This is a genomic window from Streptomyces sp. NPDC086777, from assembly GCF_040702065.1.
In the GTDB taxonomy this organism is placed as follows: Bacteria; Actinomycetota; Actinomycetes; order Streptomycetales; family Streptomycetaceae; genus Streptomyces.
The window spans coordinates 227540-285210 of the sequence record NZ_JBFBJI010000005.1; the positions used below are offsets into that span (position 1 = coordinate 227540).

The 57671-nt window shown below is 70.8% G+C and carries 45 protein-coding genes and 4 pseudogenes (2 of these 49 running past the window's edge); 18 read left to right on the forward strand and 31 right to left on the reverse strand.

The genetic code is table 11. From position 1 onward, the window contains the following. On the reverse strand, positions 1-2844 hold the 5' portion of the coding sequence (locus AB0472_RS09980) for a BTAD domain-containing putative transcriptional regulator (protein WP_366355003.1). The gene continues 33 nt to the left of window position 1, outside the view; 2844 of the gene's 2877 nt are visible here — the first part of the coding sequence; the start codon lies at positions 2842-2844; its stop codon lies off the left edge, out of view. Between the two features lie 210 nt (positions 2845-3054). Here AB0472_RS09980 and AB0472_RS09985 point away from each other — a divergent pair, with 210 nt between their 5' ends. Next, entirely contained in the window at positions 3055-3456 is a 402-nt protein-coding gene (locus AB0472_RS09985) for a hypothetical protein (RefSeq protein WP_366355005.1), read from the forward strand. A 128-nt stretch (positions 3457-3584) separates the two neighbouring features. Continuing rightward, a complete protein-coding gene (locus tag AB0472_RS09990; protein ID WP_366355007.1) occupies positions 3585-4388 on the forward strand; it encodes a hypothetical protein in 804 nt (267 codons plus the stop codon). Here AB0472_RS09990 and AB0472_RS09995 read toward each other — a convergent pair. The 9 genes and pseudogenes from AB0472_RS09995 to AB0472_RS10035 form a co-directional block, all read right to left on the reverse strand. Next, a pseudogene (locus AB0472_RS09995) lies at positions 4346-5058 on the reverse strand (lactate utilization protein C). The gene AB0472_RS09990 and the pseudogene AB0472_RS09995 overlap by 43 nt on opposite strands. Next, positions 5055-5234 (reverse strand): annotated as a pseudogene (locus AB0472_RS10000) (lactate utilisation protein LutB domain-containing protein); the annotation flags it as partial. The pseudogenes AB0472_RS09995 and AB0472_RS10000, both read right to left, overlap by 4 nt. After that, positions 5234-5562: pseudogene (locus AB0472_RS10005) on the reverse strand ((Fe-S)-binding protein); the annotation flags it as partial. The pseudogenes AB0472_RS10000 and AB0472_RS10005, both read right to left, overlap by 1 nt. Before the next feature lie 5 nt (positions 5563-5567). Then, a complete protein-coding gene (locus AB0472_RS10010) occupies positions 5568-6485 on the reverse strand; it encodes a carbohydrate ABC transporter permease (RefSeq protein WP_366355008.1) in 918 nt (305 codons plus the stop codon). After that, complete coding sequence (locus AB0472_RS10015) at positions 6482-7414, reverse strand: sugar ABC transporter permease (protein WP_366355010.1); 933 nt, start codon at positions 7412-7414, stop codon at positions 6482-6484. The genes AB0472_RS10010 and AB0472_RS10015 overlap by 4 nt, the downstream gene beginning before the upstream one ends. Further along, positions 7411-8799, reverse strand: coding sequence for an extracellular solute-binding protein (locus tag AB0472_RS10020; RefSeq protein WP_366355012.1), 1389 nt, complete (start codon positions 8797-8799; stop codon positions 7411-7413). Before AB0472_RS10020 ends, AB0472_RS10015 begins: the two co-directional genes overlap by 4 nt. Before the next feature lie 127 nt (positions 8800-8926). Continuing rightward, positions 8927-10024, reverse strand: a complete 1098-nt coding sequence (locus AB0472_RS10025; RefSeq protein WP_366355013.1) for an enolase C-terminal domain-like protein — start codon at positions 10022-10024, stop codon at positions 8927-8929. A gap of 80 nt (positions 10025-10104) precedes the next feature. Then, positions 10105-13362 carry a discoidin domain-containing protein gene (locus AB0472_RS10030; protein WP_366355014.1) on the reverse strand — a complete coding sequence of 1086 codons (3258 nt, stop codon included), beginning with the start codon at positions 13360-13362 and terminating at the stop codon, positions 10105-10107. 145 nt (positions 13363-13507) lie between these two features. Continuing rightward, a complete protein-coding gene (locus tag AB0472_RS10035; protein ID WP_366355016.1) occupies positions 13508-14356 on the reverse strand; it encodes an FCD domain-containing protein in 849 nt (282 codons plus the stop codon). Positions 14357-14710: 354 nt separating this feature from the next. Here AB0472_RS10035 and AB0472_RS10040 point away from each other — a divergent pair, with 354 nt between their 5' ends. The 8 genes from AB0472_RS10040 to AB0472_RS10075 all read left to right on the forward strand — a co-directional run bounded on the left by AB0472_RS10040 (position 14711) and on the right by AB0472_RS10075 (position 22734). Further along, positions 14711-15544, forward strand: a complete 834-nt coding sequence (locus tag AB0472_RS10040) for a fumarylacetoacetate hydrolase family protein (RefSeq protein ID WP_366355018.1) — start codon at positions 14711-14713, stop codon at positions 15542-15544. 1 nt (position 15545) lies between these two features. After that, entirely contained in the window at positions 15546-16298 is a 753-nt protein-coding gene (locus AB0472_RS10045) for an SDR family oxidoreductase (protein WP_366355020.1), read from the forward strand. A 3-nt stretch (positions 16299-16301) separates the two neighbouring features. Further along, entirely contained in the window at positions 16302-16625 is a 324-nt protein-coding gene (locus AB0472_RS10050; RefSeq protein WP_366355022.1) for an L-rhamnose mutarotase, read from the forward strand. A gap of 65 nt (positions 16626-16690) precedes the next feature. After that, on the forward strand, positions 16691-17530 hold the full coding sequence (locus AB0472_RS10055) for an amidohydrolase family protein (RefSeq protein WP_366355024.1): 840 nt from the start codon (positions 16691-16693) through the stop codon (positions 17528-17530). Continuing rightward, on the forward strand, positions 17527-18495 hold the full coding sequence (locus tag AB0472_RS10060; protein ID WP_366355026.1) for an aldo/keto reductase: 969 nt from the start codon (positions 17527-17529) through the stop codon (positions 18493-18495). The genes AB0472_RS10055 and AB0472_RS10060 overlap by 4 nt, the downstream gene beginning before the upstream one ends. 485 nt (positions 18496-18980) lie before the next feature. Then, a complete protein-coding gene (locus AB0472_RS10065) occupies positions 18981-20702 on the forward strand; it encodes a hypothetical protein (protein ID WP_366355028.1) in 1722 nt (573 codons plus the stop codon). Continuing rightward, complete coding sequence (locus AB0472_RS10070) at positions 20699-21637, forward strand: ROK family protein (RefSeq protein WP_366355030.1); 939 nt, start codon at positions 20699-20701, stop codon at positions 21635-21637. The genes AB0472_RS10065 and AB0472_RS10070 overlap by 4 nt, the downstream gene beginning before the upstream one ends. A 53-nt stretch (positions 21638-21690) precedes the next feature. Then, positions 21691-22734 (forward strand): LacI family DNA-binding transcriptional regulator, encoded by a 1044-nt coding sequence (locus tag AB0472_RS10075; protein ID WP_366355032.1) that lies wholly within the window; start codon positions 21691-21693, stop codon positions 22732-22734. A gap of 95 nt (positions 22735-22829) precedes the next feature. On the opposite strand, the gene AB0472_RS10080 is transcribed toward AB0472_RS10075, so the two are convergent. Next, positions 22830-23267 carry a transposase gene (locus tag AB0472_RS10080; protein WP_366355034.1) on the reverse strand — a complete coding sequence of 146 codons (438 nt, stop codon included), beginning with the start codon at positions 23265-23267 and terminating at the stop codon, positions 22830-22832. Here AB0472_RS10080 and AB0472_RS10085 point away from each other — a divergent pair. From AB0472_RS10085 to AB0472_RS10095, 3 genes are all read left to right on the forward strand, one after another. Further along, positions 23172-23600, forward strand: coding sequence for a helix-turn-helix transcriptional regulator (locus AB0472_RS10085; RefSeq protein ID WP_366355036.1), 429 nt, complete (start codon positions 23172-23174; stop codon positions 23598-23600). The genes AB0472_RS10080 and AB0472_RS10085 overlap by 96 nt on opposite strands. A 432-nt stretch (positions 23601-24032) precedes the next feature. Next, on the forward strand, positions 24033-27863 hold the full coding sequence (locus tag AB0472_RS10090) for a S8 family peptidase (RefSeq protein WP_366355038.1): 3831 nt from the start codon (positions 24033-24035) through the stop codon (positions 27861-27863). 90 nt (positions 27864-27953) lie between these two features. Then, positions 27954-28955 (forward strand): helix-turn-helix domain-containing protein, encoded by a 1002-nt coding sequence (locus AB0472_RS10095; RefSeq protein ID WP_366355039.1) that lies wholly within the window; start codon positions 27954-27956, stop codon positions 28953-28955. Between the two features lie 105 nt (positions 28956-29060). On the opposite strand, the gene AB0472_RS10100 is transcribed toward AB0472_RS10095, so the two are convergent. The 9 genes from AB0472_RS10100 to AB0472_RS10140 form a co-directional block, all read right to left on the reverse strand. Then, a complete protein-coding gene (locus AB0472_RS10100; RefSeq protein ID WP_366355041.1) occupies positions 29061-29624 on the reverse strand; it encodes a hypothetical protein in 564 nt (187 codons plus the stop codon). 77 nt (positions 29625-29701) lie between these two features. After that, the gene (locus AB0472_RS10105; protein WP_366355043.1) at positions 29702-33316 is read right to left on the reverse strand and encodes a S8 family serine peptidase; all 3615 of its coding nucleotides are present in this window, start codon (positions 33314-33316) and stop codon (positions 29702-29704) included. A 491-nt stretch (positions 33317-33807) separates the two neighbouring features. Then, entirely contained in the window at positions 33808-36738 is a 2931-nt protein-coding gene (locus tag AB0472_RS10110) for an AAA family ATPase (protein WP_366355045.1), read from the reverse strand. Positions 36739-36973: 235 nt separating this feature from the next. After that, the gene (locus AB0472_RS10115) at positions 36974-37105 is read right to left on the reverse strand and encodes a hypothetical protein (RefSeq protein ID WP_366355047.1); all 132 of its coding nucleotides are present in this window, start codon (positions 37103-37105) and stop codon (positions 36974-36976) included. A gap of 245 nt (positions 37106-37350) precedes the next feature. Next, positions 37351-38211, reverse strand: coding sequence for an STM4011 family radical SAM protein (locus AB0472_RS10120; protein WP_366355048.1), 861 nt, complete (start codon positions 38209-38211; stop codon positions 37351-37353). Positions 38212-38221: 10 nt separating this feature from the next. Beyond that, positions 38222-39559 (reverse strand): STM4012 family radical SAM protein, encoded by a 1338-nt coding sequence (locus tag AB0472_RS10125; RefSeq protein ID WP_366355049.1) that lies wholly within the window; start codon positions 39557-39559, stop codon positions 38222-38224. After that, positions 39556-40371, reverse strand: coding sequence for an STM4013/SEN3800 family hydrolase (locus AB0472_RS10130; RefSeq protein WP_366355193.1), 816 nt, complete (start codon positions 40369-40371; stop codon positions 39556-39558). The genes AB0472_RS10125 and AB0472_RS10130 overlap by 4 nt, the downstream gene beginning before the upstream one ends. A 7-nt stretch (positions 40372-40378) precedes the next feature. After that, positions 40379-41572: an STM4014 family protein gene (locus AB0472_RS10135; RefSeq protein ID WP_366355051.1), complete on the reverse strand. Its 1194-nt coding sequence runs from the start codon at positions 41570-41572 to the stop codon at positions 40379-40381. Next, the gene (locus tag AB0472_RS10140) at positions 41569-42528 is read right to left on the reverse strand and encodes an STM4015 family protein (RefSeq protein WP_366355052.1); all 960 of its coding nucleotides are present in this window, start codon (positions 42526-42528) and stop codon (positions 41569-41571) included. Before AB0472_RS10140 ends, AB0472_RS10135 begins: the two co-directional genes overlap by 4 nt. Positions 42529-42897: 369 nt before the next feature. On the opposite strand from AB0472_RS10140, the gene AB0472_RS10145 reads away from it, so the two are divergent. The 4 genes from AB0472_RS10145 to AB0472_RS10160 all read left to right on the forward strand — a co-directional run bounded on the left by AB0472_RS10145 (position 42898) and on the right by AB0472_RS10160 (position 45638). Beyond that, the gene (locus tag AB0472_RS10145; RefSeq protein WP_366355054.1) at positions 42898-43500 is read left to right on the forward strand and encodes a class I SAM-dependent methyltransferase; all 603 of its coding nucleotides are present in this window, start codon (positions 42898-42900) and stop codon (positions 43498-43500) included. 201 nt (positions 43501-43701) lie between these two features. Then, on the forward strand, positions 43702-44154 hold the full coding sequence (locus AB0472_RS10150; protein WP_366355055.1) for a transposase domain-containing protein: 453 nt from the start codon (positions 43702-43704) through the stop codon (positions 44152-44154). Positions 44155-44172: 18 nt separating this feature from the next. After that, complete coding sequence (locus AB0472_RS10155) at positions 44173-44433, forward strand: hypothetical protein (RefSeq protein WP_366355057.1); 261 nt, start codon at positions 44173-44175, stop codon at positions 44431-44433. Positions 44434-44441: 8 nt separating this feature from the next. After that, entirely contained in the window at positions 44442-45638 is a 1197-nt protein-coding gene (locus AB0472_RS10160; RefSeq protein WP_366355058.1) for a hypothetical protein, read from the forward strand. An 83-nt stretch (positions 45639-45721) separates the two neighbouring features. Here AB0472_RS10160 and AB0472_RS10165 read toward each other — a convergent pair whose 3' ends face one another. Both AB0472_RS10165 and AB0472_RS10170 read right to left on the reverse strand, forming a co-directional pair. Next, positions 45722-46702, reverse strand: coding sequence for an NADP-dependent oxidoreductase (locus tag AB0472_RS10165; RefSeq protein WP_366355060.1), 981 nt, complete (start codon positions 46700-46702; stop codon positions 45722-45724). Positions 46703-46749: 47 nt separating this feature from the next. Beyond that, the gene (locus tag AB0472_RS10170) at positions 46750-47352 is read right to left on the reverse strand and encodes a nuclear transport factor 2 family protein (protein ID WP_366355062.1); all 603 of its coding nucleotides are present in this window, start codon (positions 47350-47352) and stop codon (positions 46750-46752) included. A 477-nt stretch (positions 47353-47829) separates the two neighbouring features. Here AB0472_RS10170 and AB0472_RS10175 point away from each other — a divergent pair, with 477 nt between their 5' ends. Further along, the gene (locus AB0472_RS10175) at positions 47830-49314 is read left to right on the forward strand and encodes an MFS transporter (RefSeq protein WP_366355063.1); all 1485 of its coding nucleotides are present in this window, start codon (positions 47830-47832) and stop codon (positions 49312-49314) included. Between the two features lie 200 nt (positions 49315-49514). Here the strand turns inward: AB0472_RS10175 and AB0472_RS10180 are convergent, their stop codons facing one another. The 9 genes and pseudogenes from AB0472_RS10180 to AB0472_RS10220 all read right to left on the reverse strand — a co-directional run. Further along, positions 49515-50096: a TetR/AcrR family transcriptional regulator gene (locus AB0472_RS10180; protein WP_366355065.1), complete on the reverse strand. Its 582-nt coding sequence runs from the start codon at positions 50094-50096 to the stop codon at positions 49515-49517. A gap of 117 nt (positions 50097-50213) precedes the next feature. Beyond that, a pseudogene (locus AB0472_RS10185) lies at positions 50214-51164 on the reverse strand (IS701 family transposase). A gap of 32 nt (positions 51165-51196) precedes the next feature. Next, positions 51197-51970, reverse strand: coding sequence for a hypothetical protein (locus AB0472_RS10190; RefSeq protein WP_366355067.1), 774 nt, complete (start codon positions 51968-51970; stop codon positions 51197-51199). A 357-nt stretch (positions 51971-52327) separates the two neighbouring features. Next, the gene (locus AB0472_RS10195) at positions 52328-53215 is read right to left on the reverse strand and encodes an SDR family oxidoreductase (protein ID WP_366355069.1); all 888 of its coding nucleotides are present in this window, start codon (positions 53213-53215) and stop codon (positions 52328-52330) included. Positions 53216-53547: 332 nt separating this feature from the next. Continuing rightward, a complete protein-coding gene (locus tag AB0472_RS10200) occupies positions 53548-54489 on the reverse strand; it encodes an NADP-dependent oxidoreductase (RefSeq protein WP_366355071.1) in 942 nt (313 codons plus the stop codon). Positions 54490-54655: 166 nt separating this feature from the next. Then, positions 54656-55555: an NADP-dependent oxidoreductase gene (locus AB0472_RS10205; RefSeq protein WP_366355073.1), complete on the reverse strand. Its 900-nt coding sequence runs from the start codon at positions 55553-55555 to the stop codon at positions 54656-54658. Between the two features lie 259 nt (positions 55556-55814). Beyond that, entirely contained in the window at positions 55815-56462 is a 648-nt protein-coding gene (locus AB0472_RS10210; RefSeq protein ID WP_366355075.1) for a nitroreductase family protein, read from the reverse strand. A gap of 62 nt (positions 56463-56524) precedes the next feature. Next, a complete protein-coding gene (locus AB0472_RS10215) occupies positions 56525-57349 on the reverse strand; it encodes an isocitrate lyase/phosphoenolpyruvate mutase family protein (RefSeq protein WP_366355077.1) in 825 nt (274 codons plus the stop codon). 143 nt (positions 57350-57492) lie between these two features. Continuing rightward, positions 57493-57671 carry the 3' portion of a carboxymuconolactone decarboxylase family protein gene (locus AB0472_RS10220; protein ID WP_366355079.1) on the reverse strand. Its footprint extends 280 nt past the window's final position, so only the last 179 of its 459 coding nucleotides appear in the window; its start codon lies beyond the right edge, outside the window; it ends in the stop codon at positions 57493-57495.

Here is a 57671-nt window from a genome sequence, read left to right on the forward strand (position 1 = left end):
CCGGTTCATCTCGCCGATGGCCTGCCACAGCACCTGTGCCCGGCCGCGATGCCGGCGCGCCGGATCGTGAAGGCCGGCGGCGGCCTCCAGGTCGCCGATCAGTTGCCAGCAGGTGGCTTCGTCCTGGCGGTCGCCGTGCCGGTGGAACAGGGCCGCGGCGCGCTCCAACGCCGGGCTCGCCAGGTCCCGGTCGTCCTGGCCGGCGTGCACGCGGCCGATCTCCAGCAACGTGTATGCGGCGCACCGCTCGTCGGCCAGGTTCTCGAAGGTGGTCAGCGCCTGCTCCAGGCAGCGCAGCGCCTCGTCCTGATGGCCGCGCCGGTCGTGCAACCGGCTGAACCGTCGCAGCACGACGGCCACGCGGTGCTCGTCGTCGAGCTCGCCGGCCAGGCGCAGGGCTCCGGTGAACCAGGACTCCGCCGCCTCCAGTCGCCCCTGCATGAGGCGCATCACGCCCATGGAACAGGACAGTTGGGCCTCGATGCGCCGGTCGCCTTCGCCGACCGCGATGGCCAGTGCCTGCTCGACCCGTTCGAGTGCTTCGTCGTCACGGCCCTGCACCCGGCTGACCGTACTGAGGGTCGCCATCGACAGCGCCTCGCCGCGCTTGTCGGCGCCGTCCCGGCACAGCTCGATGGAGGACTCCAGGGCACGGGTCGCCCGGTCGAACTCGTCCTGGTAGATATGCAACTGGCCAAGACCGCGGAGCAGCGCCGATGCCCCGCGCGCGTTGCCGGCGGCCTCCGCCGCGTCCAGGGCGAGCCGGTGACCGTGCTGCCAGTCCTGATACAGACACCGGTGGTCGTAGTACGTCGCCGTACCCGCGGCCAGCTCCCAGGCCGCCTCGTCCAGGCCCCAGTCCACGGCCAGTTGCACGGCGCCGAGCAGGTTGTCGCGTTCCGTGTCGAACCAGCCGAACGGATCGGCCATGAGCCGGTCGACGACCCCGTCCGGCAGCGACCGGCGCGGTGCCGAACCGGGCGCGGCGGCCAGCAGTCCGCCCGGCAGCCGGTCGGTACCGCGCCCGACCAGATCGAGCCAGACGGAGAGCACTCGAACGATCGCGTCCCGCTTGTCCGCCGTCGGCAACTCCGCGGCGATCTCCACGGCGCAGGTCCTGATCAGGTCGTGCAGCCGGTAGCGCGGCTCGCCGAGGGCGTCGGTGGCGGTCAGCCGCACCAGGCTGGCGTCGACGAGGGTGTCCAGCACGTCCTCGGCGTCCGAGCGGTCCAGCAACGGTCCGACCACCCAGCCGGGCAGTGTGGAGGCGCCGAGCAGACCCAGCAGACTCAGCGCCCGCACCGCGTCGGCCGGCAGCAACCGCAGGCTCAGATCGACGCTGGCCCGCACGCTCAGATCCCCGATCCTCAGCTCGGCGAGCCGTCGGGACTCGTCCTCGATCCGTTCCCGCAGCACCCGCAGCGACCAGGCCGGACGGCCGGTGAGTCTGGCGCTGGCGATCCGGATCGCCAGCGGCAGGTTGCCGCAGCAGTCGAGGATCGCGTCGGCCTCCGCCGGCTCCCGCTCGACCCGCTCCCGTCCGACGATTCCCGTGAACAGCTCTCGTGCCTCCGCCGGGCTCAGCACGTCCAGGTCGATGTGGCGGGCACCGGGAAGGTGCGTGAGCAGAGTGCGGCTGGTGATCAGCACGGCACAGCCGTCGGCCGCGGGCAGCAGCGGCAGCACCTGGTCGGCGTGACCGGCGTCGTCCAGCACCACCAGCATGCGGCGGTCCGCCAGCAACGACCGGTAGAGCGCGGCCCGTTCGGACAGGCCGTTCGGGATCGCGCTGCCGGCGATCGACAGGGCGCGCAGCGCCTCGGCCAGCATCAGCGCCGGGTCCCGTGGCTCGTCCGAGGTTGCCGCGAGGTCGAGGTAGAGCTGCCCGTCGGGGAAGAGCCGGCTCGCCAGCCGTGCGGCGTGCGTCACCAGACAGGACTTGCCGACGCCTGGACCGCCCACGACGATGGCCACCGGCGCCCGGTTCGGCCCCGACACGTCGAGTAATCGGGAGATCTCGGCCAGCGCGTCGGCCCGGCCCACGAAATCGGGCACGTCGAGCGGAAGTTGCCGTACCGGCATCGCCATCGCGAGCCCGGAGACCACCGGGTCGGGGCTCTCCGGTGGCGGAGCCGACGGGCTCCGCGTGGGGGGTGTGGGGGCAAGTCCGGGATCCGCGGTGAGGATGCGCTGGTGCAGCGCCTGCAGTGGCGGGGTGGGATCGACGCCGAGTTCGTCGGCCAGTGTCCTGCGCAGCCCCTCGTACACCCGCAGCGCCTCGCCCTGTCTGCGACAGCGGTAGAGCGCGACCATCAGGTGTTCGGCCACCTGCTCGTCGTAGGGATGCTCGCGGCGCAGAGCGGTCAGTTCGTCGACGACCTCTCGATGCCGCCCCAGCTCCAGTTCGACGGCCAGGCACCGTTTGCGGGTGGCCGCGCGTAACTCGTTCAGCCGTGCCGCATCGATCTCCAGGACCTGGCTGCGCATGTCGAGCAGGGCGTGCCCGCGCCAGCAAGCGAGTGCGTGCCGCAGTGCGGCTGCTGTTTCGGCCGGGCTCGTGGACTGTTCGGCGAGGTGTCGTCGGTGGTCGAACTCCAGCAGGTCCAGCTGGCCCGGCGTCAGGTGGATCTCATAGCCGCCGCGCCGCGTGCTGATCAGGGTGCCGGGGGCGCCGCAGGAGACGAGGTTGCGGCGCAGCCCGGAGACGGCGTCCTGGACCTGACGGACCGCGGTGGCAGGCGCGTTCGCGTCCCACATCACGGCGACGAGACGTTCCGTGGTCACGATGTGGTTGGCGTCGAGAAGTAGTGCCGCCAGCATCTTGGCCTGCCGCGGTCCGTTCAACGCAACCGTGTCTCCGGCGATCTGGGCGTGTAACGGCCCCAGTAAGCCGAACTTCATGCTCCCCCTGGTACGTGTCGATGAGCGCGTCCCCCGGCCGGCCTCGTACTAGGACGAATCTAGGACGACCGACGGATCTGTGTCCATAGCGTCTCTTCCGCACCGCCGCACCACTCCCGTTCGGCCAACCGGCAGAAGGAGCAGTCGTCAACCATGGCTCGCAACTGGAAAAGCCTCGGCGCGCTCGCAGTCGCAGGTTGCTGCGCCACGATCGGCCTCACCGCCGGCGCCGCGCAGGCGCAGACACAGGTGAAGACCGGCAACGTCACACAAGCCGGTGCGTACAACGACTCCGGCAGGACCGGCAACTACCAGTTCGTGGCGAACAACTGGGACAGCCGCTACCAGCGTTACCAGCAGTCGCTCGTCTGGGTGTCCGGGCAGGACGGCGGCAAGGACATGGCTCACTGCCTTCGGGGCAACGGCGGCGCCAACTGGTACGAGTCCTCGATCGTCGCCCGCAACGGCACGAACTCCTCGCACTACGACTGCACCAACAACGGCACGTACAACCAGGGCTTCGACCAGGTGGGCGTCGATCTGAGCAACTGGTGACAGGTGCCTGAGCAGGCAGCGGAGTTCCTGGTGCGCCCCGGCCTCGGGGCGCACCAGGGCACGGCAGTCGAAAAGAGGAGGCCCGGACGATGCTGGGCAGACACAGGACCCGCACGGTCGCAGTGACCGTGGCGGTCGCCGCGATGGCCGCGGCCGGCTTCGCGTTCTACCCGTTCCACGGCGCCCCGACGGCCCGGGCAACGGCCAACACCCGCCGCTTCGTGCTGATCCTGGCAGGTGCCTCCGGCCAGTCGGAGTCCGGAAAGTTCGACCTTGAGGTTGCCGCTCGCACGGAGTCCCTGACATCCGCGTGCATGAAGTCGCACGGCCTGCGGTACCTGCCCAGAAACCCGCACAGCGTGGTGGACGTCGAGGACGCCTCGGACTTCTCGAGCCTCGGCTACGCACGAAAGCACGGGTTCGGCATATCGGTGTTCCCGCACTTCGCGCCCGAGGCCCCGGCAGCCAAGAGCTACCTGAAGAACCTCTCGGCTGCTTCCCTCAAGGCTTACGACGCGGCACTTCCCGGCTGCGTGGACAGTGCACAGCGCACGACCGAGAAGGAGTACGGAATCCCGGAGGCGAACTCCGAGTGGGCTCGGGTGGACCACAAGGTGCAACACGACAGAGGTTACCGATCGGCACTCAGGGCGTGGCGCTCCTGCGCGGGTGCGGCCGGTCATCCGGCGCGGTCCCGCCTCGCGCTCATCACAGACCTGCGCAAGCAGTACACGTCCGTCATGGCCGGCATCCAGGGCGGGGACCAAGTGCTGCCCCAGGACAAAGTGGCGGCGCTGGCGGCTCGGAGCCCTGCGTGGCGCAGGTTCCACCGATCGGAACTCGATGCCGCCGTGGCGACGTTTCCCTGCTCGCAGACCACCGATCGGGCCTACGTGTCCATTTTCCTGCGGTACTTGGACCAGGAGAGGTGAAGACGCCGCGCTGGAGGAGACCGCTCCTGGGCAGCCACGGCGCGCACCAGCACCACGTCGAGGGTCCGTGGGCCGTGCACACCCCCTCGACGCGGTCCAGTTCGATGTCGCTGGTGGCGGAGGGTCCAAAGATCCAGGTCAACGGGCGTGTGGGGTCGAGTCGTTCGAGGGCCTGGGGCACGGACGGCACGACCTGGTCCGGGATCCGGACGACGCAGATGTGGTGGTCGGGGACGAGGGTGATGCGGCGGCGGTCCTGGTCGGGACCGCCGTCCAGGACGATCGTGCCGGTCTCGGCGATCGCCACCGCGCACCCGGTGACGACGCTGTCCACTGCGTCCAGCTCGTGCGTCGTGTCCACCGCCCGGTCCGCGACCCGTTCCGCCACGGTCGCCGTGAGCCACTCCGGCGGCAGCGCCGGAGGCACCAGGACCCGAAGCGACCCGTACTCGGCGAGCAACGCGGCAATCGGATCGGGGAGTTCGCTCTCCGCGCACCGGTGCACGAGGGCCCGGTAGTCGGCCAGGTTCTCCGCCAGCAGGTCGACGGTCCGTGTGATGCTGCGGTGTCCGTGTTCGCGGAGATACGTCCGCTCGACCGGTGTGTCCTCGTCCCGTGCCTCGGCCAGTGCGCGTCGTACCCGGCCCAGGATCCGTTCTCTGCTGCTCACTTGGCGTGGTCCTTTCCGCCGTTGGTGCGCTGCCACCAGTCGCGGAACGGCTCGGCCGGCAGGGCCGGCAGGTCCCGGGTGCCGGTCCAGGCCCGGCCGGGGCCGGGCAGGGTACGGGGATGCAAACGGCGGGTGCGCGAGGCCAGGCGCCGGCCGGTGCGCAGGGCTGCCGGGTGACCGGCGCCAGCACGGTCGCGAGATCCCCGCCGCGCCCCTCCGCCCGCGCCCGTTCACCCAACCGCGGATACGGCTCCCGCACCATCGCCCCGCACGAGCCGGACGGAGTCACGATCGCCTCGTACCCGCTGAAGACATCGGAGAAATGCCGGGCCGGCGGCTCCGCCTCATGCCGGTACCCGGTGTTGTAGTGGGCCTGCCGCAGCAGGTCTGACCCATCGGGAGATCGACCTCCACGCCCAGCCTGGTCAGGAGTTTCACCACCGCGCGACCGGTGTCCGGATACAGCGTGTCGTTGACGCAGGTCAGGAACAGGGCGACTCGCATCGCGGTCATTCCTTGGTGGCGCCGGCGAGCATGCCGGCCACCAGGGTGCGCTGTGAGACGAGGAACAGTGCGAGCACGGGGAGGATGGCGAGGATGATCGCCAAAGCCAGTTCGGGAAGGGTGATGTTCAGGCCGGCGCCGGCCACCGGGTTGAACGACGGTGTGGAGGTCAGAAGTTGGTTCAGACCGACCTGGATCGGGAACTGCTCGCTGTTGGGCAGCACGAGGTAGGGCAGGAAGAAGTTGTTCCAGTTGCCGACGAAGCTGAAGAACGCGACCAGTCCGACGACGGGCTTGGCCAGGGGCAGCGCGATGCGGGTGAACAGCTGCCACTCCGTGCATCCGTCGATGCGCGCCGCGGACAGCAGATCCCGTGGCAGGCTGCTGCCGAAGTAGATGTACACGAGGTACACGCCGAACGGATAGAACGAGAAGGGCAGGATGACCGACCAGACCGTCCCGATCAGGTGGAAGCGGTTGAGCTCCAGGAAGACGGGGAGCACCAGGGTGGCCTGCGGCATGATCATGGTGACGAGGGTGATCACCAGGAGCACCTTGCGTCCGCGGAAATTCGTCAGCGCCAGCGAGTACCCCGCGGGGACGCTGACGAGCAGGGTGAGGACGAGTGAACCGCCCGAGTAGATCGCGGAGTTGCGCAGCCAGGTGAGCATGGCGCCGTCCTGGAAGGCGAACAGGTGCTGCCACGCCGTGCCGATCTGGTGGAAGGAGCCGAAGGACAGGGGGTTGTCCCGTACCACTTCACCGGCGGTCTTGGAGGGTGCGAGGAGCAGCCAGAGCACCGGGAGGACGAAGAAGACCAGCAACGCGGCGAGCAGAATGCCCACGACGACGTAGGACACGGCGCGGCCGGGCCGGGCGAGACGGCCGACGCTCGGTGCGGCGTAAGGGGTGGGTGGCGTCATTTCTCATCCAACGTGAACAGGTTCGAGCGGGCTACCAGGAGGCCGGCGGCGAGCAGTCCTACGACCAGCAGGCAGACGGAGATCGCGGCGGCGCCGTTGAAGTCGCCCTGCTGAAAGGCGTAGACGAAGGCCAGCTGGTTGGGCGACCAGGTCGGGCTCACGCGGCCCAGGCTGGCGGTCTGGAGCAGCTGGGGTTCGACGAAGAGCTGGGTGCCGGTCGCGAACGCCATGATGGTCATGTAGACGATCCACTGCCGGATCATGGGGATCTGGATGTGCCATGCGGTGCGCCAGGGTCCGGCGCCGTCCATCCGGGCGGCTTCGAGCACCTCGTCGGGGATGTTGTTCAGGGCTCCGTACATCACGACCATCCAGCCGCCCGCCCCGGTCCAGAACGCGATCAACATCAGGATGAGCGGCAGGTTGCCCGGTGCGAGTACGGCGGCGAAGGTGTGCATGCCCAGGCTGTCCAGCAGCCAGGACACCGGGCTGACGTCCGGGTCGAGCATGAACAGCCAGACCAGGACGCTGGCCACACCTGCCAGCGCGCCCGGGAGGTAGTACAGGAAGCGCAGGAGAGCGGAGAGGCCGGGGCGGATCCTGCCGCGCAGCACGACGGCGACCAGGACGACCAGCACGACCAGGGTGACCAGCCACAGGAGCAGGTAGACGAGCATGTGGCCGAAGGCCGGGAGGAAGCGGTAGTCCTGGGCGACCTTCACGAACTGGTTGAGGCCGGTGAACTGGCCGCGGTCGTTGGTGAACGCCAGGTAGAAGGAGTAGCCGGTCGGGAAGACGCCGAAGGCGAGCAGCAGCAGCGCGTACCCGGCGACGAAGAGGTATCCGGCCGTGCCGCGGCGCCTCCGCCGCGGCACGGTGCCGCGGCGGGGGGCGGAGACGGCGACGCGCTCGGTCTCCAGCAGGGTCACTTGGTGACCACCTTGTATCCCTGCGCCTTCGCCTCGTTGCCGATCTCCTGCTGCCAGGCGGGGAGGGTGGCGGTGAGACTCTTGCCGGCGGTGAGGGCGGGCAGGACGACGCTGGACCAGGCGGTGGAGTCGGAGAAGCGGGTGTTGGACCAGCCGGTCCACACGGCGTCGGCGGCCTTCCGGAACGCGCCGCTGACGTCGTTGGCGAAGTAGTCGCTGTTGGCCGGGTTGGCCAGCCAGGCCTGTGCCGCCTTGGTGTACGCGGGGTAGGTCGGCGCGGACGCCTGGTTGGCGTCGGAGGTGGTCAGCCAGGTGACGAGATCGGTGGAGGCCTTGAGGTCGGCGCTGTGCGAGGAGACCATCCACACGCCGCCGCCGACGTTGCCGGTGGCGACGCCCGACTCGCCCTGCCAGCTCAGCGGGGGCGCGGCGGCGATCTGCTTGGCGGGCGTCTTGAAGGCCGACTTGAAGAGGTACTGGCCGTACCAGGACGGGCCGTAGGCCATGAGCACCTTGTTCCCGCTGTCCTTGGCGAAGCCCTGGCTGAAGAAGCCCTTGGTGGTGAGCGCCTTGGCGTCGATCAGGCTGTCCAGCAGCTTCGCGGTGCGGGTGCAGTCGGGGTCCTGGAGGTCGGTGCGCAGGGTGTCCGGCTTGACCAGGTCGAAGGCGGGGCACTGTCCGGACCAGAAGTACGACTCGTGGGAGTTGGTGTCGCCGACCGAGCCGACGAGGTACCCGGGGTGCTCCTTGGCGACCTTCTTGCCGAGCGCCTCGTATTCCTCCCAGCTGGTGGGGACCTGGTATCCCCACTTGTCCATGAGGGGCTTGTTGTACCAGAGGACGACCTGCGCGATGTCGTTGCGCAGGCAGTAGGTGTGTCCGTTGAACTGGCACGGCGTGAGGGAGCCCTTGGCGAAGCCGTCCAGGGTGCTCTGCTGCACCAGCTTGTCGTCCAGCGGTGCGGCGAAGGGCTGGGCGTCGGGCTTGGTGGCCTTCGAGGCCCAGGTGACGTCGGTGGGCGAGCCGAAGACGACGTCCGGCCAGCCGCTGCCGGTGCGGTCGAACAGCTGGATCTTGGACTGCAGGTAGGTCGAGCCGTCCGCCCCGCCGTCGTAGGTGACGATCTTCAGCTTCGCGTCCGGGTGGGCCTTCTGGTAGGCCTGGACGGCCGGCAGGCGGGTGGAGTCGGCCCACACGGTGATCTCGGAACCGTCCTTCTGCTGGGCCGGCTTGAACGCCGCGCCGGAGGACGAGGAGGGCTGGGTGCTGGTGTCGGCGCTGGCGCAGCCGGCCAGCATGGCCGCGGTGGCCAGGGAGACGGCCGCTGCCGCGGTACGGACGGCCGCTCGGCGTCGGGCGGCTCTCGGAGATCCGGAAGACCTCATCGTCTTGCCTTTCTGTTCATGCCGGGTTCGCTGCCGGCGGGGCGGATCCCCGCACGGCTGGGGTGGTGCGCCGGATGGGGGGCGTCCGCGGTGGTCGCTGTCGCGTCGGACGGCGGCCACGGCCGACTCAGCACGGTTGTTCGACGAACGGCAGCATTGCGTCGCCGTAGCCGAAGTCGAGGGGGAGGGCGATGCCGGGCCCGGTGGGGGCGTGGACCAGACCCTGGTCGTCCACGTGGCGTTCGCGTACGACGTGCGCCGAGGTGACCAGGGACTCGTAGTAGGTGGTGTTCGAGATGGCCATGCACAGGTGGTGGTTGGGGATGTCCGAACCGTGCACCTCGGCGCGCAACCGGTAGGCGTCGGCGAGGTGGGCGGTGCGCATGGCTCCGGTGATGCCGCCCCTCAGGTTGGTGCTGGCGCGGACCCCGAAGGTGGCGGCGCCGGCCCGGATGAAGTCGGCCGAGTTCATGTGGGCTCCGTCGGAGGTCTCGGCGACCAGCAGCGGGATGTCCACGGCCGTGGCGAGCTGCTGGTACGCGGAGACGCTGAACTCGCGCATCGGCTCCTCGTACCAGAGGTAGTCCGCCTCGGAGAGGGCCCGGCCCAGGCGGATGGCGTCGGGCAGGTCGAAGCCGGCCGAGCCGTCGTACATGAGGGGGATGTCGGGGCCCACGTGGTCGCGCAGTGCGAGGCAGAGCGCCGCGTCGCGGCGGGCGTCGCCCCAGGCGTGCAGCTTGATGCCGCGGTAGCCCAGTGCCAGACACTGGTCGGCCACGTCGAGGAACTCCTCGGTGGAGGAGAAGGTGGAGGTGGAGGCGTAGGCCGGGATGGCCTCGCGGAACCCGCCGAGGAGCCGCCAGACCGGCTGTCCGTGGTAGCGGCCGGCCAGGTCCCACAGGGCGGTGTCGATGAGGCCGAGGGTGGGAAGCGGGAGTTCGTGGATGCGGTCCAGCTCCCACACGCGGTGCCACAGCCACTCCCGCCGGAAGGGGTCGGCGCCGAGGAGTTCGTCCCGGAAGACCCGGTCCACCAGTTCGGTGAGGGTGGTGAAGGCTCCGGGGCGGGCGAAGACCGCCACGCCTTCGGCGCCTGCGTCGGTGCCGATGTGCAGGACCGCGCCGTCGCCGACCTCGGGGCTGCCGCTCAGGCCGTCGCGCCACCGATAGGGGGGGCTGACCGCCGGAACGTCGATCCGGTGTACTTCGACATGGGTGATCTTCATCCTGGCTTTCGTCTCTGTGTGGGCGGAGCCGGCCGGGCGCCGGCGGCGGGGTGGCCGCCGGCACCCGCCGTGCGGGTGGCTCAGAAGCCGCCGTACGCCTGGAGTTCGTAGATGCTGCCGCCGTTCCAGCTGGATCCGGTGACCGTCAGGCGCAGATAGCGTGCGGTGACCGGGTGGTCGGCGAAGGCGTAGTTGGTCGCGGAGGTGGTGTTGTCCGCGGTGTGGTCGTCGAGCAGGGACCAGTTCTCGCCGTCGGTGGAGTACTCCAGGCGGTACTTGTAGCCGCCGGCCTTCTCGAAGGTGACCGCCACGCTGGAGACGTCGGTGGCGTCGCCGAGGTCGACCTGGATCCAGGACGGGTCGGGCAGGCCGAGGCCCTGGGCCCAGCGCGTGGACAGGTCGCCGTCGACGGCGTTGGCGGGCGCGTATCCGTCCGACTCGGAGGAGGCGGTGGCGGTCTTGTGCAGGGCGAGGTCGTCGTCGGCGGGTGTGGTGACGGTGGCCGCGGGGCTGGGGTCGGAAGTGTTCAGGGCGGCGTCACGGGCGACGACCGTGTACGTGTACGGGGTATGGGCGGTCAGGCCGGTGACCCGCAGGGTGGTGTCGTCGGTGACGGCGATGCGCTTGCCGTCCTGGTAGACCACGTAGCTGGTCACGGCGGTGTCGTCGGTTGCGGCCGGCCAGCTGAGGTCCAGGGCGCCGGGCGCCAGCGGGCGGATCGAGGGCTGTCCGGGCCGCGAGGGAGCGGTGTGGTCCGAGCTGGGGGCGGCCGGGCTGCCGTAGACCTGGAAGTCGAAGATGCTGCCGCCGTTGCCGCTGGAGCCGGTCACGGTGAGCCGTACGTAGCGGCCGGTGACCGGGTTGTCGGTGTGGTCGTAGTCGGTCTGGGCCGTGGTGTTGGTGGCGGTGCGGTCGGCGAGGGTCTTCCAGTGGACCTCGTCGGGGGACACCTCGAGCCGGTACTTGTATCCGCTCGCCTTCTCGAAGGTGGTGATGGTGCCGTCGACGTCGTAGGAGGCCCCGAGGTCCACCTGGATCCAGGACGGGTCGGGCAGGCCGAGGCCCTGGGCCCAGCGGGTCGACAGGTCGCCGTCCACCGCCTTCTCGGGGTGGTTGTCCTCGGAGTCGGAGGAGGCGGTGACCGGCTTCTTCAGTGCCAGGTCCTGGCCGGCCGGCATGGTGAGCCTCAGCGTGCGGCTCGGGGTCGACTCGTTGCCCGCCGCGTCACGCGCGGTGACCTGGAAGGTGTACGTCTCTCCGGCCGTCAGTCCGGAGATGCGGACGGCGGGGGTGGCGGAGGCGTTGACGAGCTTGCCGTCCTGGAACACGGAGTAGCCGGTGACGGCGGTGTCGTCGGTGGCGGCGGGCCAGCTGAGGTCGGCCACGGTCGGGAAGTCGGTGACGGCGGTCGGGGTGCCGGGGGCGCCGGGCGCCCGGTGGTCGACGACGTCGGGGCCGGGGTCGAGATGGCGGTAGGGCTTCTGCAGTCCGGCGTTGTTCACGATCGAGGCGGGCAGTTGGTCGCAGGCGCCCACGGTGACGTTGCCGTTCACGGTGTCGTTCCTGCTGAGGTACTGGACGCTGAAGGCGGGGTTGGTCGTGTAGTTGCCGGTGGCCCGACTGTCCTCGGCGTGGTTCATCAGCAGCCACTGGAAGGCGATGTCGCAGAACGCGTTGCCGGTGTTGGTCCAGTGGCGGCTGCCCTCGTCGTGGTAGACGGCACCGTAGGCGGGGCCGGGGACGCCGTGGATGTAGTTGCCGGAGACGCGGCCGCGGGGGTTGTCGCTCAGGGTGTAGACCGCGCCGCCGTCGGCCTGCGACTTCATGATGTCGTAGATCTCGTTGTCGCTGACGACGTTGTCACGGCTGATGGTCGGGGTGTCGGAGACCGGGACGCCCGCGTTGCCCGGGTAGGCGGAGTTGCCGCCCTGGTCGGTCAGGCCCCAGCCCCAGCCGACCGAGATGCCGCTGTAGGGCAGGTCGTGGACCTTGTTGTGGGTGATCACCGTGGTGTCGGTGTAGCCGGCCAAGATGCCGAGGGAGCCGTTGTACTGGTCGGCGACCTGGGTGACGACGTTGTTGTCGACGCGGGTGTCCAGGGTGATGTCCCGCGGGTCGTCGGGGTGGGCGTCGCCCCAGGTGACGCCGCCGATCTGGATGCCGGTCGCGGCGATCTGCCGGAAGACGTTGCCGGTGATGTCGGTGTGCTGGGTGCCGGTGTTCAGGTTGAGGCCGACCGCGCCGAGGTGGGTGAAGGTGTTGTCCTCGAAGTCGATGCCCCGGCCGTGGCTGACGTTGACGGCTCCGGGTGTCTTCTTCCAGTTCAGACGGGTGGAGTCGAAGGTCGGGTTGTCGTCGCCGACCATCCGGAAACCGGCCTGGCCCTCGATGAGTCCGTCGGCCGAACTCGGCTCCAGCCAGCTGGAGTAGGAGAAGGTGAGGCCCTGGAACGCGACGTCCGTGACGGGGTGGTCGCGGGTGCCGTTCAGGTCGACCAGGTCCTGGATCGCGGGCACGGTGACGTCCGCGGTCTTCATGTTCTCGCCCGGCTCGGGCATGTAGTAGATGGCGCCGGCGCTCTTGTCCAGGTACCACTCCCCCGGGCTGTCCAGCAGTTCGCGGGCGTTCTCCAGCCAGGTCGGGTTCTGGATCTCCTGGCCCTGCTGGAGGTTGGCGTTGTGCCAGCAGGGCTGCCGCATCGTCATCGTGGTGCCGGAGATGGACTCGACGGAGCAGCGCATCAGCTTCCAGCCCCAGGAGCTGACGACTTCGAGGTCCTCGGGGTGCTGGTAGGCGCTGATGGAGTTGTCGGTGAAGGTGTAGCCGGTGGCGGTCTTGCTGAAGCCGGAGGGGTTCTTGCCGCTGCGGGCCCGGGTCCTCGACTCGCCGTTGACGTAGAGCTGGCGGGTGTCGAGGCCGGTCAGCTTCGCCTTGTAGACCTTGCCGTCCGCGTCGGCCTTCGTCCAGCCGGTGACCTGCCTGCCGCCGCTGATCACCGGGTGGGCTCCGGGTGCGGCCTCGTAGACGATCTTCTGGCCGTTCCTGCCGGAGTCCCGGGCGGTGAGGGTGAAGGTGCGGCTGAGCCGGTACGTGCCGGATAGCAGCCGCACGTGGATGTCGCCGCCGAACCGGGACTTGGCGTCGCGCACGTAGTCCCGGGCGTGTTCCAGGGTCTTGAAGGGGTGGCTCGCGGTCCCCCGGCCGGTGTCCTTGCCGCCCGGGGAGACGTAGACGGTCAGCCCCGCGGCCTTGGGGGCCGCCTGGGCCGGGGCTGCGGCCAGCGGGGCCACCGCCAGGGCGACCGGCAGGGCGGCTATGAGGATTCTCGGCAGGGGCACGGCTCTGCCCCTGCGTACAGACAGAAGAGACACGGAGATCCAATCGTCTGGGGGAAGGGAACACAGGAAACGGGTCATCCGCCCTGTTCCTGGTACAGCGGTCGGCGCGGGCCCGTCGCAGTGCGGCGACGGGCCCGCCGCCGACCTAGGACGCCGACGTCTGCGGGGGCTCCGCGACCGGCCCGGGGCCACTGTCCACTGACGTCCGCGCGGGCCCCCCGGGGGCGGCGCGGTCGTCGAGGTTGAACAGCCGGTCGCGGATCTTCCGCTCGAACTGGCTCTGGGTGGTCGCGATGTGCTCCACCATCAGCCGCTCGGCGAGATCGGCCTCCCCCGCGGAGACCGCCTCGGCGATGGCGAGGTGCTGGCGTGCGGCGACCTCCAGGGAGCCAGGCGCGTCGCCGTGGAAGAGCAGCACGTCGGACTGGCCGGCGAGACGTCGCACGCCGGCGACGCTCGAACGGAGGAACACGTTGTGCGAGGCGGCGCCGACCGCGTCGTGGAATGCCTCGTCGGCGCGGGCGAAAGCGTGCACCTCGTGCCGTCCTGCGGCATCCAGCGAGGCCTGCGCACTGTCCTTGATGGCACGGACCTCGATGGGCGTGGCGAGGGTGGCGGCCCTGCGGGCGGTCTCCGACTCGATCACCGACCGGTAGTCCAGGAGCATCAGGACGTCCTCCATGCTCGTCGGCCGGAACTGGGACATCTGGTCGTCGACCAGTCCCCCGGTCCCCTCGGCGACGAAGATGCCGGCTCCCCGCCGCACGCTCAGCCGGCCGATGGCGGCCAGGACCTTCACGGCCTCACGGGTGACGTTGCGGGTCGCGCCCAGGACCTCGGCGAGGCCCTGCTCGGTGGGGAGCCGGTCACCGGGACGCAGCCCCTGCGCGGAGATGTACTCCAGCAGCTGCTCGGCCACCAGCTCGTACCCGGGCCGGTAGGGACGTGACGTGTCGTCATCCCCCTTGCCCGGGACGCGCGACGGATCGGCCACGATGCACTCCTTCTCGTTCGGTGAATGAATCTGGTTCATCGGCGAGGTCACTATGACATCTGCGTTACGTGATGGATAGATGTTGACGAGGATCAGTTTCAAATCCGACTTAACATGCCAGAATCCCTGGTCAGAGAGGCTTTGCAAGTCGCCTGTTGCGCCAGAGCGATCTCATCCATATGGTCCTGAGCGTCAGATGAAGCAGATCCATCGCGCGCAACGGAGGCCGGTGACCCGACTCCGTGGCCGTGTCGCAGGAGCGTCCGACGTGAGCCGCCGTCGACGCCCGGGGTCGGACGACCTCGCACTGCGCCTGACAGCCGAAGTTCGAAGGCACCTTTGCGGGAGGGTTCTGTGAGACTGGCGCGGCACGGCTCGGCTGGAGCCGAGACACCCCTGATATCCGGACCGGACGACGTGTGGCGCGATCTGCGCCCGGTCGTCGACGACCTGAACGGCGACACCCTGCCCGCGGTCCTGGCCGGCGTCGACCTGAGCGCGTTGCCTCCGGTCGAGCGGCCGGACAGGTTCGGGCCCCCGCTGAGCGGCTTGGGCGAGATCGTGTGCATCGGGCTGAACTACCGGCAGCACGCCGCGGAGACCGGTGCCGCCGTCCCCGACGAGCCGATCGTCTTCCTCAAGGCCGCCGACACCGTGGTGGGTCCCGACGACGCGGTACTGATCCCCCGCGGTTCGGTCGAGACCGACTACGAGGTCGAACTCGCCGTCGTCATCGGCCGCGAGGCCCGCTACCTCCCCGACGAGGCCGCCGCGGCCGCCTGCGTGGCGGGATACGCGATCAGCAACGACGTCTCCGAGCGCGAGTTCCAGCTGGAACGGGGCGGTCAGTGGGACAAGGGCAAGAACTGCGAGACCTTCAACCCGCTCGGGCCCTGGCTGCTCACCGCCGACGAGGTGCCCGACCCCCAGGCGCTGGGCCTGCGGCTCTCGGTCAACGGCCTGGTCCGCCAGAACGGCAGCACGTCCGACATGATCTTCGGCGTCTTCGAGCCGATCCGCTACCTCAGCCACTTCATGGTCCTGCGCCCCGGTGACGTGATCAACACCGGCACACCGGCCGGCGTCGCCCTCGGACTGGCCGGCACCCCCTACCTGCGGCCGGGCGACGTCGTGGACGTGGAGATCGACGGCCTCGGCCGGCAGCGACAGACACGCGAGGAGGCCTGACATGGGCGCGTTCGACGGGCTCCATGCCCTGGTCACCGGCGGCGCCTCGGGCATCGGGCTGGCCACCGCCCGACTGCTCGCCTCCCAGGGGGCACGCGTCGCGATCCTGGACCTGACCCAGCCGTCTCCCGACGAGTTCGCCGCGTGGGTGCGGGCCGACGTCGGTGACGACGCCTCCGTCGCCTCGGCCGTGAGCAGTGCGGTCGACGCCCTCGGCGGCCTGGACGTCCTGGTCAACAACGCCGGGATCGGCGCCCAGGGCGGCGTCGCGGACAACTCCGACGACGAGTGGCACCGGGTCTGGGACATCAACGTCGTCGGACTCGTGCGGGTGACCCGCGCCGCACTGCCCGCGCTGCGGTCCTCCGCGCACGGTGCGATCGTCAACATCTCCTCCATCGCCGCGACGGCGGGCCTGCCCCGACGGGCGCTGTACTCGGCGAGCAAGGGCGCGGTGCTGTCACTGACCCGCGCCATGGCGGCGGATCTGCTCCCCGAGGGCATCAGGGTCAACGCCGTGTGCCCCGGCACCGCGGACACACCGTGGGTGGCACGCCTCCTGGAGCGGGCTCCGGACCCGGCGGCCGAATACGCGGCGCTGGCCGCCCGGCAACCGCACGGCCGGCTCGTCTCCGCGGACGAAGTCGCCGCGGCCGTGGCCTACCTGGCCTCCCCCGCGGCCGGATCCACCACCGGGACCAGCCTGGCCGTGGACGGCGGCATGGACGGACTGCGGCTGCGAAAGGAGGGCTGAGCGATGGAACGCCACGCCGCCGTGGTCAGACTGCGCCCGGAGAAGGAAGCCGAGTACCGGACACTGCATGCCGCCGCGTGGCCCGGCGTCCTGGCCGCGCTCAAGCGGGCCAACATCGGCAACTACTCGATCTTCCTGCGCGACGGACTGCTGTTCAGCTACCTCGAATACACCGGCGACGACTACGCCGCCGACACCGCAGCGATCGCCGCCGACCCGACCTCACAACGGTGGTGGGCGCTGACCGACCTCTGCCAGCAGCCGCTGGACACCGCCACCGACGGCCCGCTCTGGGCGAGCGCCGAGGAAGTCTTCCACCTCGACTGATCCCGCACCACCGTGTCACCACGTAACACCGTCCAGCCCGCCCTTTCTCTCACCAGGAACGGACCATGCGTATCGACGCCCATCACCACCTGTGGGACCTGGCGGTCCGTGACCAGCCCTGGACCCACGGCCTGCCCGAACTGCACCGCAGCTTCGCCCCGTTGCACCTGAGGCCGCTGCTGGAGCGGAACGCCGTCGACACGGCCGTCGTCGTACAGACCATGGCGGACGCCGAGGAGACGGGGGAACTGCTCGCGCTGGCCGCCGGGGACACGCACGTGAAGGCCGTGGTCGGATGGACGGACCTGACCGATCCGGCGGTCTCCGACCGCCTCCGCGAGCTGCGGGACGCTCCGGGCGGGACGGCGCTCGTGGGAATCCGCCACGGTGTCCAGGACGAACCGGTGTCCGACTGGACGTCCCGCGGGGACGTCCGTCGCGGCCTGCGCGCGGTCGCCGCGGCCGGCCTCTCCTACGACCTGCTGGTGCGCCCCGACCAACTCCCCGACGCGGTCACGACGGTACGCGAGCTGCCCGACGTGCGCTTCGTCCTGGACCACGCCGGAAATCCCGTGACCAGCGAAGCGGGCCTGAACGCCTGGACCGCCCAGATGAGGAATCTGGCCGCCTGCCCCAACGTCGCCGTGAAGCTGTCGGGTCTCGTCACCCGGACGCCGTCCGGAGCTGACCCGGTCCGTGCGCTGCGCCCTTTCACCGACGTACTGTGGTCGGCCTTCGGGCCGCACCGCGTCATGTTCGGATCCGACTGGCCGGTCTGTCTCCTGGCAGCCGGCTACGACGACGTCTTCGCCGTGGCCGATGCCCTGTGCGAGGACCTGAGTGCCCCGGAACGCGAGGCCGTCCTCGGCAGCACCGCCGCGCACTGGTACGGAATCCCGGCATGAACGTCACGCGGCTGGGCCGCACGGAGGTGCCCGTCAGCGCCCTGGGCTTCGGTGCCGCTCCGCTCGGCAACCTCTACACCGCCATCAGCGACGACGAAGCCCACGCCACGGTCGACGCCGCCTGGGACGCCGGACTCCGCTACTACGACACCGCACCGCACTACGGCCTGGGCCTGTCGGAACGGCGCCTGGGCGCGGCACTCGCCCGCCGGCCGCGGCAGGAGTTCGCCGTCTCCACCAAGGTCGGACGGCTGCTGGCACCCCACCCCGCGCCTACCGGGTCCGACCTGGCGGCGGGCGGCTTCGCCGTACCGGACACCCTGACCCGCCGCCCCGACTACTCCCGCACGGGCGTGCTGCGGAGCCTGGAGGCCAGTCTGGACCGGCTGGGGCTGGACCGCGTCGACATCGTCTACGTCCACGACCCCGACGATCACCTGGGCACCGCCGTCGGCGAGGCCATCCCCGCACTGCTGGACCTGCGCGACCAGGGAGTCGTCGGCGCCGTGGGCGTGGGTGCGAACACGGTGGGCCCGCTCTTGCGGACCGTCACCGAGACGGACATCGACGCCGTCATGGTGGCCGGGCGGTGGACCCTGCTCGACCGCACCGCACGACCGCTGCTCGACGCGTGCGCCGCACGAGGTACGTCCGTCGTCGCCGCGGCCCCCTTCAACTCCGGCCTCCTGAGCCGTCCTCACCCGGCCGCCGACGCCACCTTCGACTACGGCCCCGTCCCCGCGGCCGTGCTGCACCGCGTCCGTCGTCTCGTCGAGGTGTGCGCCCGGCACCGAACGATCCTCCCCCACGCCGCCGTACGCTTCCCCCTGCGCAGCCCCGAGGTGGCGTGTGTGGTGGCAGGGTTCCGCTCCGGCGACGAAGTACGTGCGGCAGCCCGCTGGGCCGCGGTCGACCTGGCCGAGGAGACATGGGCCGCCTTGGACAGCGTCGTCGAAACGACCTGATGTGGGCGGGCCGTCGATGAAACGGTGCGGTCCGAGGGCCCGGGAGTTCGAGGACCGGAGTGTCCGGCCGTGACGCATCACCGTCCGGCCGCGCCCTGACGGATCGCGTCCGGGATCGTCGGATCCCGGGGACGTCACCGACGTAGCAGGTCCACTCCCACCCCACCCCGGTCACACCGCGGAGGCGACCGCCCCGCGGTGTCGACCCGAGCGTTGACGGCCGATCCGGCGACCGTGCCGGGACCACGGCCTGCGGGCCACCCACCATCTGCAGCGGGCATGCCCGTTCCGCTGGTTAACGACAACATGCCGAAGGCATTCGACGGCCGCCGACTTCCCGAGCCTCAACCAGCGGATATCTTCGGGCATATCAACAGTTCAGAGCCACATAGACAAGAAGCATCCAGCGCGTGCGGGAAGTTGGACGCCTCCAACCATCCATTGTTATCGTTAACTTGCACGCGGAACCCCGATGAGGAGTAGATGTGCCGTCGACGTCTCGTTCGTACGATGCCAACCCCAGTTACGAGCCCGTGGAAGGGCAGGTGGTCGCAGGCTGGCCGGCTGCTGTGGCCGGTCTGCCCGCCGGACCGCTCGTGCTGTCGGTGGACGGCCCCGCCGCCCTGGACTGGGACGCCCTGGCCGACGGCCTCGCGGCGGCCGTCCGCTCCGCAGGGCGGGAAGTGCGACTGGTGGACGTGCGTCACCACTACGAACCGGCGGCCGCCGACCGCGTCGCCGCCCGGCCCGTCCCTGCCGACGACCCCTTCTTCACCCCCTTGTCCGAGGCACGGGTCCGCGACCTCTTCGGGGTCGTCCCCCGGGCCGACAGGCTCCCGGACGCGGGCATCGTGGTGGTGTTCGGCCCCGGCGCGGGACTGTGCGAGCCGGATGTGCTGTGGTACGCGGACCTGCCGAAGCGGTACGCCGAGGCCGCCGTGGCGCACGGGCGGCTCCCGGTCGGCGTCAACCTGGCACGTCCCGGTGAACCCGGCGATCTGGTACGGCTGTTCTACACCGACTGGCCCGTGCTGGACCGGCACCGCGACGCACACGCGACCCGGGTCGACAGGTGGATCGACATGCAGGACGTGTCAGCCCCCGCCTCCCTGGACGGCGCCGCCCTGCGCAGCACCCTGGAACACCTGGTGCGCGGCCCCGTACGCACCCGCCCGTATTTCAACTCCACGCCGTGGGGCGGCCAGTGGGCGGCGAGCGAACTCGGCTTCACCCCGCAGGCCGGCAACACCGCCCTCGGTTACGAACTGATCGCTCCCGAGGCGGGAGTCCTCATCGGCGAGCGGAGCGGGCCGCAGGTCGAGATCCCGTTCCAACTGCTCTGCGTCCTGCATCCGCAGGCCATGCTCGGTGAAGAGGTCCACCGTGCCTTCGGCACCTCCTTCCCGATCCGCTTCGACTACCTCGACACCGTCGGGGGCGGCAACCTCTCGCTGCACTGCCACCCCCAGGAGCACTACATGAGGGAGGTCTTCGGCTGGCCCTACACCCAGCACGAGACCTACTACGTCACCGCGAGCGAGCCCGGCGCCCGGATCCTCCTCGGACTCACCGAGGACGCGGATCCCGACGTCATGCGCCGTCAGGTCCAGGACGCCATCGCGCACGGCACCCCCATACCCGTCGAGGACCACGTCCAGACCCATCCGGCCACCGTCGGCCAGTTGTTCATGATCCCCGCGGGTACCCCGCACGCCTCCGGCGCGGGCAACCTGGTGCTGGAGGTGAGCGCGACGCCCTACCTCTACTCCCTGCGCTTCTACGACTGGCTCCGCAAGGACGCCGCCGGCGCCTCCCGGCCCCTCCCCTACGCACACGGTTTCGCCAACCTCGACACCACGCGGCGCGGAGAGGACGTGACGAAGGACCTGGTCCAGCAGCCGCGCACGCTGCGTGCCGGTGAGGGCTGGCGCGAGGAGGTCATCGGCGCGCTGCCGGAGATGTTCTACGCGGTGCACCGCCTGGTCGTGGCCCCGGAGGCCGACGTCGCCGACGACACCGCCGGGCGCTTCCACATCCTCAACGTCGCCGCGGGCCAGGGCGTCGTCATCGAGACGCGCGACGCGGGCAGCCACTTCCTGGCCTTCGCGGAGACCGTCACCGTGCCCGCGGCGGCCGGGCCGTACCGCATCAGCCCGGTGGGCAGCGCCGAGGTGCACGTCGTCAAGGCCCTGGTGGTCGAGCCGTGACCAGCGCCGTCCTCCCGCGGGCCGGTGCGTCCGTCCCCGTCCTCGACATCGGCGGCACCCATGTCACCGCCGCCCTGGTCGATCCCGCGACCGGACGTCCCGTTCCGTCCTCGGTGCTGCGCAGGCCCCTCGGCTCCGGCGCCGCGGCCGACAGCATCCTAGACACCATCGCCCTGGCCGCCCTCGAACTGCCCGCCGAGCACCGGCCGTGCTGGGGCGTGGCCATACCCGGCCCCTTCGACTACGACACCGGGGTGGGCCGGTTCACCGGCATCGGGAAGTTCGAAAGCCTGTCCGGTGTCGACGTCGGGGCCGGATTGCGCGAGCGGTTGGGCCACAGAGCCGAACGCCTGCGTTTCCTCAACGACGCCGACGCATTCGCGATCGGCGAACATCACGCGGGATCCGCGGCGGGGCACGAGCGCGTGGTGTGCCTGACGCTGGGCACCGGTGTGGGCTCCTCGTTCCTGCGCAACGGCCTGCCCGTGCACGACGACACACAGGTTCCTCCCGACGGTCACGTGCACCGTCTGACCGTGCGCGACCGGCCGCTGGAGGATCTCGTCTCACGCCGTGCCATCCGCGCCCACTACGCCGGTCTCGACAGCCTCCCGAAGGACCGCGGCCTGCCGGACGTCCATGAGATCGCCGCCCTGGCGAGAGGGGGCAACCCGGCAGCTCGGGAGGCGTTCCGCTACGCTTTTGCCGGCCTTGGCGAGGTACTGGCCCCGTGGCTCGTCCGCTTCGCGGCCACGGCCGTGGTGGTCGGTGGTTCCATGGCTCGGTCGTGGGACCTGATCCACCCTCCGCTCTCCGCCGGACTCGTTGGGGCCGGCGGGATCGGTGTGCGTGTGCTGCCGGCCAGGCAGCCGGCGGAGGCACCGCTGATCGGGGCCGCCCAGTGGGCACGCGACACAGCCGGTACGGCGCCTTGAGGGCCGATCAGGTCAGAAGGCCGCCACTGGGGACGCGGGAAAGGAGAAGGGGCATGAGCGCTCGCCGCGGCGGCGGGCCGACGATGCAGGACGTCGGGAAACTCGCGCAGGTCAGCGCCATGACGGTCTCGCGGGTACTCAAGAACGACCCCCGGGTCTCCGAGGCCACCCGCGAACGGGTCTTCGCCGCGGTCGACCGTCTCGGCTACCGCCTGAACGAGACCGCGCGCAGCCTGCGGCTCGGCGGCAGCGGCATGATCGGCCTCGTCGTCACCAACCTCGCCAACCCCTTCTACTCGCGTCTCGCGCTCGGGGTCCAGGAGGTCCTCACGGCACACGGCTACCGGATGCTGCTGAGCAACAGCGGCGAACAGGCCGAGCTCGAACCGGGTCTCGTCAACGGTCTCGTCGATCACCGGGTCGAAGGCCTGATCGTGGTCCCCGCCGGCAGTAGGCAGCGGCACCTGGCCGACGCCATGCGCCATGTGCCCGTCGTCCTCGCCGCGCGGCCGCCTGCCGGACTCGACACCGACTGTGTGCTGGTCGAGGACTTCCACGGTGCCCGCGAGGCCGTCACCTGCCTCCTGGCGGAAGGACACACCCGCATCGCCTTCCTCGGCAATCCGCCGGCGCTCTACACGGGGGCCGAACGGCTGCGCGGGTTCTGGGCCGCACACGAGGAAGCCGCGGTGGAGCCCGACGGCGCCCTGGTGCGGCAGGGCCTCGTCGACGCTGCGGCCGCCGAGCGGGCGACCCGCGAACTCCTCGACCTTCCGGACGGCCCCACAGCGCTGTTCTGCACCAACAACCGCATCACCCAAGGCGCGATCAGGGCCCTCTACAAGGCCGGAACGGACCTCCCCCTGGCCGGCTTCGACGACTTCGACCTCTCCGACGTCCTCGGCCTCCCGCTGACACTCGTCTCCTACGACGCCGACGACATCGGCCGACAGGCCGCACAGCTCCTCATCGACCGCCTCAGCCACCAGGACACCGAGCCCCCCGCGTCCCGACGCGTCACCGTCCCGACCCGCCTGATGCGCTACGGCCCACACCCGGACGCACACCCCGGCGGGAGGCCGTCGCTGCACACCTAGGGGCAATGCCGTTGCGTTGCGGGTCTGCGGGTTGGGGTCTTGTGATGAGGACGGCTTGTGTGCCGGTGCGGGTGGGTTGTGGACAGGCAGAGTGTTCAGCCCGTTTGAGCTGGTAGTTGGACGTCTTCGCGTTTCACGACGCGGGGCTGGCTGCGCAGGCGTCTGGCGGGCAGGAGCCGTTCCAGGAGGTCCTGCTGGAGCATGACCAGGGCCCGGACCAGGAGGTCAGGGGAAAAACTGCCCGGCGTGACAGTCACACTGCGCCGGGCGGAGCGCAGGGTTTCGGTGAAGGAGACCCGGTCGGGGTCCAGGCCACGGGTGGCGGCCGTTCTCAGCATGAGCTCGCGCAGTGCGTGGTGGACCAGCAGATGTGCCCAGATCTGCTGACGGACACCATCGGGCGTCTTGCTGCTGAGGACGACTCGGGCGCCGCGCTGGTGGGGCTTGATCTCGGCGAAGACGGACTCGATCTCCCAGCGTTCGGCATAGAGCGCGGCCAGCTGCCGGGCCGGATAGCGTCGGGCGTCCAGCAAAGTGGTGACCAGTCGATAGCCATCGGCTGCATCCTCACCGACCTGGCCCTTGAGCCGGTAGGCCAGGACCCGGACCTACGGGAACTCCCCGCCCTGGCAGGGATCGGTGAAGCCCGCCTGGCCCAGGTCGTCCGTGAGGCCACCGGGCTGTCGCCATGGCGCCATCTCATCGCTTTGCGCATCACAGAGGCGAAACGACTCCTGGCCACCACCGCCCTGTCGGTGACCGAGATCGGCTACCGGTGCGGGTTCGCCACCCCATCGCACTTCGCGGCGTCCTTCCGCCACGCGACCGGCACGAGCCCCACCCGCCGGCGAGCGACCAGCGTCTGACCGCCGAGGACCAACCGGCTCCGTGCGCAGCGGGGTCGGGAGGACGTGTGACGCGATCCGAAACGGTTCGATGTGAGCCCGCCGAAGTGCCGTGGCACCCCGCTGGCGGCGCGAAGGCAGCGGCCGCAGAGCGGCCGATGACGCCGGCCGGGCATGGCTGGGCGGTCGATGGGCCGGTCCGGCACCTCGCGACCCGCTTCGCCGCCGGCCCCGAGATCCCCCGGGTCCAGTCGGCCGCGGGGCCGGCTTCGCGGGTGGGGCGGACCCCCGCCCCTCGCGGCGGCGACCGCGGGCACCGACCTCCGGCCCCGCGCGGTGGCGCAGTTGGGACATGTCGCAGTCGCGACATCATGGGCCCGTGACATGGCGATCCGCTCAGCAGATTCTTTCGAACAGCGCGTGATCACGCGTTGCACGAAAGGTGTGTGGCTGATGGCATGGATCCGTCTGACGGCGGCGATATCAACGGCACTGGTACTGACCACGGGAGGCCTGTCGTCCGCCTCCGCGCGGGCGTCCTCCCCCGGCACGCCCGAGACGAAGGGCGCCGGCAGGTCGCCGTCCACTGTACGGCTGGTGACCGGTGACCGGGTGACGGTGACACCCGGCAGCGACGGCCGGCGCACCGCCTCGGTGGTGCCCGGTCCGGGCCGCCGGGACATCGTCTTCCGCACGTACGAGCAGGACGACGGCACGATGACCGTACTCCCCTCCGACGCAGCGGAGTTGGTGGCCGCCGGAACCCTGGACCGGCGCCTCTTCGACGTCACCGGCCTCATCGCCCAGGGCTACGACGAGGCCGGCACCTCGGCGCTGCCGCTGATCGTCTCCCCCGAGCCGGTCGGTGCGGCGGCCCGGACGGCGGCGAGCCGCAAGGCCGTGGCGACGACCGCGGACCGGCTCTCCGCATTCAACACGGCGTCCGTCCCCGAGCGCCGGCTGCAGAGCATCGACGCAACGTCCCTGCGGGTGGACGACGACGACCTCGGCGCGTTCTGGAAGACCCTGCGCCCCGCGGGCACCGCCCGGATCGCGCAGACCCCCCGGGTGTGGCTCGACGGCAGGGTGGCACCGGCGCTGGACCGCAGCACGGCCCAGATCGGCGCGCCCGCCGCATGGAAGGCCGGTTTCGAGGGTCAGGGCGTCAAGGTGGCCGTCCTGGACACCGGTGTGGACGCCGGCCACCCGGACCTGGCGGGCCGGATCGCCGAGTCCAGGGACTTCTCGGACAGCGGCAACGTGATCGACCACTTCGGGCACGGCACACACGTCGCGTCGATCGTGGGCGGCAGCGGAGCAGCGTCCTCCGGTACCCGTCGCGGGGTCGCGCCGCGGGCGGACCTGTTGATCGGCAAGGTGCTGGGCGACGACGGGTACGGCTCCGAGTCGCAGGTCATCGACGGCATGGAGTGGGCGACCGCGGAGCACGCCAAGGTCGTCAACATGAGCCTGGGTTCGGACGCCCCCTCGGACGGCACCGATCCCATGAGCCAGGCCGTCGACACCCTGTCCGCCTCCGGGCAGACGCTGTTCGTCGTCGCCGCGGGCAACGCCGGGGAAGAGGGCGCCTCGACCATCGGTGCGCCCGGTGCGGCCGACGCCGCGCTCACCGTCGGTGCCGTCGACCGGGACGATTCCCTGGCGCCCTTCTCCAGCCGCGGCCCGCGTCCGGGCGACAAGGCCGTGAAGCCCGACGTGACCGCGCCCGGTGTCGGAATCGTCGCGGCCCGCGCCTCGGGGACGGCCATGGGCACCCCGGTGGACACCTACTACACGGCCGCGTCCGGTACGTCGATGGCCACACCGCACGTCGCCGGGGCCGCCGCCCTCCTCGCACAGCGGCACCCCGAGTGGAGCGGGCCGCAGCTCAAGGACGCGCTCATCAGTACAGCCCACCTCGTCTCCGGCACCAAGGTGACCGAACAGGGCGGCGGGCGCATCGACATCGGCGCGGCCATGGGGGACCTGACGGCCACCGGCTCCGTCACCCTGCCCGCGCTCCAGACCGCCGACGCGGGCGGACCGCGGCAGGTGGCGACCCTGCACTACACCAACGAGAGCGACCACCCGCTCGACCTCAGGCTGTCGGCCTCACTCACCCGCGACAACGGTGTCGCCCTCGCCGACGGCGTGATCAGCCTGGGCGCCGGCACCGTCCGTCTCGCCGCCGGTGCCTCGGCGGACGTCCCGGTCCGCGCGGACGGCGCGCACGCCACGCGCGGCGCCTACTACGGCTACGTCACCGCGACCGGACCGGACGGCACCGCGCTCGCCCACACCACGCTCTCCCTGGTCGTGCACGCGCCTCTGCACCGGCTCACCGTGATCGCCAAGGACCGCGACGGCAAGGTGATCCCGCAGGCCGCCCCGACGATCTGGGGAGCCGACGGCTTCGTCCAGTACTCCGGCCTGGACCCGGCGGTCGCCGACGTCGCAGAGGGCACCTACCAGGTCAGCTTCGGCACCCTGGACGACGCGGCCGACGGCCAGGAACTCCGCGAGGTGATCAACCCCCAGGTGCGGGTCACCAAGGACTCGACCGTCACCCTCGACGCCTCGAAGGTGACGGAAGTCAAGATCCGTACCCCGCGCCCGTCCGAACAGCACGGCGCCCTCAGCTATCAGACGTACCGTCAGATCGACGGGAACGGCCTGATCCAGGGCGTCATGTACTTCGACATCGCCAAGCGGATCTACGTCAGCCCCACCGCGCCGGTGACGGACGGCACCTTCGAGTTCGCCTCCCGCTGGCAGCTGACGGCCCCCCAACTGACCGCCACGACCCAGGGGAGTTCGCGGTCGTTCAGCCCTTACTACCTGCCGACGTCACCGGTGTTCAACGACAAGGGCGTCCGGCTGACCGCCGTGGACGCAGGGACGGGCACCGCCGCCGACCTCAAGGCCGCCCATGTACGCGGCAGACTGGCCGTGATCCGCTACGACTTCGGTGACGACGCCGCCCTCGCGCGGGCCGCAGCCGACGCCGGTGCCAAGGCTCTGATGCTCGTCGTGCCGGAGGGCTTCTACCCGTGGACCCGCTGGAGCCCGGACGGAGCACGCCTCGCCCTGCCCGTCATGCGCGCCGGCAACGCGGACGGCACCGCGATCCTCAAGCGGATCGGCCGGGCCGCCACCCAGGTCCGGTTCACCGGCACGGTGCGCAGCCCCTACCTCTATGACGTCATGCAGGTGTCCCGTCAGCGCGTCCCGCAGCACCTGGTGTACACCGTCTCCGGACACGAGAGTGCGGTCGTCCACGCCACCTACGCCCGCACCGGCGCCTCCGACTGGGCCAGTGAGCAGCGTTTCGCCTGGCGGCCGTACCAGGACACCGCGTGGAACCAGTACACGCGCAACGTCCCCGTGGGCCGGGAGCGCGTGGAGTACGTGACGGCCGGCGACACCCTCTGGAACCACGTCGTCCATCACGACACCGTCCTGGACCAGGACTTCCCGCTCCAGGTCGGCATGCGGGACGCGACCCACACCTACCGGGCCGGACAGCAGGCCACGGAGCGATGGTTCACCGCCCCGGTCCGCCCGTCCGTCCCGCAGGGCGTGGCCGGCTGGCCCGCCTCCACCAGGTACGGCGACACCCTTTCCCTGTACGTCCCGGACTTCACCGACGCCGCCGGCCACTGGTCCTTCGCGGAGAGCGACAGCCTCGGCGGCATCGGCACCCGCGCGTCCGGTACCGGCGACACGACGGTCGCCGACCTGTACCGCGACGGACAGCGGGTCGCCCATTCCGACACCGGCGCGTGGGGCGCCTTCGAGGTTCCGGCGGGCCGGGCCGGCTACCGGCTGGACCTGACGACGGGACGCGACTCGGACGACTGGCGCTTCGGCACCCACACCGAGACCTCCTGGTCCTTCGGTTCGGACACCACCGCGAGCCCCACGTTGCTTCCCCTGCTCCAGGTGGACTACGCGGTTCCCGTGGACGCCGAGAACGCCGTGGGCCCGCAGCGCACGTACCCGCTGGGGTTCACCGTCCGCATGCCCGACGGCCTGCCCGCCCCGCACGGCACGAAGCTCAAGGTGGAGACGTCCTATGACGACGGCAGGACCTGGGTGACGGCGCAGACCTCCACACCCCGTGGAAAGGTCGGACATTTCACCGCGACCGTCGAACGACCGTCTCGGGTACGCGGCAACTCGTATGTCACACTGCGGGTCACAGCGGCGGACGACGCCGGGCACAGCGTCCGGCAGACGATCGACCGCGCCTTCCTCCACCGGGGCTCCGCCGCGCGGCAGTGACCTGGTGAGGCAGCAGAACGGGCAGCTGCGGCCGCCGGTGCGCTCGGCACCGGCGGCCGCTGCCCCGCGAGGGACGGAGAGGGATCGCCGATGCTGGAGGCGGCAGGGCTGACGGCCGTCGAGGAGACGGTGTACCGCCTCCTGGTCGGAGCGGTCACGGCCTCGGCGCGCCAACTGGCGGAGCAGAGCGAACTCCCGCAGGACACTCTGGAGGCGGTGCTGACGGCCCTGACCGCCAAGGGACTCGCCAGCCCCACCGGCCACGTGCCGCCCCAGTATTCCGCCGTGCCCCCGGACGTGGCGCTGCTGCCCCGGCTGCAACGGCGTACCGACGAACTCGACAAGGCCCGCAGCACGGTCACCGATCTGCTGGACGTGTACCGCAGCGCCCGGCGCCGCCAGGACGCCGGCCAGCTGATCGAGGTGATCACGGGCGCCGAGTCGCTGCGGCAGCACCTGCGGCAGATGCAGGACAACGCCAGGCACGAGATGCTCTGGTTCTGCAAGGCCCAGTACGTCGCGATGCCGTCGGGCAGCAACCGCGCGGAGTACGACGCCCTGGCCCGCGGGGTGCGCTACCGCGTCCTGTACGAGCAGGCGTTCTTCGACGACGATCACGCCGTGGACAACGTGATCGAGGGGGTGCAGGCCGGGGAGATCGCCCGGAGCGTGCCCCATCTGCCGCTGCGGCTGGCGGTCGCCGACCGGTCCATCGCCATCTGCCCGCTGGTGCCCGGCGGCCCCCAGGGCTCCCCCGGTGAGCCCACCGCGGCCCTGGTCCGCGAGAGCAGTCTCCTGGAGGCGCTCACCTCGCTCTTCGAACGCTACTGGGAGACGGCGGTACCCCTCGACGTCAGCACCGCGGGCACCATCACCGACATCGCCGCCGTGCAGGCGGCCGAACCGCTCTCCGGCACCGACCGCCGCATCCTCTCGCTGCTGGTGGCGGGCATCGCGGACAAGGCCATCGCCAGTCAGATGGGGCTCAGCAGGCGCACCATCCAGCGCCACATCCAGAGGATGATGACCCTCGCCGGAGCCACGACCCGGATGCAGCTCGCCTGGCAGGCGGCCCTCCGCGGCTGGCTCTGAGACAGCCACCGCCGGCGCGGGGCCCGTCCAGCACCAGAGGCACGAGCGGGGCGGGGGCGGAATCTGTGCCGCCCCCGCCCTTTCGGGTCACGCTGACGGGTGCCGTCAGCGCAGGGTGTACGCCGTGGGAATGGTCTGGGTGACGGTGTCGCCCTGGCTGTCGGTCGCGCTGATCCTCAGTCCGACGCCCTTGGCGGCCTGGTCCCGCCGGGGGTCCTTGATCGTGGTGGTGAACGTGTTCTCACCGGTCGCCCTGGTGGTCGCCGGGTGCCAGGTGCTGCCGCCGTCGAGGGTGGTCTCCGCCTTCAGGGACGTCACCTCGGGCAGGTCGGTGAGGCGTTGCTGGTAGTAGCCGACGACGGTCACCTGGTGGTCCTCCCCGGCCTTGGCGGTGTTGTCGAGGGCCAGGCCGAGGTCGTAGCGCAGGAAGATCAGGGGTTCCGGGCGGCAGGCCGCCTGGTTGCTGCCGACCAGTTCACCGATGCACGGGCTCTGTGTCGGCGCGTCGTCCTTGGTCGCCGTCGCAGAGGTGTAGTGCCACACCGTCTTGACCCCGTCGGTGTTCGTCTCGAACGTGTACCGAGCGGACTTCGCCGGCAGGTCGTACGAGACGAGGTCGCCGCCCTTGCAGCCGGAGAGCACCATCACCGCCGCGGCTGCGAGCAGCATGAGGGCCCCCCTGCGGCGCCGTGCCGATGGCACCGGGATGTTCATCGAATCGGTCTCCTTCGCGGTGAAAGGTGCCATCACTGGCTCGTCCAGTCCTGGTCGGGGAGGTGCTGCGTGTGCCGCTCGATCGCGGCACCCGACGCGTTCCGCAGGTCGAAGTCGCAGGTGTAGTCGAGGTTCGGCACGACGGGTGAGGGGCTCGTGCCGCAGGAGGCGAGGTCGCTGAAGTCGTGCTGGAGGAGTTCGTCGTCGGTGATGCCGATCAGGGCCTGGCGGCCGCCACCGCTGCCCGTGAGGTACAGGGTGGGGTAGAAGGTGTCGCCCTGCCGGCAGCCCGAGCACGGTCCGGTCGGGACCGAGAAGCCGGACTTGGTCCGCACCTGCTGCGCGGCGCCCGGTACGGACGGCCCCGCGTTCCAGTGGATCTCGTTCCTGCCGGTGAGGACGACGTCGTTCGTCTCCTGGCGGTTGTGCGCCAGGAAGTGGTCCGCTCCGGTCGCGGCCCACGAGGCGGTGAACTGGCTGATGGCGTCGTCCTCGTGCTTCACGAAGACCGTCATGGCCTGCTGTGTGCGCGGTTGCGGCAGCGACACCAGCGATGAGGCGCTGACGCCCTGGATGGGCTGCTTCCAGCTGAACTGGTGGACCACGCCGGGCTGTGACGCGTGGAAGGACAGGTCGACCCGGTCGAGGTCGTCCTTTCCGAGGCGGTAAGCGGTCTGCCGTATCTGCCCGTTGTCGTGGTAGGTGGCCGCGTACACCGTCGGCACGGCGCTGCCGCCGAGGCTGATGCGGACGTGCGGGCCGCCGGTCCTGATGCGCTGGATCAGCGCTTCGGCGTCGGCGTAGGGCACGCTCACCATGGGCAGTGCCGCGTACGTCCGGATCTCCGGGCAGCTCTGCGGTCCGTCCAGGCACTGGTCGAAGTCCGAGGGCCGGCCCAGCGAGGTGAGGCCCGGTGCGGCGACCAGCACGCCGACGGCTCCGGCGGCGGAGGCGGCGGCCACGCGGTCGTCCCGCAACGTCGCGTAGTCGCAGGTGCCCTGGCAGATGTCGGTCGGCGTCAGGAGTACGAGCTTGCCACGGACGCCGGCTTGCGCGAGTTCGGCGGCGGACCCGGATCCGGCGTACACCACCGGCAGGTCTCCCTTGACCGGCAGCCGGGGAACCGGGATCGAGGCCTCACGGGTGGTCGGGTCCCCGTTGTCGCGCAGCCATGCCTGTGTCTCGGACAGTGCCGCGTTCGGGGTCACGTAGCGGGCGGAGAGGCCGGTGGAGGCGCCGCCGCCGGTGGCACGCAGGGTGGTGACGGCGGTCGCGGCCGAGCTGTAGAAGTCGTGGGTGAAGGTGCCCTGGGTGACCTTGCCGGTGGGCAGCACCCACCAGTTCGGGCCGGCGGCCCTGTAGTCGTAGCTGAGCGTCGTGCCCATCGTCCATGCTCCGGTCGCGGAGACCCGGTTGACGGTGTCGACCGCGTTGTACGTCTCGGTGGACTCCGGGTACTGCACGGTCAGCGGCTTGGCCTTGCGCAGGTCCAGCGTGACCGTGGTCGCCTTGGTGAGGCTCACCTCCGGCGCCGTGGGTGCGGCCTGCTGCAGGGTGCCGTCCGCGGTCCGCCAGCTGACCGACGTCTGCACCGCGTAGGTGCCGCGGAAGAGCTGGTCGGTCACGGTGTCCGCGCCGGTTTCGTAGATCTGGCCGGAGTGCAGGTAGACCTGGTCGTCGACCGGCATCAGGGTGGTGGTGCCGTAGCGGACGTCCGTGGCGCCGGCCGGAGGGACGATCTTGACGGTGAGAGGGAACTTCTGCGCCTCGACGAAGGTGTGGGTCCGGGAGTCGACCTGTATCGCGCCGGAGTCGTCACGGGCGCTCAGGACCCCGTTGTAGCTGCCGTAGGGGCCGGCGGTGCCCAGTACCGTGGGGTCGAGGGTCACCGAGACGTCGGCGGACCCGTTGGCGGGGACGGTCACCGTGTCCGTGCTGAGGGTGAACAACCCTGCCGGGGCGGGTCTGCCGTCGCCGAACGTGACCGGCAGCGTCAAGTGCAGCGTGGTCGCCTTGTCGGTGCTGTTGGTGTAGGTGATCTTCTTCGTCAGCGCCGGCTGCGGGTAGGCCAGCCGGTCGAAGTTCAGGTTCCCCTTCGGGACGATCTGCGGGTTGGTGGCGGTCGCGAGGTCCACGAGGCCCGCGCCCTGGGCGTAGAGGTCGTGGCCCAGATCGGCGGCGGTGTCCATCAGGAGCGCCTTGATCTGCTGACCGCTCATCTCCGGGTGCTGCTGGGCGACGATCGCCGCGGCGCCGGCCACGTGGGGCGTGGCCATCGAGGTTCCGCTGGCGGTGGTGTAGTACTGGTCCACCGGCGTGCCCATGGTCGTACCCGCGGCGCGGGCCGCGGTGATGTCGACGCCCGGGGCCGCGATGTCGGGCTTGGCGGCTCCGTCTCCGATGCGCGGTCCCCGGTTGGAGAACGTCGCCATCGCGTCGTTCTTGTCGACGGCGGCCACGGTCAGCGCGTCGTCGGCCGAGCCGGGGGCGACGACCTTCTGCGCGACGAACCCGGAGTTGCCGGCCGCGACCACGAACAGGGTTCCGGTGGACCGGCTGAGTTCGTTGAGCGCCTGGCTCAGGGGGTCGGTGCCGTCGGTGGGCTCACCGCCCAGGCTCATGTTGACGACCTTGGCACCGGAGTGGGCGGCCCAGTCCATGCCCGCGATGATCGCGTCGTCGGGACACTGTCCCTCGTCGTCGCAGACCTTGCCCACGAGCAGCTTGGCGCCGGGTGCGACGCCCTTGCGCAGGCCGTGGGAGGCTGCGCCGCTGCCCAGGACCGTGGAGGCGACGTGGGTGCCGTGCCCGTGCCCGTCCTTGGCGCCGTGGGGACTGCCGGTGAAGTCGACCTCCCCGGCGATGCTCGCGGACACGTCCGGGTGGGTGTCGTCGATACCGGTGTCCAGTACCGCCACGGTCACGCCGGTGCCGTCGTAGCCGCGTTTCCAGGCGACGGGTGCGCCGATCTGGGGTACCGACTGCTCCAGGTCGATGTGGGACAGTCCGTTGAGCCAGACCTTCTTGACCCCGGCCAGGGAACCGGCCGACCGGGCCGTCGCCGGGGTGGAAGCCGTCTTGCCCCGCACTCCCTGCCACCACTGCCCGTTGTCGTCGATCTTCAGCGAGCGGCCGTTGATGCTCGGCAGTGCCCGTCCGCCGAGGGCTCCGGCGACCTTGCGCGTCTTGGCGCTCGCGGCGGAGTCGGTGTACGTGACGAGCACCGGCACCGTGTCGCCCTTGCCTGCCGCATGGAGTGTCACCAGCTCGTCGAGGTCGAACAGCGACCAGTCGAGCAGTCCCTGGCCGACCAGGACGAGGGCGTCGTCGGGCACGGCGTACACCCTGCCCTGTCGCGTGAGGGTGTGGAGCACGACCGGCAGACCGTCCGGCCTCGGCGCGATGTCGGTGTCGCGGACGACCGGCTTGCCGTGGTCGTCGACTCCGACATCCACCGTGTCCCCGGTGACCAGCGTGACCGGGACGGATCCGCCGGCCGCGGAGACGACCCGTGCCAGGTCGTCTCCGGCGGCGGCCTGCGGGGTGTTCGTCCGTGCGACACCGGACGGTTCCGGCTGCGGGGCCGGTTCGGCGGCGTGGGCCGTCGGCGTCACGAGCGCGCCGAAGACCGCGAGGCCGATGGTCACCGCGCCCCAGCGTCTGTGAACGCGCTTGCCTGGGCTTGACCTCATCTGAGAGTTCTCCCTTGTGAGGAACGACGTGGATCCTGGGCACAGGTTCGGGCCGCAGGTCCGCGGCGGGTGGGTGTGAGCCGCTCGTAGGTCCGAGGACACCGCGGCCCTCCGACGGACCCGCGGCACCCGGCGTCTCGTGGCACGGACTGCCGCGTCAGAGCGGTTCGTACTCGGCGTCGTCGTCGGCACCGGACCCGCCGCCGTGGTCGGTGGTGACGCCCGCCGCCTCGGACGGCTCTCCGGTCGGCACGGGTTGGTCCTCCTGCGGAGGAAGTACCGGCTCGGACTGGTCGTCTCTCGGCTCGGGCGTCGGTGGCACGGCGGAAGGCATGGCAACGAGTGTGCGATCGTGCCGGCTTGCGGCACGATCGGTCAGATGCGGGAATTAATGGCGTCGTTCAGCTGGCGTTTTTTCGTCGTCCGCTTCTCCGGGCCGACGGAATTCACTCGTCGTTCAGGGGCGGTACGGCCGGGTCACCGATCAGGCCCGACTCGACGACCCGGACCGCGAGTGCCGTACGCGAGGTCACGTCCAGTTTGCGCATGGCCGACTTGACCTGGCTGGCGACCGTCTGCGCCGATACCGTCAAGGCGTCGGCGATCTGCCGGTTGGTCAGCCCCTCCACCAACAGCCGGGTCACCTCCAGCTCGCGCGGCGAGAGCCGGTTGCCGTATCCGGGACGGCCCCGCCCGCGCGTCACGGTGAGGGTGTTCCCGCCTCGCCCCGCGAGGAGCCGTACGACCCGGTCGGCGTCGTTGTGAGCGCCGAGTTCCGTCAGCGCCTTTGCGACGTCCATCAGCACGGGCAGCGCGTCGTCGTCCCGGCCGTCCGCGAGCAGGCAGCGGGCGGCGCGCTCCTTGGCGAGCAGCGCGTCGTACGGGCGCGGAAGTGCCTCCCACGCGGCGGCCGCGCGGACGAACAGTGTGGAGGCTTCCGCCAGGCGGCCGTCGGCCTCGGCGAGGAGCGCGCGGCACAGCGTCAACGACGCCTGGGGAGCCGGCGCGTCCCGGTCGCCCAGTGCCTGGGCGAAGGCGTTCGCCACCTCGGAGGCGAGGCCGGGGCGGCCGGCGGCGAGCAGGGTCGCGGTGCGCACCGGCGTGAACTCGACGGTCCGCGACCACAGGCCGCCGCCCACGGCGATCTCCGCGATCTGGTCGGTCAGTCGGAGCGCTTCCTCCACATCACCTTCGTGCAGGGCCAGTTGGGCCAGCGCGGCCGTGGCCTCGATACGCTGCTGGTCGTCGCGTCCGGCGAATCGCAGCTGTTCCCTCGCCTCTTCCCGGTCTCCGGTGGCGGCCTGGAGCAGGCCTGCGACGAGTGCCGCCTCGCACCGGTCCTTGAGCCGTACGCCGCCGGCGTCGCCGATCAGGCGTGCGGTGCACTCGCCCAGTCCCGACCAGGTACCGGTGAACCAGTCGAGGTGTGCCCGGGAGGACGCGATGCTGTCGAGGTAGTCCAGGAGAAGGTGACGCTCGGCAAGGGTCCTGGCCTTGGCCAGTCGGGCATCCGCCTCCTCGTACCGTCCCCACCGGGTCGCCTCCTCGCCGACGTTGGTGTGGCCTATCGTCACGATGGACGCCGCCCTGGGATCCAGGGCGGCGTCCGGGATCTCCCTGGCGGCGGTCCATCCCGCCTCCTCGCCCAGCGTGAGCAGCGCGAAAGCGCGATCCACCGACAGGCGGAGCCGGTCGAGGGGAGGGATCGACTGTGCCAGCAGCGGCGGTTCCTGCAGCCATCGAAGGTGCTCCGAGATCGGCCGCGGGCTGCCCAGCGGCAACGCCAGCAGGATGCGGGCACGCGCCAACTCCGCTGATCCCAGCGGCAGATGCCGCACCGCGACGAGGATTTCGCTGCGGCCCGCGTCCATCTCGCCGGCGGCCATGAGGACCCGGCCGACCTGGAAACGGACGAACGCCTGCTCCACCGGTGTGAGGACCTGGCCGGCGAGGGCCGCGCGCAGCGATGCGACGACCGGCGAGTGCGGGTCGGCACCGGACAGGGCCTGGAACTGTATCTTCGTCACCAGACGTACCAGCGCTGCGGCGGGGAGCGACACGATGGCGACCAGGCTGTGTATCAGCAACGCCGAGGTGGCCACGTCACCGGACTGGATGCACAGGTCGGCCGCTTCCTCCGTGTACCGGCACGCGGCCGGCGCGTCCCCGGCCAGTCTGAAATGGCGCGCCAGTTGGGCCACCTGTGGCACCGGCCACTGTTCCATGTCGCGGCCCGCCCGCAGGTGCATGGCGCGTCGGTCGCCGGCCGGGATGGCGTCGTACACGGCATAGGACGCCAACGGGTGCCGGAACGACCATTGCCCTGACCTGTCCTCGCGCAGCAGCCCGCTGCCGAGCGCCTCGGCCGCCTGTGCCGCGAAGCGCTCCTCCGGCAGACCTGTGACCGCGAGCAGGGTCGCGTAGTCCGCCGGGCCGGAGAGCACCGCCGCCGCGTAGAGAACGGTGCGGGTGTCGGGGCGAAGCCGCTGCACGCGTTCCAGCATGGCGTCGCGGATCGTGGGCGGAACCTCGATGCGCTCCAGCCGACGCCGCGCCCAACCGCCGTCCCGGCGGACCAGATCGGCACGGTCATGCATCAGCCGCACCGATTCCTCCACCGCCAGTGGCACGCCCTCCGTGCGCGCGTGCAGGAACGCCGCGAACTCGTTCGACACGTGTTCGCCGGCCAGCATCGACGAGACGAACGAGGCCGTCGCCGCCACATCCAGCGACCGCGGAGTCAGTCTGACCAGGTGGGCGTCGGACGGCAGCCGCGAGGACAGCCGCAGCAGCAGCGAGGCCGAGGGCACTTCGTCCCGCCGGAAGGTCAGTACCACGCTCACCGGCTGCGGCCGGCGGGAGACGAGGAACAGCAGGAACTCGAGCGTCGCCTCATCGGCCCAGTGGACGTCCTCCAAGGCGAGGACGGAGACGTCCAGCCGGCCGAGGATCTCGATGAATGCCCGGAACAGACGGTGCCGGGCCGCGGTGGCGTCCTCCAGGGCCTCGGGCGCCGGAGGCAGGTCGTCGGCCCACTCCGGAAACAGGGGCCGCAGCGCCCCTCCCAGCCCGCTCAGCCCCAGACCGGCAACGTTGTCAACACCCTCGCGTACCGCGTCCACCACCGCGCCGAGGGTGTACGGAACCCGCAACTCAGGACAGGCACCGACCAGAGCCTGCCGCCCCCGCTCCTCCTGGGCGGCCAGGAACTCACGCAGCAGCCGGGTCTTGCCGATGCCCGCCTCCCCCTCGATCAACACGACCACGGGGGCGCTCCGGACGGCCGACTCGAGCGCGTCCAGCTCACCGTCCCGGCCGACGAACCGCGGCGCGGACAGCGCCGGAAGCCGACCACGGTCCTTAGGCGTCCCCCCCACCACTGCGAACTCCCCTCAGCCGACCGCCACTACGCCAGCGCCGACCCTATCCCTGGAGTCCGACCGTGGGGGTACCGCTTTCACCAGGGTGTCTCCGACACACCAACCGATTCGGACCACTGTGTTCCGTTCCGTCGGAAGAGTCGTGAGCGGGGCTGCGGCAGTGGAGGGGACGGGGGTGGGGGTGGGTCGCGCGTGAACAACCCGCCACCCTCCTCATGACGCCTCGCGGACATCAGCGCACGGCCGGGCCCGGCTCGTTGGGGTGCGCCTGCACCGCGGTGATCACCGCGGTCGCCCACGGCCGCATCGGCAGGGTTCCGAGGACCTTCTCACGCAACTGCGTCTCGTCGTCGGCGCGCCACACGCCGAGACCAGCGGGACGCCGGGCCGCAACAACCGCTCGCCGGCGGAGCCGCCCGCGCCGCGGCGCTGAAGCGGGTGCCAGGCACCGAGACCGGACCCCCGCGACGGACAGGGTGCGCTCGGGCTGGTGAACGTAGTCCTTCCGCAGGTTCACTCCTGTGCTCCGGCCATTGTTCGACGACCCGGTTCGAGACATCGGTCAAGGCCCGTGGAAAAGGAACTGGTTCGGTCGCGGCTGTCACTCCCCTACCTGGAGACGGCCGGCCGGGTCGCCGGGACGCGCTCCAGGACCCCGCCCGCGAACACGTCGTACAGCGGCAGCGTCTCCAGGTGGACGTAGCCGATGTGGCAGTCGCAGACGGCCAGCGGGCAGGCCCGGGGGCGCAGTGCGGCGCGGTAGGAACCGTCGTAGAGGTTGCCGAGCGGCGCCGGGACGAAGTGGCAGCGGCGGACCGTGCCCGCCCCGTCCACGGAGATAACCGACTCGCCCGTCCGGCACGGCAGTCCGGCGCTGGCGTGCGGGCTCCGGCTGTAGGGGAACAGCGGGTCGAGGTCCGTCCAGAGGGCGGCCTCCGCGTCCGAGTAGGTGTGGCCCTCGGCCGCGTTGACCCACAGGTAGACGTGGTCCGGCAGGTCCGCGCGCAGCCGCCGGGCCGCGTCCAGGTGGTCCGCGAGGCCGACGATCCCCACGCTGTACCGGATGCCGCGCGCGGCCAGGTCCCGGCACTTGGCGAGGAACCGGTCGTAGGGCGTCTGGCCCGGGTGGTAGGTGCACCACAGGGCGAGCGTGCCGGGGTCGGCGTCGGCGAGCCAGTCGGTTCGGCAGCTCAGGTTGGTCTGGATGGCCACCCGGCGCACGTGCGGCCGGTGGGACAGTTCCACGAGGGCCCGCCGGTACCAGGAGCGGACCAGCCCCTCGCCCCAGGGCGTGAACAGGACCGACAGCCGGTCCTCGGTCTGCGCCCCGGCCCACTCCGTGAAGCGTTCCAACGCGGCCCGGTCCGCGCGCAGTTGGTCGGTGGAGTCGCGCCGCTTGGCGAACGGGCAGTACGGGCAGTCGTAGTCGCAGGAGGCGAGCGGGCCGCGGTAGAGCAGGGTCAGGTCCATGGCGGCGCGGTCACTTCCGCTCGTAGGCGGCCATGGCCGCCCGGACCGCGGAAGAGAACAGCTCGGGGCCGATCGCGTCCGAGTGCGCGAGGCCTTCGGGGGTGAGGCGCAGTACGGTCCCGTCGTCGGCGAGCCAGCCGCGGTCCGCGAACCGGTCCAGTTCCGCGCCGAAGTGCGCGTCCGGCGCGGTGCCGAACCGGGCCCGGTAGGCGTCGTGGCGCAGTCCGTCCGCCTGGAGGAGGGACTGGAGCAGGTGCCGGCGCCGCGCCTCGTCCGCGTCGACCCGGCGGCCGATCTCGGCATGTGCGAAGTCCCCGGCCGGACGGGAGACGTAGTCGTCGATGATCCCGCGTATCTCGTGCATGTCCACGGCGTAGTCGAAGGAGTAGTGCAGGTCCCTGGTGTACGACCGGGCGCCGCAGCCCAGTCCGATCATGCCGTCGGTCTGGCAGGCGTAGTCGTCGGCGCCCTGCGGCGGGGCGTCGGCGCGTCGGAACATGCGCATCGACTGCTGGGTGTAGCCGTGCGCGCGGAGGTGGTCGCGGCCCGTCCGGTACAGGCGCAGCCGCTGCTCGTCCCAGGCCGGGTCGCCGTCCGGACCGGCGCGGCGGCCGAGCCCGGTGAGGGGGCGGACGTACAGCGGGTAGAGGTAGAGCTCCTCCGGCCGCCAGGCGAGGGCCGCGTCCAGGGAGCGCAGCCAGGTCTCCTCGGTCTGGCCGTCGATGCCGTAGATGAGGTCGATGTTCAGGACGGGGACGCCCGCCTCGCGGACCCGGGACAGCGCCGCCTCCACGTCCGCGCGGCGCTGCGGACGTACGGCCGCCCGCGCCTCGGAGTCGACGAAGCTCTGCACGCCCAGACTGAGCCGGGTGGTGCCGCGCTCGGCGAGGACGGTGAGCCGGTCGGCGGTCGCGGTGGCGGGCGAGGCCTCCACGGAGAGCGGCACGGCCCGTAGGTCGGCTCCCATCCGGTGCTCGGCGATGTCGCAGAGCCTGGTCAGCTCGGCTGCGGTCAGGAAGGTGGGGGTGCCGCCGCCGAAGGCGGCCGTCGCGAACCGCACCGGGCCACCGTCGCCCAGCGCCTCGCGCACGGCTCCGGCTTGGCGTTCCAGGGCGTCGAGATAGGCGCCGGTCAGGCCGTCGGGGGCGCCGATCCGGGTGAAGAGGTTGCAGAAGCCGCAGCGGACCTCGCAGAACGGGATGTGGAGGTAGAGGGAGAGCGCGTCCTTCGGCTCGTCCGCCCACAGGTCGCGCAGTGCGGGGCGGTCGGGCAGCCGGCGGTAGGCGGTCTTGTGCGGATAGGCGTAGACGTAGCTCTGGTACGGGCTCGCCGTGGTCGCGGTGGTCATCGGACGGCCTCCGCAGGGTCCAGGAGGAAGTGGGCGTACGGCACGGTCCACACGGACTCGTGGCCGAGGCGGTGGCCGGTGTAGCCGTCGTCGCCGTAGGCGGTGCCGTGGTCGGAACAGACGATCGCGAAGCAGCGGCGACGGCTGCTCGCGGCGGCGAACAGCCGGCCGATGTGCCGGTCCACGTACTCCAGGGCGGCGGCGTGCGTGGCCCGGCTGTCGCCTGCCTCGCGGGTGGCGCCGGGCAGGTGGAACCAGTTCGGCTGGTGCAGCGCGGAGACGTTGACGAAGAGGAACAGCCGCTGCTCGTGCGGGAGTTCACTCACGATCCGCTCCGCGCGGGCGACCTGGTTCTCGAACGAGGTGGGTGAGGTGACGCCGAACTCCGGCTCCCAGTGCGCCTCGTCGAACAGGCCGGGCAGCACCGAGCCCAGCGGGCCCTGCCGGTTGAAGAAGCCGACGCCGCCGACGCACACCGTGCGGTAGCCGGCCTTCGCGAGGCCGGAGACCAAGTCGGGGGTGTCGTAGACGAAGGTGCCGGGGGCGGTGGTCTCGCTGCCCGCGAAGCTCGCCGCGAACAGCCGGGGGTGCGGGCCCGGCGCGGCCGGCGTCGGCAGGAAGCCCGCGAAGATCGCCTGGTGGGAGGCGTAGGTGAAGCTGCCCGGGGCGTGCCGCTTCTCCCAGACGCCGCCGGGGAGATGACGGGAGAGGTGGGGCAGCCGGCCCGCGGCGGCGAGCTCCGCCGCCACGTCGTGGCGCAGGGTGTCGAGGGTGACGAGGAGGAGGTCGTGGCTGCCGACGACCTCGTTCATGTCCGGCTCAGCGGCCGGGGCGGGCGATGGCATGGGGTGTGTCCTTCTGCGGGTGGGGCTGTGTGCGGGGTGGTGGCGGCGCAGCGGTGGTGCGGGGGTGGTGGCGCAGTGCGGCTGTCACCTGGGTGGCGTAGGTGTCCTGGCCCTCCGCGCCGCTGCCGGGCAGTCCGGTGAGCCGGGGCAGGAGGTCGCCGAAGGCGTTCACCTCGCCGACCGCGGCGCGCCGCCAGCCGGTGGCCGGCAGCAGGTCGACGCCGACGCACAGGGTGCGCGGGAAGCAGGCGGCGGCCCGCTCGCAGACGCCGAGCACGTCGGACCAGCGGGCGCCGGCCGCCGTCACGGCGGCTCGCGCCTCGTCCAGGTCCCCGCGGCGGCCGCCGAGGTGGAGGTTGGTGAGCGGCGAGCGGCTGGTGCGCACGACCGCGTGCGTGGCGCGGCCGGCGACCACGACGACCCGCAGGTCGGCGGTGCGCCCCTGCTGCGAGGCCTTGGGCAGCCACCGCTCCAGGTGCAGTCCGTCCGGCGCGAGCGCGTCCACGATCGCCGCGATGTCCGCCTCCGAGGTGTAGCGGCGGACCTTGAGGGAGTTGTGGAGCGTGCCGTCGGCCGCGCGCTCCACCGAGGTGGTCGCCCGGATCCGGCCGCCGCCCGCCGACTCGACCGCCAGTACCCCGGAGGCGGAGGAGCCGTGCGCGGGCTTGACGAACAGCCGGTGCATCCGGTGCTCACGCATCAGCGCCCGCACGTCGTCCCAGCCGCGCACCGGCGCCGCGCCGGGCCCCGAGGTGGGCGAGGCGGGCACCGGCACCCCGGCCGCGTCCAGCACGGCGTGGCAGCGGCGCTTGTCGAAGAGCACGGCCAGTTCGTCGGGGCCGTCGAGCCGCAGACCCCCGCGCAGGGTGTCCAGGGCGGCGACGAACCCCGCGTACCAGCGGGCCGAGCCCGCCACCCGGGTCGGCTCCCCCGGGCCTCGCAGCAGCCGGTCGACCTCGGCATCCTCACCGGGCGAGTCGATCCGGACGATCTCCCCGGCGGCGAACTCCGCGCCCCCGGACCGCAGTACGTCCGCCCAGGGGACCACCCGCGGGGCGGGGAGCCCGGCCGCGCGGACGGCGTCCGCGAACAGGGTGACGCGGCGGTTGCCGGGGTTGCCGACGACCGCGAACCGCGCGCCGGCGGCCGGCGCGGGGACGCCGGTCACTCGCCCACGGCGACGTACCGCCACACCGTGCCGTCGTCGTCCTTGTCCTCGTCGGCGTCGTCGCGGTCGAGGTCGACCTCGACGCCGGCCGGCTCCAGGGCGCCGCGGACGCGGTCGCGGAGCGGTCCGGTCAGGTAGTTGTGGTGGAGGTCGAGCTTCTTGAGGTGGGTGAGCGGCGCCCCGTCCAGCAGCGCGGCGGCGCCCTGGTCGGTGAGGACGCCCATCGACAGGTCCAGCACCTCCAGCCGGCCGAGCACCGCGGAGTCGGCGACGGCGGACGCCACCTGGTCCTGGATCTCGCTGTTGCGCAGGGCCAGCCGGCGCAGGCTCGGCAGCCGGGTGCCGGACAGGATGCCCGCCAGGTCGGCCACCTCGCTGTCGCCGCCGTAGTCGGGGGTACCCAGCCACAGGTCGAGGTCGGTGAGGGCGGGCAGGTCACAGGCGCCCACCCCGCGCACCACCTGGGCGGGCAGGCCGCCGCTCTCCATGGTCAGGCTGCGCAGCGCGGTGTGGCGCAGGCCGGTGAAGACCAGGCCCGAGGCGCCGCGCACCCCGAACTCCTCCAGCTCGGGGAAGGCTTCCAGCAGCGGGGTGACGTCGGTCTGGTTGATCCAGGAGATCTCGCACTCCTCCATCACCATGTCGCCGAGGAACAGCCCGCGCAGCGCGGGGAGCCGGTCCCGGGCGGCGATCAGCGCCTCGACGATCCGGGTCGGGGCGGTGTCGTACGCCTCCTGCCAGGCGCCGACGATCAGCGCCCGCACCTCGGTGGTGTCGACCGTGTCGAGGAAGCGGGCGAACGCGTCCGCCCAGTCCTCGTCCGCGTCGTAGACGTCACTGGTGATCCGCCACGCGACCGACCCGGCGTCCGGCAGGCTGTCGGCCGGCGCACCGGGACCGGGGAAGGTGCGGGCGGGCAGCCGACAGAACGTGGCGAGATGGTCGTTGATGGTCATACGGCCGCTCCTGTGACGGAAATGGGTGCGCTCGGTGGTGATCGCAGTTCTACCAAGCCGCACTGACAACGCGGTGCCCGGCCCGGGCCGCGGCACAGCAGCGCCGCCGTAGCACCGCCGCGGTGCGAGGGCGGCGGTACGGCGGCACGGCGGAGGGCGGTCGGCCGATGTGGACCCGGCCCCGCAAACCTCGCATTCCAGCGGGGTGTTCAGGCAGAGGTGGCCGATGCGCGGGACGACCCGCTGCCCGGTGTCGGGTACGCCAGCCGCAGATCCTGATCTTGCGGGTGGGCGTGGCCGGGGGCCCTCGTCTGCTGCCGCGGGCTCAACGGCTCGGCTGGACGCGGCTGGACGGCCATAATGCGCCCCATGTCGCTTCAGGGAACAGACGCCTACCGGGACGACCACACCCTGCCTGCGTTGGTCCGGCGGGCCGTCGGGGCGGCGCGCACGCACGGCTTCGCCTTCTCCTGCAGGCCCGAACAGGGACGCCTGCTCCAGGTGTTGGCCGCAGGGGCACCGCGCAGCATCGGCGAGACCGGTACGGGCTACGGTGTGGGGCTGGCCTGGCTGGCTTCCGGCGCGGCCCCCGGAACCCGGCTGACCAGTGTCGAACGAGACCCGGACCGAGCCCGCACAGCTGCGGAAGTCTTCCGGGACTGCCCCGACGTGGTGATCCTCCACGGCGACTGGCAGCGTGTCGAGGAGCACGGCCCCTACGACCTGCTCGTGCTCGACGGCGGAGGCCAGGCCAAGGGCAACGGCGCCGCGGACCCCGCTCGCCTGCTCACCGCCGGCGGCACGGTGGTGATCGACGACTTCACCCCGGCCACGTCATGGCCGCCTCACTTCGACGGCGCCCCCGACCGGTCTCGGCTGCACTGGCTCGAACACCCCGAACTCCGAGCCACGGAGCTACGCCTCGCGGCAGACCTCGGCGTCATCGTCGGCACCCGCCTACCCGCCGGCTGAGAGCAGCCGCATCGTCGAACGCGACGACGTCCTGGTACGCACGCCCTGCCGCCCCAGCCGTCGCGGTCACCCGTGCACGACGTCACCGCAGGGGGCTTCTAGCCCCAACGTCGTTCAGCTGGGCGTAGGAGTTGCTCGTCAAGGCTCTGAACGAGGCAGCGGAGCTGCTGTAGAAGGGGAACAGTCGGGGTAGCGGCCGGGGTGTTCGCGCCGGGGCACATCGGTGAGCTGACCCGGGTCATCCCGTTCGAGATGGTCGACGAGGTGCTGGCGATCACGGGGGCGGTGCAGCGCCGGGTGCGGCTGGTGCCGGCGCGGGTCACGGTGGACCTCCTGCTCGCCGGAGCACTCTTTGCCGGGCTGGGCTACCAGCAGGTCTTCGACCGGTTATGCGCCGGGACGGCGGGCCTGACACGGGTCCGGCCCAGCGGCGGCGCGCTTCGCCAGGTCCGCCAGCGGCTGGGGCCGGCACCGATGAAAGCGCTGTTCGACCTGGTCAGCGGCCCGGCGGCCGCAACCGCTGCCGCCGGGCGGTGGCGGGGTTTGAGGGTCGCTGCGGTCGACGGCACCCTGCTGCCGGTCCCGGACTGCCCCGCCGACCTCGCGGTATTCACCCGGCAGCGCCTTGCCAACGGGATCTCGGGCTACCCGTAGCTGCGCCTTGCCGCTCTGGTGGCCTGTGGGACCCGATCGGTCATCGGGGCGGCCTTCGGCCCGGCCGCGACCGGCGAGCTGGAATACGCCCGGCGCCTGGCAGGCGACCTACGACCCGGGATGCTCCTGCTGGGAGACCGGATGTTCGCCTCGGCCTCGCTGCTCAACCACTGGGCCGCCACGGGCGCCGATCTGCCGGTGCGGTGCAAGTCCGGCCGGAACCTTCCCGCGGTGGCCCGCTGCCGCGACGGGTCGACACTGGCCGGCTCGGTGCCCTGACAATCCGGGTGATCGACGCCGAGATCACCATCCGCACCGCCGCGGGCACCCGCACCGGGCATTACCGGCTGCTGACCACGTTGACCGACCCTTCCACCCACCCGGCGGGGGAGCCGGTGCAGCTTTACCACGAGCGCCGGGAGAGCGAGACGGCCTACCTGGAGCTGAAGTCCACACTTCTGGACGGACGCGTCCTTCGAGCCCGCACCCCGGACGGCATGGAACAGGAGGTCTGGGCCCTGCTGGTCGCCTACCAGGCACCACGGACCGCGATGAGCGACGCCACCGACAGCATCCCGGGCACCGACCCGGACCGGGCCGGGTTCCTCACCGCCCTGGCCGCTGCCCGGGACCAGATCATCCTCGCCGCCGGTATCCACGCCGGCATCGTCATCGATCTGGTCGGCACCATCGGACGCCACGTTCTGGCCCATCTCCTGCCCGCCCGGCGGACCCGCACCAAAGACCGCATCGTCAAACGCGCGATCTCCAAATACACCGCACGCGGACCCGCCATCGACCGGACCACCTACAAGGCCACCATCAGCATCAACCTGCCCATGACAACCCCGACCCCGCCCCAACTGAACGACGTTGGCCCTAGCCCTCGATCGTGGCCTGATGCGCTCCTTCGCCGTCGTCCCCGAAGGCATCCTCGAAACATCCGGGAGCGCCCTGGCACAGGTCTCCCGCTGAGGCGGGTGGGAATTCTCCATGAGGTCAGCATGGAGTCGGCCCGGCGCCGAGCGGGACGACAGCGCAGAGCGCGGCGCCATAGGCCGCTTCGTCCGGATATCTACGGCTGCCGCGCTCATTGGGTAACCCACGTTGGTCCAGACGGCCTTCACCATCCACGAAATGCAACCTTATGTGACATTTGCGACAACCCTGGCAGTCGGTGCGCGTGTCCCCGCATTGTTGATCTTGCCCGGTTCGCGCCTGCGCGTAGGGGCAGGCCGTGCGGCGCGGATTGCCCTCGTGCGGCGGCCCGGGCGCAGCCTGCCGGGCTTACGGGCAATCAGCGCCTGATCATCTGGCTTTACTCCGTCACCCGACCGACCGTACGGGAACGCCGGAGAAGGCAGGGCAGGACCTTGCCGAGGTCCGCGCCACCACCTGTCCGTCCTCCCGCACCCGCCCGTGTCCATCGACGTTGCCGGGTCGACGCACTCGCCACGCCCTGGCGCGAGGACACCCCGGCCTGAGCCGGGTGCCGACTGGCGTCAGGCCGGGCTCGGTCTCCGGCGGCCTCGGTGCTCCGGGCCGGCCGCCCGGCCTTCCGGCGCGATTACCCGTCCGCGTCCTCCTCCCGGAACTGCAGGACGAGGCGGCCGCGAACGCCCCCGGCTTCGAGGAGGCGGTGGGCGTCGGAAGCCTGTTCCGGAGGAAAGGCCCCGGCGACCCGCAGAGTGAGGATGCCGTCCTCCGCCTGGGCGCGCAGGCGGTCGAGTCGGGCGTGGTCGCCGAGAGAGTCGGGGACGTTGACCGGGTGCAGGCGGACGGAGCGGCGGCCGAGTTCGCCGGGCGGCATGGCTTTGGCGCCTTCGCCGAGCAGTACGGCGATCCCTCCGCCGGGCCGGACCGCGGGGGCGAGGGTGGCCGAGCCGAGGACGGCTGCGTCCAGGAGGCCGTGCACGCCGCCGGGGGTCGCCCGCAGGATGTGGTCGGTGACGGCGGCCCCGCGGGGTACCACGGTGTCGGCGCCGAGCGCGTGCACGAGCTCCCGATCGGCGGGTGAGGCGTCGGCGATGACGGTCAGGCCGTCGGCCTTGGCGAGCTGGACGGCGTATCCACCGACGACGCCGGCCGCGCCGATGACGGCGAGGGTCTGTCCCGGGGTCAGGGCGAGCAGGTCGAGGGCCTGCCTGGCGGTGAGGCCGTTCATGGGGAGGGTCGCGGCCTGGGCGTACGTGGCACCGGCCGGTGCACGGACGACCCAACTGGCGGGGAGGACCACGTATTCGGCGTAGCCGCCCGCGTGTTCCATGAGCGGCATCGTCATGGCCGTCACCCGGTCGCCGACGCGCAGGCCGGTCACCGACTCGGGGCCGATCTCGTCCAGTACGCCGGCCGCCTCCATACCGGGGATGTAAGGCGGCCCCGGCGCCAGGTGGGCGATCGCTCCGTTGCGCAGGTAGCGGTCCCCCGGGTTGACAGTCGCGGCATGGACCCGGATGCGGACCTGGCCGGGACCGGCGTGCGGCTCGGGAATCTCGAAGATCTCCAGGGCTTCCGGTCCTCCGAAGCGGGCCACTCCGACGGCTTTCATCGTTCTCCTTCCTGGGGCGCGGCAGCACCCCAGAGGTTCGCACCGGGTCAGTTGGTCTTCTGCGCGGCCCGGTAGGGGCCCGTGTCGGGGAGGGTGTCCATGCGGTACCGCTCCAGCACCGATCCGGTGATGTACCAACGCCCGTCGATGCGCTTGTAGGTGTCGTGGTACTGGCCGTAGCCGTGGAAACCGCCGCCTGCCTTCAGGTTGACGTAGTCCTCCATGACCCAGGTGCCGGTTGCCGTGTCCCCCTTGACCGTGATGTTCGGAAGGAGTCCCTGGTGCGCGGTGGGGGCATCGGCGATCAGGGTCTTGGTGGCCTTGACCAGTTCCGCGGGGCTGTTGAATTCCTGGCCGGTGTTGATGTGCGCGTCGGGCGTGAACAGCGCCTGGAGATCGGCCCACTGCTTGGTGTCGACGTCCTGGAAGTAACGGGCCTTCAGCTTCTCGATGTCCTGGATGTCCGCGAGGTTGCGGACGGTCGCGGCAATGGAAGCGCTGCCGGCCTGGTCACCGTGTGAGTGGTGGGAACTGGCGGCCGCGGTACCGGTCGCCACTCCTCCGGCCAGGAGGAGGGCGGCGGCCGTCACCATGCCCGCCTTCTTGGAGAACCGGCGGTCGGAGCGGGTCTTGCTGCGGTCGGAGGTCATTGCTGTGCCTTTTCTGGTGCGGCATGTGGATGCGCGTTCGGGTGCCGGCGTTCGGGAAGCGCCCGTGCGGCGGCCCCCGAGGCCAATGCGATGCAGTGGTCCCGGCGGACCCCGTCCCCACGAGACAGAGGGGCCACGTCGGCAGGTTCGTAACCACGACCGTGCCGGGCAGAACAGACTCTACGGATACTGGAACGTTGAGTCAAGTTAAATGGAGTGGCAATCACCGATCGACCGCCACGCACGCTGCGGCTACGGCGTCCTCATGCCATCGGAGCGGCGCATCCTCCGGCACGGAAGCGGACCTTGACACAGATCGGGACGCCAGACCACACCCCGATGTTCTGATACGCTCATTCCATAATTTCCGACGTTCCCGCCTCATCGGGCAACGAGCGGCTGGCCGCAGGCCGAGAGGTCCTGACCCGTCGGGGGCGGCCTCCCTCTTTCCTCTCGCCCTTCCTCAGGAGCACGCACATGTCCACGACCGCCCTTCAACCGGACCCCCGGCGCTGGAAAGCACTGGTCTTCATCGGCATCGCCCAGCTGATGGTCTTCCTGGACGGGGCGATCATGAACATCGCCCTGCCGTCCGCACAGCAAGACCTGGGCTTCTCTGACGGCGGCCGGCAGTGGGTCATCACCGCCTACGGCCTCGCCTTCGGCGGCCTGCTCGTCCTCGGCGGACGGCTGGCGGACCTGCGGGGCCACAAGAAGATCTTCGTCACCGGCCTTGTCGGATTCGCGGTGGCCTCGGCCGTCGGCGGCCTGTCGCCCAACCTCCCCACGCTGCTGACGGCACGCGCGCTCCAGGGCGTGTTCGGCGCGCTGCTCGCCCCCGCCGCACTCGCGCTGATCTCACTGGGATTCGACGACGCGAAGGAGCGGGCGAAGGCGTTCGGCGTCTACGGAGCCATCGCCACGGCCGGCGGCGGCGCCGGCCTGCTGTTCGGCGGCGTCCTGACGCAGTACGTCAACTGGCGCTGGGGCTTCTACATGAACCTGCCGATCGCCGCGATCGGTGTCGTCGGCGTCCTGAAACTGGTGGGGGCCGACAGTCGGCAGACCCGCCGTGGGCGTCTGGACCTGCCCGGAGCCGTTCTGGCCACCGGCGGCACCGTCGCCCTCGTCTTCGGCTTCGCCAAGGCGGAGGACGACGGCTGGGGCTCGACCGTGACCATCGGCATGTTCGTCCTGTCCGTGGTGCTGCTGGCGTCCTTCGTCCTGCTCGAGTCGAAGGTGAAGTCGCCGCTTCTGCCGCTGCGCGTCCTGACCGAGCGGAACCGGGCCGGGACCTACCTGTCCCTGGGCCTGTCCGTGATCGCCATGTTCGGCATGTTCCTCTTCTTGAGCTACTACTTCCAACTGGTCAAGGGCTACTCGCCGGTGATGAGCGGGCTGGCCTTCATCCCCATGGCGGTCCTGCAGGCGATCGGCTCCACCCAGATCGGCGCCCGCCTCTTCCACCGCGTGCGCCCCGGCGTGCTGATGAGCGCCGGATACGCGGTTTCCGGCATCGGCGTGCTGATGCTCTCGCTGCTCAATGCCGACTCGTCCTTCGCCTTCATCGCGGCCGGTGAGATGGTGGTGGGCGTCGGCATCGGCACCGCGTTCATGCCCGCCTTCGGCCTGGGCGCCCACGGCGTCGAGGCCCGCGACGCCGGCGTCGCCTCCGCCATGACCGGAGCCGCCCAGCAGATCGGCGGCTCCATCGGCACCGCGCTGCTCAACACCATCGCCGCCCGCGCGACGGCCGACCACCTGGCCTCCCGCCACAGCACCGACCCCGTGGACAAGGCGGCACTGGTGCACGGCTACGCGGTGGCCTACTGGTGGGCGGCGGGCTTCCTCGCTGCAGCCGCGCTCATCGCCTTCTTCGCGGTCAACGTGGGCAAACCCTCCGCGCAGAAGGCGGTGGCGGCCGACGACCTCGCCGCGCTCGACCTGCGCCCCACCCACTGACCTGGATCTTTCGTGATGGTCTGCCGACGGAGTCGCCAGACCATCACGCGTCGGGTGGGGGCGGGTTCCACGGCTCCGGCCGGGGTGGTGCTGCTCGTACCTCGATCAGGAGCACGGCCCCCGCCGGGGACACCGGACAAGCGAAGCACCCCGCGGCTGAGCCGCGGGGTGCTTCGCTTGCGTGTCCGGTACGGGCAATCTCAGCCGAGAGCGTCGAGCGCGACCTCCGCGACCGCGGTGAGCGAGGCGCGGTCGGGGTTGATGGCACCCAGCACCCGCAGCCCGTGGAGCGTCGCGATGAGATACCGCGCAAGGTCGCGGGGGCTGCGGCCCGCGGGCAGTTCGCCCTTCGACCGGGCCTCCACGATGACCTCGAACAGCGCGTCCTCCAGCGAGGTGGTCGTGGCACGCACATGAGCGGCGACCGTGGGGTCATGGGAGATGCGCTCCATCGCCGCGCCCACGATCAGGCAAGCCCTGCGGCTGCCGTCCTGCACGATCACGTCAACGGTGCCCAGCAGCACCTCACGGACCAGCTCCCGCGCGGGGGCCCCGGAACGCAGGATGCCGATCAGTGGCAGAGCGTGCTTCTCCCGGTAGCGGTCCATAGCCGCGAGATACAGCCCCTCCTTGCTGCCGAAGGCGGCATAGAGCGACCCCCGCCCCACTCCGGTGGCCACCACCAGGTCCTGCACGGACGTGCCTTCGTAGCCCTTGGCACGGAAGGCGTCCATTGCCGCCTCCACCGCCGCTTCGGTGTCGAACTCTCTGATCCTGGCCATGCCGACCACGGTATCCGAATCGGGAATGGTCAGTCAATTAACACTGGGAGCCGCGCGTACCCCCCGAACAGTCGATGTGTCGTCCACTCGGCACTGACGTAAATCTATTTGGACTTTTCATTCCAGATCGCTGCGTCGTCGCCGGTGGTGGCTGCGGCGGGCGGCGGCTTGATGGCATCTGCGCCAGTTTGACCAGTGCAGCAGCCTGCGCGGGCAGGTGCTGAGTGGGTTCAGTAGGACGCCGATCAGGCGGCGAATCACCGGGATGGTCAGGTCGATCGGGTCGGTGCTGCGAGCGGGCCAGTTCGGTTGTGCAGTCCTGGTCGGCGTCGCGTCGGCCGCGAGGGCCGCGAGGAAGGCCAGGGCGAGCATGGCCAGAGTGATGTGCCGGTGCCAGGCGGTCCAGTGGCGGACCTGGTAGTGGTCGAGGCCGACCTGGCCTTTCGCAGCCTGGAAGCACTCCTCAATGCACCACCTGGTCCCGGCCACTTTGACCAGCCCTGACAGCGGGACCTGAGGCGTCGATCCCGGCGTCCAGTGCTGCCGCGATCATCTGCCCGGCCAGCGTGGGCTTGGTTGCGAACTGCGTCTGGTCGGGCAACCCGGCACGGGTGCGGCGCTGCGCGTCCTGGCACCAGGCGGTGTCGGGCAAGTAGAGCCGACGGTCGATCAACGCCCGTCCCCTGCTTGAGGCGTAGGAGACGAAGACGCCGCCTGGCTGTTCTCGATCCGGCCGGCGGTACCGGTGTACTGCCGCTGCACGCCCGCCGAGGCGGTGCCCTTCTTCAGGAAGCCGGTCTCGTCGACGATCAGCACGCCGTCATCGGCGCCGAGGTGCTCGAAGACGTGGGCGCGGATATCGTCACGGACTGCGTTGGCGTCCCGGCGGGCGCTTCGCAGCAGTCGCTGCATCGGCCCAGGCCGGGCGTGGCCAGCCTGTTCGGCCAGCTGCCAGCAGTTCTTCCGCTCGATGCCGGACAGCAGTCCGAGCAAGAAGGCGCGGGCCGTGGCACGCGGCTCCACCCGCCTGAACCGGCCCGCGATCCGGGCCATGGCGTGTTCGAACATCGCCCGCCAGTGGGCAGCATCTATGCCGTGGCTCAGGGACACCGCAGAATCCTCAGGAGTCGACACAACCCTTGATGATCACGCGATAGCCGTTCCAGCTCCCACGCGGGTCCGACGCAAGATCCCACAGTCGGACCGAGGTGCTGTGTGTTCAGCACGTACCACTGCCTGACGGATGCGCCACGCAGGTAGAGGCACGCTCCTCTACCGACGGGACGTGCGTACCGCTTGAGCGCGGTGCCGTTGGGCATGGTGAGCTCCGCCTCTTCGATGACGAGGACTTCGTCGACGGTTATGTGACAGCGATGCAGCCGGTCCAAGCGATCGCGAGAGCCGCCGCCAAGCATGAGGATCTGATCGCCTCGGACGGCCATACCCGCAGGGCGGGTCACAGGATTCTTCCGCAGGTGAAAGTACCCATTGGCGTGTACTTCGAGGAGAGGGAACGTGGGGTAACAGCTGGCCCACGCGAGCGTGTCGACGGCGTTGAAAGCGTAGACGGTGTCGATGTGTTCAACGCCCTGTGGCGGCCGGTAGCTCCACTGTCGGTTACCGCCGCTGTCCCAGCGGACGAGACCCGCGGCGCTGATCGGGTCGACGTGGACCCCTTCGTCGAAGTAGGCGCTCCACAGGTTGTTCTGCCGGTCCGCCATCATGAACTCGATCGCGTGCCCCATGGCGAAGCTGCGTCGCCGCCACCCGTCGCGGCCGAAAATCCGGGCGTTCCGCTCTCCTACCGCACCATGGCTCTGCACGATAAACCGGCCGTTGGGCAAGGCGTCCAGGTGATGGGGCAGGAGCGTCATGTCCTGCAGGACACGTTCCCGTATGTCTCCCGCGTCGCTGATCACGACAAGCGCGTCGTACGGATACTTCCGGGGCCGGGGCCAAGGTTTTCCATGCGGGTCCGGTACGAGCTCCGCTTCGGGGCAGAGCAACCAAAGGGCTCTGCCCCATGCGTCTACTGTGGTGGCCAGGACCGTCCGGGGGTCGTACTGCCGAGGCAACAGTGCATAGGGATGCAGTGCCACCTTCCTCAAAAAATCACCTCACGGGCGAAGGTACGGAGCTGTCTCATCATCCCAGACGGCCCGACCGCAGCCGCTACCGGCGACGACTCAGCGACCGCTCAAGCAGATAGATCACGAAGTCGCACTGGAGTACTAGCCCAGGACCGGGTAGTCGCCGGCGGCGAGGTCCTCCATGAGGCTCGGGTGGATGGGCTCCCAGCCGAACTGCTTCCGGGTCAGCGCACCCGAGGACGGCATGTCGAGCGCGAACAAGCGGCCAATGGGGCCGAAGCTGTCAGGGGATGCCGACTCGACCGGGACCGCGAGCACGCCGCCGACCGCCTCGGCCAGGGATCGCATGGTGTCGCCCTCGTCGGCCACCGCGTGCAGGACGGTGCCGGGCGCAGCGTCCTCGAGCGCGATGCGGAACAGCTTGGCGGCGTCGAGCCGGTTGACCGCCGGCCAGCGCTGTGTGCCGTCGCCGACGTATGCCGACACGCCGGTCTTCTGCGCGGCGGCGATGAGTACCGAGCAGAAGCCGTATTGCGACGCGCGCTGATGCACGGAGCGCGGCAGCCGTACGACGGAGGAGCGGACGCCCTGGTCGGCCAGGGTCAGCACCATCTGTGAATTGAGGCCACGGCCGCCGACGGGTCCGTCGGTGGTGTCGGGGTCCTCCTCGGTGGAGATGTGGCCCGGCATCATCGGCGTGAGGCCGGCATGCACGAACGGCTTGCCGCTGCCTGCGAGGGCGGCCGCGAAGGTTTGCAGGGCCCGTGTCTCCGCGTCGATGCACGGCCCCAAGTTGCTCCAGTCGTTCCCGAAGGCCAGGTTGATGACGCCCTCTGTCCGGGCGACGCCGGCGCGAAGGCTGTCCAGATCGCTGAGGTCGCCGCGAAGCGGTGTCCCGCCGGCAGCGGAGACGGCCGCGGCCGCGGCATCGGAACGGACGAGGCCGAGGACCTCGTGACCGGCAGCGATGAGTTCGGGAACGACAACCGAGCCGATGCTGCCGTTGGCACCTGTGACGAACACGCGCATGGAAGGCTCCAGATGACTGCTGCGACGCCGCGTCGGTGAATGAACCGTCGGCCGGGCCGCTCGGGCGGGCCGACGCTCGCCACGGTGATTCCCCCACTGAGGCGACCGCGTCCTATAAGTCCGGCAAGTTATTTTAACAGTGGATACGTATTGTTATGTGGCGTTGCCCATTGTGCCCCCGCCGCTCTGCTGAGCGGCGGAAGCAGGCCCTGACAGCGTCCCGATACGGTGCTGGGCACCGGAAGCGGCCTGTCAGGACACCGGGCAGCTGACGCTCGTGGATGACGTGGCCGGCCTCGCGTACTGCGGCGCGGCGATGGCTGTCCGCGGCCTCACCGCATGAGGATGACCGTCTTTCCGCCGACCTTCCGGGCCGGGTTGAAGGCAGCGACGGCGTCGTCGAGGTTCGCGACCTGACCGATATGCGTCCGCAGACGGCCCTCCCGTACCCGCCGGGCGATCTCACCCAGCTGGCCGCGGTCGGAGACGACCACGAAGTCCACCGTCAGGCCGTCGGCCGGCCGCACCTCCGGCGGGCCGGTGACGGTCACGAATGTTCCTCCACCTCGCACCAGCCGGGCCGAGCGAGCTCCGATGTCGCCGCCGAACACGTCGAAGACGAAGTCGACTCCGCCGACGTCTTCCAGCGTGTCGCTGTCCAGGTCCACGAACTCGTGCACGCCGAAGTCGAGTGCGCTCTGGCGGTGGGCGGCACGTCCGGTGCCGATCACGTACGCACCGGCCTCTCGCGCGAGCTGGGCCGCCATCGATCCGACCGCTCCCGCGGCGCCGTGCACGAGCACGCTCTGCCCCACCGCGAGGTGCCCGTGCTCGAACAGTCCCTGCCAGGCCGTCAGGCCCGTCATCGCGACGCTCGCGCCGACCGTGAAGTCGATGTCCCCGGGCAGCGGCGCGAGGTTGCGCGCCTCGACGACGACGTACTCCGCCAGGGTGCCGTCACGGGTCCAGTCCGTGAGGCCGAACACGCGCTGCCCGACCGACAGCCCTGCCGTTCCGTAGCCGAGAGAGCTGACCACGCCTGCCACCTCGTGTCCGGGGATCGACGGCGTGCGATCCCGGCCGAGGCGATCGACCCAGGTCGAGGGCCACTCCAGCTCGTCCCCGGTGAATCCCGACGCATGCACTTCGACGACGACGTCGCCGTAGTTCGCGCCGTCAAGGCCGGCGAGGCGCGCCGTATCCGGCCCGGGCCGTTCCGTCAGCGTCATCCCCGCGGTTCCGGCGGCGGGGTCCGTGACCACGATCGCTTTCATCTGTGGTTCCTCCTTCTCCACAAGCTCTGTTCGCCCCCGCCCCCGCCCCCGCCCGCCGCAGGCAGTGGTGGGGAGGCCGCTCGCCTCGCCGGTCCCCTGCGGTCTCGCCGCTCGCGCCCTGTGCGCACTGCGGCCCGGCACCGGGATCGGCCGGTGCCTGGGCGCGTCAGGCCGGAATGAGCACGACCTTCCTGCCTCCGGCCCGTCCGGCAACCACCCGGGTGAACGCGGCCGGTCCCTCGCTGAGCGGCAGGGGTTCCGGTGCGAGTTCCAGGGTTCCCGCCGCGACTTGCTCGGCCAGCTGCGCGAGCTGCGCGCCGTTGGGCTCGATGTAGAGGTCCCAACTCGTGATGCCTCGTTCCTCCGGCGGCGCGTCGGAGGTCAGGGAGCACAGCCGGCCGCCGTCACGCACCAGGGGCAGGGCCTGGACCGCCGTGCCGGCGGCGATGACGAGGGCGGCGTCGAACCCGCCGCGTACCTCGGTCGACCAGTGCGGGTCGTGGTAGTCGACGACGTCCTTCGCTCCCAGCCCGAGCAGGCGCTCCGCGGCGGCGGGAGACGCGGTCGCGGTCACCTCGATGCCCCGGACCGCGGCGAGTTGGACGGCCAGGGCGCCGGTGCCCCCGCCCCCGTTGGTGATCAGGAGCCGCTGTCCTCGGCCGAGGTCGAGCTTCTCCAGAGCCTGCAGCGCGGTGAGCCCGTTGACCGGCAGCGCCGCGGCGTGTGCGGCGTCCAGGGCCGGTGGGCAGGCCGCCGCGTGATCCGCGTTGACCAGGACCCGCTCGGCCCAGAAGCCGCTCCCCCCGGGCAGCGGGGCTTCATGCGCGAGCACCCGGTCGCCCACCGCGAACCGGCTGACACCCGCGCCGACGGCCAGCACCTTGCCTGCGCCCTCCACTCCCAGCGCGGCCGGGAGGCGTAGCCCCACGTCCCAGCGGGCGTCGATTTCCAGTTCGTCCCACGGTCCGACCCCGGCGGCCTCGACCGCGACCAGGATCTGGCCCGGCTCGGGGGATGACGGTTCGGGCAGTTCCAGCAGGGCGACTTCCGTCTCCGCCCCGGACACACCGCACGCCTTCATAGTGGATCGTCGTCCTTTCAGTCGGTCCGGTCGACCAGGGGTGGCGGCCGGAAACCCAAATCCGGCGGCGGTGTCGAAGGGGGACATTCCGCACGCCTTCACAGTAGATCTTCGTCTTCGTGCTCGGTTCGACCGACCTGTTCCAGATCCGTGGCTGCCCGAGGCCGGCCCGACGCTCGTCGGCGCCTGCCAAGGCCGGCCCCATGCCAAGTCGTTCGACGGCCCCGCGGGGGGCGACGGCCGGTCAGACGAACGTGAACAGCTGGTCGGTTTCGAAGCGGGAGATGGGGCTGTGGTAGACCTTCGCGGGGTCGGGGTAGCCGAGGGCCAGCAGCACGGTCGTGGTGTGTCCGGTCTCGCGGATCTTGAACGCCTTGTCGACGCTGGTGGGGTCGAATCCTTCGAGGGGCATGGCTTCGACGCCGAGCTCAGCGGCCGCCATCATGGTCAGACCCATCGCGAGGTAGGTCTGCTTCTCCATCCAGTGGTTCAGGTCCTTGTAGCCGTAGTTGCGCAGGTTGAGGAAGTCGCGGGTCATGGATTCCCACCGCGCCTGCTTCGCCGGGTCGGGGAACCGGCCGTCGGACCGCTCCTTGTCGAACACGGCCTGGAGGTGGCCTTCGGGAAGGTCCGCCCTGGTGGTGAGGATGATGGTGTGCGAGGCGTTCAGGATCTTCTCGCTGTTGTCCTGGAACCGTTCGCCGAGGTTGGCCGCCAGCCGCTCCTTGCCTTCGGTCGTGGCGAGGACGTAGAAGTGGTTGGGCTGCACGTTCGTCGAGGACGGCGTCGAACGCAGGAAGCCGAGCAGTTCCTGGAGCGTCGCGTCGGGGATCGTCTTGCTGGGGTCGAAGTACCTGGTGAGGTGCTTGTTCATGAGCTTGCCGAGGTCCATGTCATCCTGCCTTCATGTTGTGTGATCACGAGACGAAGAGTCCGTGATTCGTGCTGATCGGGTCAGTTCCTGCCGCGGGTGAGCAGTTCGCCGACGCGGGCGAAGTCCATGCCTGTCGTCGCCGAGGCGAGGTCGCCCGCGAGAAGGGCCTTCGCGGCTTCCTCGACCGCCCCCATCGCGTGGGCGTAGAGCATCGGACCCAAGCTGATGCGCTTGACCCCGGCCCGCTGCAGTTCGGCGACGGTGAGCACCTTGTCCGACGGAGACACCAGGACGTTGACCGGAGTCGGGGCGACCGCGGTGACGATCGCGACGAGCGCGTCGAGGTCGGGTGGGAACGGCGCGTAGACCACATCTGCGCCCACCTCGGCGAAGGCCGTCAGACGCCGGATGGTGTCGTCGAGATCGGGGCGCCCCTGGATGAAGTTGTCGGTGCGGCCGGTGACGACGATGCGTCCCTTCGACGCGGCGACAGCGCTGCGCACCCGACGGACCGCTTCGTCGAAGTCACGGATCGGCATGGCGGGATCGCCCGAGGTGTCCTCCACACCGATGCCGGCCAGGCCGGACTCCACGGCGGCCTCGACGGTCATGGCGACGTCTTGAGGCGTGTCGCCGTATCCGTCCTCGAAGTCTCCGTTGACGGGCAGTCCTGTGAGACTGCCGAGCAGCCGCGCATGCTCAAGGTGCTCCTCGCGGGTGACCTCGTGCCGCCCGTCGAGGCGGCCGAGCGTGGCGGCGATCGCCGCGGACGAGGTCGCGACCGCCTCGAACCCGGCATCGGCCAGCATCAGCGCCGAGAGGCCGTCCCAGGCGTTGGGCATGACGAGGCCACCGTCGCGGGTGTGCAGCGCCATGAACTTCTCGTAGAGTTCGGAGCCCGGCATGTCGAGCCTTCCTGAATGATCGTTGACTCAGTGGGGGTGCCGGCGGCCGCACGGCGCTTTCTGACGCCGCGTCGGCCTCGACAGGCGAGATGAAGCGAGCCGCGCACGACTTCCGCGCAGGGTCGGCGGCTCCGGGCGCGGGTTCACTGGCGCACGGTCGTACCGGCCGAGTCGGCGGCGGGGATGTCGAGGTCGGTGCGGTTGACGTTGTTGATGAAGTTGGTGAGCAGGAACTGCACCGCCACCGCGACGACGGCCAGGATCTGGGCGTCGGTGTATCCGGCGCCCCGCACCTCCGCGAGGTCGGTGTCGCTGACCTGTC

Bases quoted from the DNA above. Each gene is read 5' to 3' on its own strand.
- AB0472_RS10200 (WP_366355071.1), bottom strand. From the start codon at position 54,489: ATGAAAGCGATCGTGGTCACGGACCCCGCCGCCGGAACCGCGGGGATG.
- AB0472_RS10075 (WP_366355032.1), top strand. From the start codon at position 21,691: ATGAGCGCTCGCCGCGGCGGCGGGCCGACGATGCAGGACGTCGGGAAA.
- AB0472_RS10125 (WP_366355049.1), bottom strand. From the start codon at position 39,559: ATGACCACCGCGACCACGGCGAGCCCGTACCAGAGCTACGTCTACGCC.
- AB0472_RS10175 (WP_366355063.1), top strand. From the start codon at position 47,830: ATGTCCACGACCGCCCTTCAACCGGACCCCCGGCGCTGGAAAGCACTG.
- AB0472_RS10215 (WP_366355077.1), bottom strand. From the start codon at position 57,349: ATGCCGGGCTCCGAACTCTACGAGAAGTTCATGGCGCTGCACACCCGC.
- AB0472_RS10190 (WP_366355067.1), bottom strand. From the start codon at position 51,970: ATGACGCTCCTGCCCCATCACCTGGACGCCTTGCCCAACGGCCGGTTT.
- AB0472_RS10210 (WP_366355075.1), bottom strand. From the start codon at position 56,462: ATGGACCTCGGCAAGCTCATGAACAAGCACCTCACCAGGTACTTCGAC.
- AB0472_RS10165 (WP_366355060.1), bottom strand. From the start codon at position 46,702: ATGAAAGCCGTCGGAGTGGCCCGCTTCGGAGGACCGGAAGCCCTGGAG.
- AB0472_RS10130 (WP_366355193.1), bottom strand. From the start codon at position 40,371: ATGAACGAGGTCGTCGGCAGCCACGACCTCCTCCTCGTCACCCTCGAC.
- AB0472_RS10055 (WP_366355024.1), top strand. From the start codon at position 16,691: ATGCGTATCGACGCCCATCACCACCTGTGGGACCTGGCGGTCCGTGAC.
- AB0472_RS10025 (WP_366355013.1), bottom strand. From the start codon at position 10,024: ATGAAGATCACCCATGTCGAAGTACACCGGATCGACGTTCCGGCGGTC.
- AB0472_RS10060 (WP_366355026.1), top strand. From the start codon at position 17,527: ATGAACGTCACGCGGCTGGGCCGCACGGAGGTGCCCGTCAGCGCCCTG.
- AB0472_RS10045 (WP_366355020.1), top strand. From the start codon at position 15,546: ATGGGCGCGTTCGACGGGCTCCATGCCCTGGTCACCGGCGGCGCCTCG.
- AB0472_RS10170 (WP_366355062.1), bottom strand. From the start codon at position 47,352: ATGACCTCCGACCGCAGCAAGACCCGCTCCGACCGCCGGTTCTCCAAG.
- AB0472_RS10180 (WP_366355065.1), bottom strand. From the start codon at position 50,096: ATGGCCAGGATCAGAGAGTTCGACACCGAAGCGGCGGTGGAGGCGGCA.
- AB0472_RS10120 (WP_366355048.1), bottom strand. From the start codon at position 38,211: ATGGACCTGACCCTGCTCTACCGCGGCCCGCTCGCCTCCTGCGACTAC.
- AB0472_RS10090 (WP_366355038.1), top strand. From the start codon at position 24,033: ATGGCATGGATCCGTCTGACGGCGGCGATATCAACGGCACTGGTACTG.
- AB0472_RS10195 (WP_366355069.1), bottom strand. From the start codon at position 53,215: ATGCGCGTGTTCGTCACAGGTGCCAACGGCAGCATCGGCTCGGTTGTC.
- AB0472_RS10145 (WP_366355054.1), top strand. From the start codon at position 42,898: ATGTCGCTTCAGGGAACAGACGCCTACCGGGACGACCACACCCTGCCT.
- AB0472_RS10095 (WP_366355039.1), top strand. From the start codon at position 27,954: ATGCTGGAGGCGGCAGGGCTGACGGCCGTCGAGGAGACGGTGTACCGC.
- AB0472_RS10100 (WP_366355041.1), bottom strand. From the start codon at position 29,624: ATGCTGCTCGCAGCCGCGGCGGTGATGGTGCTCTCCGGCTGCAAGGGC.
- AB0472_RS09985 (WP_366355005.1), top strand. From the start codon at position 3,055: ATGGCTCGCAACTGGAAAAGCCTCGGCGCGCTCGCAGTCGCAGGTTGC.
- AB0472_RS10050 (WP_366355022.1), top strand. From the start codon at position 16,302: ATGGAACGCCACGCCGCCGTGGTCAGACTGCGCCCGGAGAAGGAAGCC.
- AB0472_RS10020 (WP_366355012.1), bottom strand. From the start codon at position 8,799: ATGAGGTCTTCCGGATCTCCGAGAGCCGCCCGACGCCGAGCGGCCGTC.
- AB0472_RS10140 (WP_366355052.1), bottom strand. From the start codon at position 42,528: ATGACCATCAACGACCATCTCGCCACGTTCTGTCGGCTGCCCGCCCGC.
- AB0472_RS10010 (WP_366355008.1), bottom strand. From the start codon at position 6,485: ATGACGCCACCCACCCCTTACGCCGCACCGAGCGTCGGCCGTCTCGCC.